At 63.5% G+C, this 57,671-nt stretch carries 43 protein-coding genes (2 of these 43 only partly in view); 22 read left to right on the forward strand and 21 right to left on the reverse strand.

The genetic code is table 11. From position 1 onward, the window contains the following. Both ACYVGC_RS07875 and ACYVGC_RS07880 read right to left on the reverse strand, forming a co-directional pair. A protein-coding gene (locus ACYVGC_RS07875) for an ABC transporter permease/substrate-binding protein (protein WP_460583260.1) crosses the window boundary here: on the reverse strand, positions 1 to 244 show its 5' portion. Its footprint begins 1,331 nt before the window's first position; the window shows 244 of its 1,575 coding nt (coding positions 1-244); its start codon is at positions 242 to 244; its stop codon lies off the left edge, out of view. Positions 245 to 399: 155 nt separating this feature from the next. Then, a complete protein-coding gene (locus ACYVGC_RS07880; protein WP_460583261.1) occupies positions 400 to 1,038 on the reverse strand; it encodes a CatA-like O-acetyltransferase in 639 nt (212 codons plus the stop codon). A gap of 72 nt (positions 1,039 to 1,110) precedes the next feature. Between ACYVGC_RS07880 and ACYVGC_RS07885 the strand changes: the two genes are divergently transcribed. Further along, positions 1,111 to 1,806 carry an HAD family hydrolase gene (locus ACYVGC_RS07885; RefSeq protein WP_460583262.1) on the forward strand — a complete coding sequence of 232 codons (696 nt, stop codon included), beginning with the start codon at positions 1,111 to 1,113 and terminating at the stop codon, positions 1,804 to 1,806. A 30-nt stretch (positions 1,807 to 1,836) separates the two neighbouring features. Here ACYVGC_RS07885 and ACYVGC_RS07890 read toward each other — a convergent pair whose 3' ends face one another. The 3 genes from ACYVGC_RS07890 to ACYVGC_RS07900 all read right to left on the reverse strand — a co-directional run bounded on the left by ACYVGC_RS07890 (position 1,837) and on the right by ACYVGC_RS07900 (position 6,014). Further along, entirely contained in the window at positions 1,837 to 3,195 is a 1,359-nt protein-coding gene (locus tag ACYVGC_RS07890; RefSeq protein WP_460583263.1) for a Gfo/Idh/MocA family protein, read from the reverse strand. Positions 3,196 to 3,379: 184 nt separating this feature from the next. Then, a complete protein-coding gene (locus ACYVGC_RS07895; protein WP_460583264.1) occupies positions 3,380 to 4,789 on the reverse strand; it encodes a 3-keto-disaccharide hydrolase in 1,410 nt (469 codons plus the stop codon). A 211-nt stretch (positions 4,790 to 5,000) separates the two neighbouring features. Then, a complete protein-coding gene (locus ACYVGC_RS07900; protein ID WP_460583265.1) occupies positions 5,001 to 6,014 on the reverse strand; it encodes an ABC transporter ATP-binding protein in 1,014 nt (337 codons plus the stop codon). Positions 6,015 to 6,081: 67 nt separating this feature from the next. Between ACYVGC_RS07900 and ACYVGC_RS07905 the strand changes: the two genes are divergently transcribed. Continuing rightward, the gene (locus ACYVGC_RS07905; protein WP_460583266.1) at positions 6,082 to 6,627 is read left to right on the forward strand and encodes an SMI1/KNR4 family protein; all 546 of its coding nucleotides are present in this window, start codon (positions 6,082 to 6,084) and stop codon (positions 6,625 to 6,627) included. Positions 6,628 to 6,633: 6 nt separating this feature from the next. On the opposite strand, the gene ACYVGC_RS07910 is transcribed toward ACYVGC_RS07905, so the two are convergent. From ACYVGC_RS07910 to ACYVGC_RS07920, 3 genes are all read right to left on the reverse strand, one after another. Beyond that, positions 6,634 to 7,236, reverse strand: coding sequence for a YdeI/OmpD-associated family protein (locus tag ACYVGC_RS07910; protein ID WP_460583267.1), 603 nt, complete (start codon positions 7,234 to 7,236; stop codon positions 6,634 to 6,636). Further along, positions 7,233 to 7,658, reverse strand: coding sequence for a DUF1761 domain-containing protein (locus ACYVGC_RS07915; protein ID WP_460583268.1), 426 nt, complete (start codon positions 7,656 to 7,658; stop codon positions 7,233 to 7,235). Before ACYVGC_RS07915 ends, ACYVGC_RS07910 begins: the two co-directional genes overlap by 4 nt. Before the next feature lie 78 nt (positions 7,659 to 7,736). Continuing rightward, positions 7,737 to 8,711: a helix-turn-helix transcriptional regulator gene (locus tag ACYVGC_RS07920; protein ID WP_460583269.1), complete on the reverse strand. Its 975-nt coding sequence runs from the start codon at positions 8,709 to 8,711 to the stop codon at positions 7,737 to 7,739. Between the two features lie 186 nt (positions 8,712 to 8,897). Here ACYVGC_RS07920 and ACYVGC_RS07925 point away from each other — a divergent pair, with 186 nt between their 5' ends. Both ACYVGC_RS07925 and ACYVGC_RS07930 read left to right on the forward strand, forming a co-directional pair. Further along, a complete protein-coding gene (locus ACYVGC_RS07925; protein ID WP_460583270.1) occupies positions 8,898 to 9,869 on the forward strand; it encodes an NADP-dependent oxidoreductase in 972 nt (323 codons plus the stop codon). 35 nt (positions 9,870 to 9,904) lie between these two features. Continuing rightward, positions 9,905 to 10,774 (forward strand): helix-turn-helix domain-containing protein, encoded by an 870-nt coding sequence (locus ACYVGC_RS07930; protein WP_460583271.1) that lies wholly within the window; start codon positions 9,905 to 9,907, stop codon positions 10,772 to 10,774. A 261-nt stretch (positions 10,775 to 11,035) separates the two neighbouring features. Here ACYVGC_RS07930 and ACYVGC_RS07935 read toward each other — a convergent pair whose 3' ends face one another. Then, a complete protein-coding gene (locus ACYVGC_RS07935) occupies positions 11,036 to 13,435 on the reverse strand; it encodes an RCC1 domain-containing protein (RefSeq protein WP_460583272.1) in 2,400 nt (799 codons plus the stop codon). A 78-nt stretch (positions 13,436 to 13,513) separates the two neighbouring features. After that, the gene (locus tag ACYVGC_RS07940; protein ID WP_460583273.1) at positions 13,514 to 15,910 is read right to left on the reverse strand and encodes an RCC1 domain-containing protein; all 2,397 of its coding nucleotides are present in this window, start codon (positions 15,908 to 15,910) and stop codon (positions 13,514 to 13,516) included. Between the two features lie 242 nt (positions 15,911 to 16,152). Between ACYVGC_RS07940 and ACYVGC_RS07945 the strand changes: the two genes are divergently transcribed. The 9 genes from ACYVGC_RS07945 (at position 16,153) to trmB (ending at position 28,051) form a co-directional block, all read left to right on the forward strand. Beyond that, positions 16,153 to 19,413 carry a tetratricopeptide repeat protein gene (locus tag ACYVGC_RS07945; RefSeq protein WP_460583274.1) on the forward strand — a complete coding sequence of 1,087 codons (3,261 nt, stop codon included), beginning with the start codon at positions 16,153 to 16,155 and terminating at the stop codon, positions 19,411 to 19,413. 35 nt (positions 19,414 to 19,448) lie between these two features. After that, positions 19,449 to 21,209, forward strand: a complete 1,761-nt coding sequence (locus tag ACYVGC_RS07950; protein ID WP_460583275.1) for a TonB-dependent receptor — start codon at positions 19,449 to 19,451, stop codon at positions 21,207 to 21,209. A 101-nt stretch (positions 21,210 to 21,310) separates the two neighbouring features. Beyond that, entirely contained in the window at positions 21,311 to 22,852 is a 1,542-nt protein-coding gene (locus tag ACYVGC_RS07955) for an HU domain-containing protein (RefSeq protein ID WP_460583276.1), read from the forward strand. A 106-nt stretch (positions 22,853 to 22,958) separates the two neighbouring features. Further along, entirely contained in the window at positions 22,959 to 23,666 is a 708-nt protein-coding gene (locus ACYVGC_RS07960) for a MotA/TolQ/ExbB proton channel family protein (RefSeq protein WP_460583277.1), read from the forward strand. Positions 23,667 to 23,767: 101 nt separating this feature from the next. Beyond that, the gene (locus ACYVGC_RS07965; RefSeq protein ID WP_460583278.1) at positions 23,768 to 24,190 is read left to right on the forward strand and encodes an ExbD/TolR family protein; all 423 of its coding nucleotides are present in this window, start codon (positions 23,768 to 23,770) and stop codon (positions 24,188 to 24,190) included. A 106-nt stretch (positions 24,191 to 24,296) separates the two neighbouring features. Continuing rightward, complete coding sequence (locus ACYVGC_RS07970; protein ID WP_460583279.1) at positions 24,297 to 25,223, forward strand: hypothetical protein; 927 nt, start codon at positions 24,297 to 24,299, stop codon at positions 25,221 to 25,223. Between the two features lie 57 nt (positions 25,224 to 25,280). Beyond that, complete coding sequence (locus ACYVGC_RS07975) at positions 25,281 to 26,594, forward strand: bifunctional folylpolyglutamate synthase/dihydrofolate synthase (RefSeq protein ID WP_460583280.1); 1,314 nt, start codon at positions 25,281 to 25,283, stop codon at positions 26,592 to 26,594. A 42-nt stretch (positions 26,595 to 26,636) separates the two neighbouring features. Continuing rightward, positions 26,637 to 27,305, forward strand: a complete 669-nt coding sequence (locus ACYVGC_RS07980) for an ion channel (protein WP_460583281.1) — start codon at positions 26,637 to 26,639, stop codon at positions 27,303 to 27,305. Positions 27,306 to 27,373: 68 nt separating this feature from the next. After that, the gene (gene trmB / locus ACYVGC_RS07985) at positions 27,374 to 28,051 is read left to right on the forward strand and encodes a tRNA (guanine(46)-N(7))-methyltransferase TrmB (RefSeq protein WP_460583282.1); all 678 of its coding nucleotides are present in this window, start codon (positions 27,374 to 27,376) and stop codon (positions 28,049 to 28,051) included. Between the two features lie 33 nt (positions 28,052 to 28,084). Here the strand turns inward: trmB and ACYVGC_RS07990 are convergent, their stop codons facing one another. Together ACYVGC_RS07990 and ACYVGC_RS07995 are read right to left on the reverse strand one after the other, a co-directional pair. Next, positions 28,085 to 28,954, reverse strand: a complete 870-nt coding sequence (locus ACYVGC_RS07990) for a redoxin domain-containing protein (RefSeq protein ID WP_460583283.1) — start codon at positions 28,952 to 28,954, stop codon at positions 28,085 to 28,087. 259 nt (positions 28,955 to 29,213) lie between these two features. Further along, positions 29,214 to 29,840 carry a beta/alpha barrel domain-containing protein gene (locus ACYVGC_RS07995; protein WP_460583284.1) on the reverse strand — a complete coding sequence of 209 codons (627 nt, stop codon included), beginning with the start codon at positions 29,838 to 29,840 and terminating at the stop codon, positions 29,214 to 29,216. A 202-nt stretch (positions 29,841 to 30,042) separates the two neighbouring features. On the opposite strand from ACYVGC_RS07995, the gene mnmA reads away from it, so the two are divergent. The 5 genes from mnmA to ACYVGC_RS08020 all read left to right on the forward strand — a co-directional run bounded on the left by mnmA (position 30,043) and on the right by ACYVGC_RS08020 (position 35,289). Continuing rightward, positions 30,043 to 31,203 carry an MnmA/TRMU family protein gene (mnmA, locus tag ACYVGC_RS08000; protein WP_460583285.1) on the forward strand — a complete coding sequence of 387 codons (1,161 nt, stop codon included), beginning with the start codon at positions 30,043 to 30,045 and terminating at the stop codon, positions 31,201 to 31,203. Positions 31,204 to 31,370: 167 nt separating this feature from the next. Beyond that, entirely contained in the window at positions 31,371 to 32,144 is a 774-nt protein-coding gene (locus tag ACYVGC_RS08005; RefSeq protein ID WP_460583286.1) for a hypothetical protein, read from the forward strand. A 147-nt stretch (positions 32,145 to 32,291) separates the two neighbouring features. Beyond that, positions 32,292 to 33,989 (forward strand): S8 family serine peptidase, encoded by a 1,698-nt coding sequence (locus ACYVGC_RS08010; RefSeq protein ID WP_460583287.1) that lies wholly within the window; start codon positions 32,292 to 32,294, stop codon positions 33,987 to 33,989. Positions 33,990 to 34,092: 103 nt separating this feature from the next. Further along, entirely contained in the window at positions 34,093 to 34,416 is a 324-nt protein-coding gene (locus tag ACYVGC_RS08015; RefSeq protein WP_460583288.1) for a hypothetical protein, read from the forward strand. A 138-nt stretch (positions 34,417 to 34,554) separates the two neighbouring features. Beyond that, complete coding sequence (locus ACYVGC_RS08020) at positions 34,555 to 35,289, forward strand: phosphatase PAP2 family protein (RefSeq protein ID WP_460583289.1); 735 nt, start codon at positions 34,555 to 34,557, stop codon at positions 35,287 to 35,289. Positions 35,290 to 35,304: 15 nt separating this feature from the next. Here ACYVGC_RS08020 and ACYVGC_RS08025 read toward each other — a convergent pair whose 3' ends face one another. Then, positions 35,305 to 36,075: a DUF6348 family protein gene (locus ACYVGC_RS08025; RefSeq protein WP_460583290.1), complete on the reverse strand. Its 771-nt coding sequence runs from the start codon at positions 36,073 to 36,075 to the stop codon at positions 35,305 to 35,307. Between the two features lie 319 nt (positions 36,076 to 36,394). On the opposite strand from ACYVGC_RS08025, the gene ACYVGC_RS08030 reads away from it, so the two are divergent. The 4 genes from ACYVGC_RS08030 to ACYVGC_RS08045 all read left to right on the forward strand — a co-directional run bounded on the left by ACYVGC_RS08030 (position 36,395) and on the right by ACYVGC_RS08045 (position 43,112). Then, entirely contained in the window at positions 36,395 to 37,498 is a 1,104-nt protein-coding gene (locus ACYVGC_RS08030) for a tetratricopeptide repeat protein (protein WP_460583291.1), read from the forward strand. 31 nt (positions 37,499 to 37,529) lie between these two features. After that, positions 37,530 to 39,599, forward strand: coding sequence for an OmpA family protein (locus ACYVGC_RS08035; protein ID WP_460583292.1), 2,070 nt, complete (start codon positions 37,530 to 37,532; stop codon positions 39,597 to 39,599). A 151-nt stretch (positions 39,600 to 39,750) separates the two neighbouring features. Beyond that, positions 39,751 to 40,473 (forward strand): ribulose-phosphate 3-epimerase, encoded by a 723-nt coding sequence (gene rpe / locus ACYVGC_RS08040; RefSeq protein ID WP_460583293.1) that lies wholly within the window; start codon positions 39,751 to 39,753, stop codon positions 40,471 to 40,473. 131 nt (positions 40,474 to 40,604) lie between these two features. Next, positions 40,605 to 43,112, forward strand: a complete 2,508-nt coding sequence (locus tag ACYVGC_RS08045; RefSeq protein WP_460583294.1) for a TonB-dependent receptor — start codon at positions 40,605 to 40,607, stop codon at positions 43,110 to 43,112. 323 nt (positions 43,113 to 43,435) lie between these two features. Here the strand turns inward: ACYVGC_RS08045 and ACYVGC_RS08050 are convergent, their stop codons facing one another. From ACYVGC_RS08050 to ACYVGC_RS08085, 8 genes are all read right to left on the reverse strand, one after another. After that, the gene (locus ACYVGC_RS08050; RefSeq protein ID WP_460583295.1) at positions 43,436 to 45,514 is read right to left on the reverse strand and encodes a glycoside hydrolase family 65 protein; all 2,079 of its coding nucleotides are present in this window, start codon (positions 45,512 to 45,514) and stop codon (positions 43,436 to 43,438) included. Positions 45,515 to 45,752: 238 nt separating this feature from the next. Then, on the reverse strand, positions 45,753 to 47,543 hold the full coding sequence (locus ACYVGC_RS08055; RefSeq protein WP_460583296.1) for a glycoside hydrolase family 13 protein: 1,791 nt from the start codon (positions 47,541 to 47,543) through the stop codon (positions 45,753 to 45,755). Between the two features lie 79 nt (positions 47,544 to 47,622). Next, positions 47,623 to 49,446, reverse strand: coding sequence for a glycoside hydrolase family 13 protein (locus ACYVGC_RS08060; RefSeq protein ID WP_460583297.1), 1,824 nt, complete (start codon positions 49,444 to 49,446; stop codon positions 47,623 to 47,625). A gap of 108 nt (positions 49,447 to 49,554) precedes the next feature. Beyond that, complete coding sequence (locus ACYVGC_RS08065; RefSeq protein WP_460583298.1) at positions 49,555 to 51,123, reverse strand: RagB/SusD family nutrient uptake outer membrane protein; 1,569 nt, start codon at positions 51,121 to 51,123, stop codon at positions 49,555 to 49,557. Positions 51,124 to 51,147: 24 nt separating this feature from the next. Further along, on the reverse strand, positions 51,148 to 54,165 hold the full coding sequence (locus ACYVGC_RS08070; RefSeq protein WP_460583299.1) for a SusC/RagA family TonB-linked outer membrane protein: 3,018 nt from the start codon (positions 54,163 to 54,165) through the stop codon (positions 51,148 to 51,150). A gap of 202 nt (positions 54,166 to 54,367) precedes the next feature. Further along, positions 54,368 to 55,927, reverse strand: coding sequence for a glycoside hydrolase family 32 protein (locus tag ACYVGC_RS08075; protein WP_460583300.1), 1,560 nt, complete (start codon positions 55,925 to 55,927; stop codon positions 54,368 to 54,370). A gap of 25 nt (positions 55,928 to 55,952) precedes the next feature. After that, positions 55,953 to 56,843 carry a carbohydrate kinase family protein gene (locus ACYVGC_RS08080; protein WP_460583301.1) on the reverse strand — a complete coding sequence of 297 codons (891 nt, stop codon included), beginning with the start codon at positions 56,841 to 56,843 and terminating at the stop codon, positions 55,953 to 55,955. Positions 56,844 to 56,971: 128 nt separating this feature from the next. Then, a protein-coding gene (locus ACYVGC_RS08085) for an MFS transporter (protein ID WP_460583302.1) crosses the window boundary here: on the reverse strand, positions 56,972 to 57,671 show its 3' portion. It continues 623 nt past the right edge of the window; 700 of the gene's 1,323 nt are visible here — the last part of the coding sequence; the start codon falls outside the window, past its right edge; its stop codon occupies positions 56,972 to 56,974.

Raw genomic sequence — 57,671 nt, forward strand, 5'->3', positions numbered from 1 at the left:
TGCCCATGAGCGGAATCAAAAACCCCAGCAGCGCAATGCTGGGCACGGTTTGGAGCACGCCCGCCACGCCCAGCACCGCCGGGGCCCAGCGCGGCCGCCGCGTGAGCCACAGCCCCACGGGCACGCCCACCGCCACGCCCAGCAGCAAGGCCGCCGCCGTAAGCGCCACGTGCTGAAGCGTTTGCTGGCCCAGTTTGCCCGCCTGCGCGTGCCAGAAGGTGAAGAGGTCGGTAAGGGTTTGCATGGGGTCTTTAAATGGGATGCGAATCGTTTGTCATTGCGAGCGCAACGCAGTGGAGCGCGGCAATCGCCCCAGAACGACGACGTACGGGTATCGTTTTGGGGCGATTGCCGCGCTCCACTGCGTTGCGCTCGCAATGACAAACGGCTTTGGCTTTATCATCCATTGCCACTATCCAGCCGCTGCTGAAAGGCCGCCAGAAACTGGCCCACGTGGTAGCCATCGGCCAGGGCGTGGTGCACGTTCACGGCCACGGCCATGCGCTGGCCGGCGCCGTGGTCGTAGGCTTGGCCGAAGGAGATTTTGGGGGCGCTGTCGGGGTGGGTGAAGCTGCGGGCGTGGGTGAGGCCCGTGAAGCGCACCCACGGAATGGCCGAGCAGTGCAGCACGTCGGGCCGGCCGGTGCGCTCGCTCAGGCACAGGCCGCCGGCCTGCTGCACGGCCGCCATCTCGGGCTGGGCGGTGGCCAGGAACCCGGCCAGGGTGGGCTGGTATTCCAGAAACGAGAAGCCGAAGGTGTGGTCGGGCCGGCCGATGGTGGCCGAGGCGTGCACCTGGTCGTAGCAGTACACCTGGCCCTGCTCGATGCGGTGGCGAAACTCCGGTACCGAGTTGGCCGCGGCCACGGCCTGGTAGAGGTAGTACAGAAAAAACGACACGCCCAGCCGCCGGGCCTCGGCGCGGGCGATGGTGATATCGACATCGGCCACGAGGCCAAAAAACGGTTCTTCAAACGCCGTGAAAAAGGCGAAATGCTCGCGGCGGGGCCAGGTGGCTTGGTCAATAAGGGTGCGCATGGGCGGCAAGTTCGGTACTTTTGGGCCTTGGCTTCCTGGTGAGGCCCTTTTTCCGCCTTTGTACTTGCCTATATGCTGCGGCCCCAGCTCATTGCCTTCGACGCCGACGATACCCTCTGGCCCAACCAACCGCACTTCGACCACGTCGAAACCCAGTTTGCCGCCATCATCGCGCGGTGCGGCGACCCGGCCCTCATCGCCAGCCGCCTCTACGCGGTGCAGCGGCACAACATGCACCTGTTTGGCTACGGCGCTAAATCATTAATGCTGACCATGATAGAAACGGCCATCCAGCTCACCGACGGGGCCGTGACGGGTGTGGAAATCCAGCAGCTGCTCGACCTGGGCAAGCGCCTGCTCGACTTTCCCATCGAGCCCCTGCCCGGCGTGCTAGAGGTGCTTACCACCCTAAAGCAGCGCGGCGCGCGCCTGATGGTGCTCACCAAGGGCGACCTGTTTGACCAGGAAAGCAAGCTGGCGCGCTCGGGCCTGGGCGATTTTTTTGACCACGTCGAAATCGTGAGCGAGAAAAACGAAGCTACCTATCGGCGCATCCTGGCCCGCCACGACGTGGCCCCCGCCGACTTCGTGATGATTGGCAATTCGCTGAAATCGGATATCCTGCCCGTGCTGGCGCTGGGCGCGCCGGCCATCCACGTGCCCTACCACACCACCTGGATTCACGAGGAAGTGCCCGCCGCCCAGTTGGTGGGCCTGGATTTTCACCGTGTCGAATCGTTGGGGGAGGTGCTGGATTATCTGGGGTAGCAACCGCCCGAATATAACAACTGGTAAACCCTAGGCTGTGAAGACTTTACCGCCGACCATTACCTCCTGGGTTTTTTCGTCGAAGGTGGCTTTCAGGCCCGTGTGGGCGGCGGCGGTGGTCATGATGTTGGCGATGGAGTGGCTGTAGCCGGCTTCCACGGGGGCGTTGGGCTGCTGGCGGCTGCGCACGCACTCCATCCAGTTGCGGATGTGATTGGAGGTGAGTAGGTCGCCGCCGGTGTTGGCCGACGCTACCACGGCCTGCGCGTCGGTGAGCTTGGTTTCGGGCAGCAGGTTGGCGGGCAGGTGCATGGCGTCGGCAAACTGCTTGGTGAGGCCGCCCCGGGGCGAGATGAGGTTGGTATTGAGGTTAAGCTCGCCGCCGTTGGAGTAGTAGATTTCGGTGGGGTGCTCGTCGCCGTTGTGCATGCGCGAGCCAAATGCCACCTGAAAGCCGGTGGCGGGGTCGTTGGCCGGGCCATAGTCGAACACCGCCGTGAGGGTGTCCCAGTTGCGGCGGCCGTCTTTCCACATGTAAATGCCGCCGTTGGCCACTACGCTGCGGGGGTGGGGCAGGCCCGTAAACCAGTGCACGGTATCAATCTGGTGGCTCATCCACTGGCCCGGCAGGCCCGACGAGTAGGGCCAGAACAAGCGGTATTCCAGGTACTTGCGCGGGTCAAACGCCTCGAAGGGTCGGTTCATCAGGTAGCGCTTCCAGTCGGTGTCGGCCTCGCGCAGCTGCGTCAGCAGCTCGGGGCGGCGCCAGCGGCCGGGCTGGTTCACGTTCCAGGTCAGCTCCACCATCGTGATGGGCCCAAACTTACCCGATTTGATGAACTGCTCGGCCGCGCGGTAGTTGGCCCCGCTGCGGCGCTGCGAGCCAATCTGCACAATCTGCTTCGAGCCCTTGATGGTCTTGAGGGCGGCCCGGTTGTCGGCCATCGTTTCGGCAAAGGGCTTCTCCACGTAGGCATCGCAGCCGGCCCGCACCGCCTCGATGGCGTGCAGCGCGTGCTGGAAGTCGGCGGTGCCGATAAACACGGCATCCACGTTTTTGCTGGCGTAGAGCTCGTCGTTGTTGCGGTAGGCGGCCACGGGGTGCCCAAGTTTTTCTTGCCACTGGGCCGCGCCCTCCTCCCGGCGCTTGCTCCAGATATCGGACACTCCCACTATATCGAAATTCAGCTCCTTGTAGTGGTTGAGAAAGCAGGGCATGTGCGAGCCGCGGTGCCGGTCAGAAAAGCCCACCACACCCACCCGCACCCGGTCGTTGGCCCCGATAATGCGCTTGTAGCTGCTCGCCGACCACACCACGCGCGGCGCCACAATGGCCGCCGCCCCGGCCAGGGCAGCCTGCTTGATAAAAAAACGACGAGGAGTTGCCATAGGGTTGAGGGGGTGGGATGATGGAAGGGGGTGGTTGGGGGTGGGCGTCACCTCACCCCCTCTCCAAAAAAGAGGGGGAACTAGTTTGGTTATAATAATCTAAAAATCAATAGTTTAGAGCTAGATTTAGAAACTAGTTCCCCCTCTTTTTTAGAGAGGGGGGTTAGGGCGCGCCGCAAGCCAACTACTTCAGCTCCTTGAGCTTAATGCTACGAAATGCCACTTCGTTGCCGTGGTCTTGCAGCAGGAGGTGGCCGGCTGGGGCCTCGCCAAAGTTGGACCACACCTTGTACTTGCTCTCGGCCACCAGGGCGCGGAACGTGGGCGAGCCGCGCTCATATTCCAGCACCTTCACGCCATTGAGGTAGTGCTCGACGTGGTTGTTGGGGTACACTACCACGCGGCCCGTGTTCCACTCGCCAATGGGGTGAAGGAAGCGCTCGGGCTTTTTGGCCGTTTGCAGGTCGTAGAGCGAGGCCAGCGTGCGGTTACCGTCGCGGCCCAGCTTGGCATCGGGGTGCAGGGCATCGTCGAGCACCTGGTATTCGAGGCCGATGGCTGAGCCCTGGGTTTTCTCGGCCAGCGTCACGAAGTACTTCACCCCGCTGTTGGCCCCCGGCGTCAGCTTAAAATCAAACGAGAGGTCGAAGGCCTTGTACTCGGCATCGGTGATGATGTCGCCCACGTTGGCCGCCTCCTTGCCCTCCGAGGCCTGAATGGTCATGGTGCCGCCGGCGGTTTGCCAGCCGGCGCTTGGAAAAGCGCTGCCCTTCACGCTGCGCCAGCCCTGGCTGGTTTTGCCATCGTAGAGCAGCTTCCAGCCGTGCTGCTGCTCGTAGGGCGCGAGGTAGTTGGGCACGAAGTTGACCACGTAGATATCGGCCGGAAAGGGGCTGGGCTTGATGTCGGTCGTCTGGATGGTTATATTCTTGAAATACACCTTCTTACCTACCTGTTCCTTGGTGGTGATGCCGTGCACTTGCAGGCCGATAAAGCCCTTGGGGTCCACGGGGTCCACCACGTAGGCCACCGGAATATTATTAATCCAGGTCTTCATCTCGTTGCCGAGGCACTCCACCTTCACGTGGTTGTACTGGCCGAGCTTGAAGGCGGTTTTGGCCTGCGGGTGCAAATCGAGGGGGTAGAGCCACTGGCGGCGGGCCTCGTCGTAGATGCCGCCCGACCAGCTGCGCGCCGAGGGGTCGATTTCCAGCTGCCGGCCGTACACTTTGCCCGGCTGCCCGGCCGAGTCGAAGTGGCTGCGCGTCTGCACGCCCGAGTTGCTTTCCGCGCTCTCTATCTTAATGTCCAGCTCCAGGCTGAAGTCGCCGTACTCCTTTTCCGTGACCAGAAAGGAGTTGCCCGAGTTCAGCACGGTGGTGCCCACGATGGCCCCGTTCTCGACCTGGTAGTCGGCCGTGCCGCCCAGGCGCTTCCAGCCCGTGAGAGTTTTGCCATCGAAAAGACGTTGCTCGGCCCGCCGGCCATTAGTGGCGGACACCGGAGCCGGGTGGGCCGGCCGCAGGGCTAGGGCTGGCAACAGGGCCAGCGCTCCGGCCGCCAGGCGAGCGGCGAGAGTTACGCGGTTTTTCAAGGGTGGGATTGACTAAAAGAGTGAGCGTAAGGCAGAAGCGCGGTCCAGCCCGCGCCGCGCAATATGGCACCAATAGCCCGGATTTCACAAAAAGCGGCGCGGCCGCCCACCAAACGGCAGGTAGCAACCTGTGTTACGCGGATGGCGTGGGGCGCAGTTGGCGCGGGGCTCTGCCCCGCGCCAGCCGTCACCGGCACGTATGTAACAACCCCTAAGTCAGAAACTGCCCGAATGCCGCCAGCACGTTGCCGGGCGTGAGCCGGCCCGGCGTGCCCGCCAGCGTCAGGCCCACCGGCCCCACCTCGGCCAGTTGGGCCAGGGCTTCCTGCACGCTGGTGGTGAGCGGCAGGGCCGGGGTGCCCGCCGGCGCGGGCTGCGCCCCGGTGGGTAGAAAAGGCTGCACCTCAGCCAGGGTGGTAACCCGCATTTCCAGACCCAACCGCTCGGCCTGGAAAAAGCGGCGCACGAAGTCGTTGGCGGGGTGGCGCAGCAGCTCGCGGGGTGGCCCCAGCTGCTGAATCTTGCCTTCGTTGAGCAGCATAATGCGGTCGGCCAGCTCGAAGGCCTCGGTTACGTCGTGGGTCACGAGCACCACTGTTTTGCGGCGCAGCTCATCGAGCTCCCGAAAGTCGCGGCGCACGGCGGCGCGGGTGAGCGGGTCGAGCGCTCCGAAGGGCTCATCGAGCAGCACCACGGGCGGGTCGGCGGCCAGGGCGCGGGCCAGCCCCACGCGCTGCGCCTGCCCGCCCGAGAGCTGGGCCGGCAGCATGGCGGCAAAGCGCGCGGCGGGCAGGTGCAGGCGCTCCAGCAGTTCGGTGGTGCGAGCGGCCGTGGTGGCGGCGGGCCGGCCCAGCAGGCCCGGCACCAGGCCAATATTCTGAGCGACAGTATAATGTGGCAGCAAGCCTACCTGCTGAATAACGTAGCCGATGCCGCGCCGCAGTTCTTCGGGGCGCTGCTGGCGCACGTCGCGGCCGTTGAGTTCGATGGTGCCACCGTCGGGCTCGATGAGGCGGTTGAGGGTTTTGAGCAGCGTGGTTTTGCCGCAGCCGCTGGGGCCCAGCAGCACCAGGGTTTCGCCGGCGGCTACCTCAAAGCTGAGGTCATCGACCACGAGTTGCGCACCGAAGCGCTTGGTAAGATGGGCAACGCGGATAACGGGCGGCGGGGTAGGCAAGGGGCGGGGGCCAGTAGAAATGAAGGGCGACGGCTGCGCATCGGCCATAATGATAAGCCTTTTAAAGCCATTTTTGTGTTCATTCGAGCAGCTTCTGCTTAAATGACTAAGCCACATGCCGCTTTTCCAACGTCTCCCCAAACCTCTCTCGCCGGTAGCAGTCGATACGGCGTATCTGGCCACCCATCGGCTGCCGGACAACCTGGGGTTTCCGCCCTCCTATCAAACGTTCGCCCAAGAGTTTGGCTGGGGCCGCCTGGGGGAGCTGTTCCTTATCTACGTGCCCCTGGGTAACTATCCTGACTCCTGGCAGGTGCGCAGCCCCTGGATTAAGGAGGGGATGGATGAGTTCTACATACAAATGGAATACGACGACCCATTCGAATTAGAGCCCGACGGCTACGTTGGCCTGGAGAAGTCTTTGCTGCCTTTTGCCATGAGTGAGAACGGCGAATACCTGGCGTGGGACATGAGCAAGCGCGGGCCGGATGAGGAACTGCCCATCTATGTCCTTGCGTCGCGCATAGGGGGAATGCGTTACGGAGGGGCCAATCTGAGTGAGTTTGTTGACAACTGCCTGAGCGAGCAAAAAGTGAAGCAGGTACTAGGAACAGGTTACGCGCCCCTGCCACCAACTTTTGAACCCCTGGCCTTAGTATAAGCCTGATTACCCTGGTGGCGGCCCTTCGCAAGCCGGCCCGCCGGGTGCCGCCGGTTGGGTGGCCAGCGCCAGGATGGCCGCCAGGCGCTGCTGCCGGGTGGCGGGGCGTTTGGCCAGCACCAGCCCCAGCAGCAGGTTGCGCCGGGCAGTTCGGCTGAGTTGCCCGAAGTGGTTGCCGGCGGCGGGGTGTTGCGCAAAGGCACGTGCCAGGTCGGCGGGCAGGTGCAGCGCTTCCACCTCGTCGAGCAGCGTCCAGGTGCCGTTTTGATGGGCTCTTTCTACGCTGGCCAGGCCGGCGGGCATCATCCGGCCTTCGGAAATCAGCCGTTGCACCTTGGCCTTATTCACTTTCGACCACCCACTCGTTGGCTTGCGGCGGCTGAAAAACTGCTGGTACTTTTCAGCATCCAGCGGTTTGGCCTGGCTGTCTATCCAGCCGAAGCACAGGGCCTCGTCCACGGCTTCACTCCAGGTGAGGGTAGGAGTGGCGGAGGCCTTTTTGTGGTACACCAGCCACACGCGCTGGTGCTGCTGGTGGTGCGCTTGCAGCCACTCGCGCCAGTGCTGCGGGCTGTGGGGGCAGATGGTAAGGGCTTCCGGCTGGCTCATAGCTGTTGCCGTAACGCATTTAAAATGAGGCAGGTAAGCGCGATACCCACCACGTGGTAGGCGCTGGTAATGGCGCTGTAGAGGAAGGGCCGGGGGATGTTGGGGTTGATGGCGATGTTAGTGGTGTTGGCCACCAGGTACCCGATGCCCACGATGGCCGCCAGGCCCAGGGCATCGCCATAGGTGGTGATGTGCAGCGCGTAAAAAAGGAGGGTAGTGGCCAGCACCGTGGCCAGCACGCACACGCCCGGCCCCACCACAAACAGGGCCGACTGGTTATTGAGCGTCTCATTGGCTTTGCCCAGCGACACCTTGTAGGGCTGCGGAAACAGCACCATGTACCACAGGGCCCCCAGAAAGAAATAGGCGGCAAAAGCGGCGGCTACGCTCAGCCAGCTGATGTCGGAGAGAACGTTGAACATAAGGCGAAAAATGGGGGAAGGTTGAAACAAGGCAGTTGTTGCTTTGCCTGACAAAATTCCGCTTCGCCCCTGACAGCCCTATGTCAGCATTTCGGGCGGGCCACAAAAAAAAGCGTGCGCCTGCCGGGCCAGCGTGCCCAGGTGCTCGCGCAGGGCGGGCGGCTCCACCACGGTTACGGCGCTGGCGTAGGGCAGCAGCCAGGCGGCCAGGTAGGGCAGCGAGCCCAGAAACAAAGTCATTTCCAGGCCGCCATCGGGTAGGGGCTGCTCGTGGGCCCAGCCGTACTGGCGCTTGGTATCGTGCAGGCGCTGCACCAGGTTGGGCGGGGTACTGGCTAGTTGAAGGTGCAGCACCACTTTCTCGCGCTGCCATTGGCTGGCTTGCGTGGCCCAGTACTGCTGTAAGGTTTCGGGGCGCGGGGCAAAAAGCTCGGTACCAAGCGCCAGTTGCTGCATGCGGTCGAGGCGGAAATTGCGGAACGCCTGCCGCAGCCGGCAGTAGGCCACCACGTGCCAGTGCTGGGTGAGGTAGAGGCCAACGGGCTCGATGGCGCGCGGGGTTACCGGGTCGGTGGGCAACGCCTGGTACTGCATGTGCACCACCTGCTGAGTGGCAATGGCCAGCACCAGCTGCTGGTACGTGTTCGACTCATGGGGTTGCGCCGGGTGTCGTACTACCTGGATATGAGGAGCTAGCGTGTGCAGGTAGTCGCGGTCGGGGCGGCGCAGCACGGCCCGCAGCTTGTCCATGGCGGCGGCGGTGAGCTGGGCCGTGGGCGCGTCGGTGAGGTGGGCGGCCAGCTTCTCAGCCGTGAGCAGGGCCACTGCTTCCTCGCGGGTAAACATGACCGGCGGCAGGCGGTAGCCCTCGGCCAGGGAATAGCCCACGTTGGGCTCGCCAAAGAGCGGCACCCCGGCCTGCTCCAGCGTACGCATGTCGCGGTAGATGGTGCGCAGGCTCACCCCAAGCTGCGCGGCCAGGGCGGGGCCACTCACCACGCGCCGGGTTTGTAGCTGAATGAGCAGCGTCACGATGCGGTCGAACCTATTCATAAGCTATTGATTTATAAGTAAATAGGCTAAATGCTTTAGCTCGGCGCGTTTCCAGTGAGTTGCCCGCCCCGCGCGCCGGGCCGCTACCCTTCGGCATTTCGACTAAAACAAAGGGCAGTTTGAATAAACCCGCTTTTCAGGCAGGGGTGACCTTTGCATAGTCAATAAAAACAAAAACAACTCCTTATGAAAGCGGTAAGAATTCAGGCATTTGGGGGCCCGGAGGTCCTGCAAGTAGCCGACATTGCGCGGCCGGTGCCGGCGGCGGATGAAATTTTAATCAAGGTGTATGCCAGCGGCGTAAACCCGGTGGACTGGGTAATTCGGGAGGGCGGCAACGGCTTGCGCGCTTTTTTGAAATTGCCGATGACCCTGGGGTGTGATGCGGCCGGCATTGTCGAAGAAGTCGGCAGCGCGGTAACTGCCTTTCAAAAAGGGGATGCCGTGTACGGGGAAACCAACTTTTTTGCCGATGGCAGCTACGCCGAATACTGCGCGGCCAAAGCCAGCCAATTTGCCCTCAAGCCCAAAAGCATTGGCTTTAACGTGGCGGCCGGCGTGCCGCTGGCTGGCCTCACGGCCTGGACGGCCCTCTTCGAGCAAGGCAAGCTCCGGCCCGGCCAACGCATTCTAATTCAAGGGGCTTCGGGTGGGGTGGGGAGCTTCGCGGTGCAGTTTGCCAAAGCAAAAGGGGCTTACGTAATCGGGACCGCCTCGGCCGGCAACCTGGCGTATGTGCAGGAGCTGGGGGCCGACGAGGTCCTCGACTACCGGAGCCAGCAGCTGGCCGAGGTGGTGCCCAACGTGGACGTGGTGCTCGAAGCCTCGCCCCTGCGCGACAATGCGGAGCGCCTGAAAGCGGTGGCCGTCCTAAAAGACGGGGGTATCTTCGTGAGTGTCAACGTGGACTTTCCGTTTAACGAAGAAGTGACCGCCGCCCTGGCTCAGAAACACGCTACCGGCGAGCTATCGGCCAACCAGCCCCGGCAGGAATGGCTAGCCGAGATGGCCGCGCTGATTGACGCCGGCCAGGTGAAGGTTTTTATCAGCCAGGTGTACCCGTTGGCCCAAGTGGCCGCCGCGCACCGCCAAAGCGAAACGTGGCACGTACGGGGCAAGCTGGTACTGGAAATAAGAAAAGAAGACGAGCCGGCATGAGACATTTCAAAACGATAAGTGCGTTTCATGAGGCCATGCAGCTGCCCAAGCCGCAACACCCGCTCATTAGCGTGCTGGACGTGGGCACCGTGCCGCCCCAACAGGGCGAGGAGCCCGTGACGATGCTCCTGGATTTTTACGCGATTTCGGTTAAAAGAATGCGCAATGTCCAAGTGAAATATGGGCAGCATCCGTTTGACTTCAACGAAGGTATCCTGTCCTTCATGGCTCCCAGCCAAGTGTTTAGCATGGCGGTTGCCGACAAAGCCGCCGCCGTAGAAAAGTCGGGGTGGGTGGTCTACATCCACCCCGACTTTATCTGGAATACGCCGCTGGCCAAAACCATCAAGCACTACGACTTCTGGGATTATTCGCTCCACGAAGCCTTGTTCCTTTCGGCTAAGGAAGAGGCGACTATTATGCACATTATTCGGGCCATTGAGCAGGAGTATAGCGCTAACATCGACCGGTTTAGCAAACAGATTATTATCTCGCAAGTGGAGGGCTTGCTGCACTATGCTGACCGGTTTTACAACCGCCAGTTCATTACCCGGGAAAAGGCCAACCACCAGGTGCTCGAACGGGTAGAAACCCTGCTGCACGAATACTTCAACAGCACTGATTTAGTGGAAAGAGGCTTGCCCACGGTTCGCTACGTGGCGGAGTACCTGCACCTTTCGCCCAAGTACTTGAGTAATCTGCTGCGCACCCTAACCGGGCAAAACACGCAGCAGCACATTCATGCGAAGCTGATTGCCAAAGCCAAGGAAAAATTATCGACCACTAGCCTGACCGTGAGCGAAATCGCCTACGAGCTGGGGTTTGAGCACCTGCCCTCCTTCAGCAAGCTGTTCAAAACCAAAACGAACCTCTCGCCGCTGGAATTCAGAACCTCCTTTGCCTGACGGGGCGTCGTCTTGCCAGCTCAGCGGGCCGCTTTTTGCCGAAGCCCTGCGCGTGCTGCCCAGCTACCCGGGTGGCACGCACCAGGTACCTACGCAAAAATTATATAAATTATTATAATTCAAGTAATTAAGTAAGAGTAAAGCCGATTTAACCCGGTCAGATTTCAGTAGTCGGCCTAGTGGGTGAGGATGCTGCTTTAGCAAAAGAGGTGGCTGCCAAATGCTGGCAGCCACCTCTTTTACAATGAGCAACGCCTTGCTTTACTCCACCACCAGGCGCAGGGTGCGGGTAGCCCCGCCGGCCGCGGCGCGCAGCAGGTAGAGGCCGGGGGCGAGGCCCGTCAGCTCGACCTCGGCCGTGGTGGTGGTGCGCACCAGGCGGCCCTGGGCGTCGAAGAGCTGGCCGGCTACGGGGCCGGCGGGCAGGCCACGCAACTGGGCGCGGCCGTGGGCAGGGTTGGGGGCCAGCTGCCAGGCAGTGGCCGGGCCGGCCGCGCCAAGTGCCGCCAGGGCGGTAGCCGGATAAGGAATGTAAATGGGCAGCGGATTGGCATTGGGCTGGCCGGTTTGCCCACTGGTGTTATTGCCCCAGGCCCAGATAGCGCCATCGGTGCGGAGGGCCGCCGTATGGTAGGCACCCGCCGCTATGCCTTGCCAGGTGGCGGTGCCCACTGCCCCCGGCGTGAGCTGCGGGCTGGTAGTACCCGTGCCGAGTTGGGCGTAGCTATTGTCGCCCCAGGTCCAGAGGGTGCCATCCTGGCGCAGGGCTACGGTGTGGTAGCTGCCGGCCGCCACGCTGGCCCAGGTAGTGGCGGTGCCCACTTGCACGGGCGTGGGCTGGGGCGTGGTAGTGCCGTCACCGAGCTGGCCTTTGGTATTGTCGCCCCAGGCCCACAGGGTGCCGTCCGTGCGCCGGGCTACGGTGTGGAAGATACCAGACGTTACGCTGGCCCACGTAGTGGCCGTGCCCACCTGCACGGGCGTAAGCTGGCTGGTAGTGGCGGTAGGGGTGCCGAGCTGGCCAGCGCCATTACTGCCCCAGGCCCAGAGGGTGCCATCCTGGCGCAGGGCCAGGGCGTGGTAGGTGCCCGCGCGCACGCTGCGCCACGTGGTGGCGGTGCCCACCTGCTGCGGCGTGCTATGGCTGGTGGTCGTGCCATCGCCGAGCTGGCCCTGGTCGTTGGTGCCCCAGGCCCAGAGGGTACCATCCTGGCGCACGGCCAGGGTATAGAAGTCGCCCGCGCTCACGCTTAGCCAGGTGGTGGCGGTGCCCACTTGCACGGGGGTATTCTGGTTGGTAGAGGTGCCCAGGCCGAGCTCTCCAAACTGGTTGCCACCCCAGGTCCAGAGGGTGCCGTTGGTCTGGATAGCGGCCATATGCCAACGGCCGACGCTCACGCTGCGCCAGGTAGCGGTGCCTACCTGGGTGGGGGCCGGCTGGTCGTTGGTGGTGCCGGTGCCCAGTTGGCCGTTGGGGCTGTCGCCCCAGGTCCAGAAGGTGCCGTCGGGGCGCAGGCCCAGCGTGCTATTGGAGCCCGCGCCTACGCTGGCCCAGGTGGTGGTGGCTACGGGCAGGGGCATAAGCTGCTTGGTAAAGCCTGCGCCCAACTGGCCGTTGTTGTTGAGGCCCCACGTCCAGAGGGTGCCATCGGGGCGCAGGGCCGCCGAGTGGCTGGACCCCGAGCTGCTGGCTATGCTTAGCCAGGTAGCCCCGGCCCCGGCCGCCACCGGGCTAAGCTGGCTGGTGGTAGCCCCGTCGCCGAGCTGGCCCGCCCGGTCGGCGCCCCAAGCCCAGAGGCTGCCGTCCTGGCGCAGGGCCAGGCCGTGCGAAAAGCCGGCGGCCACGCTTTGCCAGGTAGTGGCGGTGCCCACCTGCTGCGGGGCGCTGTGGCTGGTGGTTGTGCCATCGCCCAGTTGGCCAAACTGGTTGTTGCCCCAGCTCCAGAGGGTGCCGTCCTGACGCACGGCCAGCGTGTACCCCTGGCCCGCGCTGGCCGTGCGCCAGGTGGCGGTGCCCAGCTGCACGGGGCTCAGCTGATTGGCCGGGCTGCCGGTGGCGTAACCACTGCCCCAGACCCAGAGGGTGCCATCCTGGCGCACGGCCACGGTATGGCTGAACCCCGCCGTAGCGCTACGCCAGGTGGTAGCCAAGCCAATTTGCACGGGCATGGGCTGGTTGGTGGTCGTGCCATCGCCGAGCTGACCCTGGTCGTTGTACCCCCAGGCCCAGAGCGTGCCGTCGGTGCGCACGGCCACTAGGTGGCCGTAGCCAATGCTTACGCTGCGCCAGGTGGTGGCGGTGCCCACCTGCACGGGCGCGGCCTGGCTGGTGGTGGTGCCGTTGCCGAGTTGGCCGTAGCTGTTGCTGCCCCAAGCCCAGAGGGTGCCATCGGTGCGGATGGCCGCCGTGTTGAATTGCCCGGCGGCTACGCTGGTCCAGGTGGTGGTGATGCCCACTTGCGCGGGCAGGGGCTGATTAACCAAGCTGCCGGTGCCCAACTGTCGGCTACCGCCGTTGCCCCACGTCCAGAGGGTGCCGTTTGGGAAAATAGCGGTGGTGTGGTAGGCCCCCACGGCTAGCCGCTGCGCCTGCGCCGGCTGGGCCCAGGCCAGCAGCAGCAGGCAGGCCCAAAGCTTAGCTACTAAGTAAAAATTTTGCATGTAAAAAAGGTTGATTAATATGTAAAATATTGACGTAAAATATGTTGCGTGATAATAGGCGAGCAGAAAATGGTAGTGTTACTCCACCACCAGGCGTAGGGTGCGGGTGGCCCCGCCGGCCGCGGCGCGCAGCAGGTAGAGGCCTGGGGCCAAGCCTGCCAGCTCGACTTCGTCTGTGGTGGTGGTGCGCACCAGGCGGCCCTGGGCGTCGAAGAGCTGGCCGGCCCCGGGGCCGGCGGGCAGGCCACGCAACTGGGCACGGCCGTGGGCGGGGTTGGGGACCAGCTGCCAGGCGGTGGCTACACTGGCGGTATTGGCCGCTAGCGGCGTGCCGTCAGCAATGCGTAGGGGAGAAGCATTGGCATTGGAAAGGCCTAGCTGACCATAGTAATCGTAACCCCACGTCCAGAGCGAGCCATCTGCGCGGATAGCTGCCGAATAATCACCGCCTGCGGTGGTCGTTTGCCAACTGCTCCCGGTGCCAACCGGAGAAGGCGCAAGCTCGGTAGTAGTGGTGCCCGTGCCAAGTTGGCCGTTGCCGTTGTAGCCCCAAGCCCAAAGCGTGCCATCCTGGCGCAGGGCTACCGAATGGTAGCTTCCAGTGCCCACGCTTTGCCAAGTGGTAGCCGCGCCCGAACTTACTCGTATGGGGGTATTCGCGCTGATTTTGGTGCCGTTGCCGAGCTGGCCGTAGCTGTTGCTGCCCCAGGCCCAAAGGGTGCCATCGGCGCGCAGGGCCAGCGTGTGTAAATAAGAAACGGATACGCTTTGCCAAGTGGCTCCATCTCCTACGGGCACCGCTTCCCGGCGGTCGGTGTTGGTGCCATCGCCCAGCTGCCCGTAATAGTTGTAGCCCCAGGCCCACATACTGCCATCTGTCCGAATGGCCAGGATAGCATTTTCGCCGGTAGCGACAAACTTCCAGTGGGCGGCTGGGTGCAATTGCACGGGGGTAGTCTGCCGGCCGAGGCCTGCTCCAAACTGGCTGTATACATTATTGCCCCACGCCCAGAGGGTGCCATCCGTGCGAATGGCCAGCGAATAATCGACGCCGGCTGCCAGGTGTTGCCAGGTGGTAGCCGTGCCCACCTGTACGGGGGCAGGCTGGTAGGCAGTGGAGCCGATGCCGAGCTGCCCGCTATAATTATTACCCCAGGCCCAGAGGGTGCCGTCCTGGCGTAGGGCCAGCGTGTGGCCGTCTCCCACGCTCACTTGCTGCCAGGTGGTGCCGGTACCCAGCTGAGCAGGAGTGCTCCGGTTAATGGTATTGCTTTCTCCGCCCGGGTCGTAAGTATAGTGGCCCCAGGTCCAAAGCGTACCATCGGCCCGCACGGCCACCGTATAGGCGTTGCCCGCAGAAATGCTGCGCCACGTACTGGGGGTCGCCACTTGCGTAGGTAGCCGGTGGGGCCCGGCCCCGGTGCCGAGCTGCCCATAGTCGTTGTAGCCCCAGGCCCAGAGGGTGCCGTCGGTGCGCAGGGCCGCCGTGCTGCTGTAGCCCAAGGCTACCTCTTGCCAATTGGTAGTTACCCCCGCCTGACTGGGGCCGCCCAGGCCGGTGGTAGTTCCATTGCCGAGCTGTCCCCATTGATTGGCTCCCCAGCTCCACAGGCTGCCATTAGTGCGCAGGGCTACCGTATGCAACTGGTTGCTTGCTACGCTTTGCCAGGTAGTGGCCGTGCCCAACTGGGTCGGCCGAATTTGGTTGGTACCAGTCTGGCCGTTGTCATTATTGCCCCAGGCCCAGAGGGTGCCGTCGGTGCGAATGGCCAGCGTATTGTTGTTGCCGGCCGTTACGGTGCGCCAGTTGGTAGCCGTGCCAATTTGTTGCGGAGTAGGTTGGCTGGTGGTGCTCCCGTCACCAAGCTCCCCATAGGTGTTATTACCCCAGGCCCACAGGGTACCATCCTGCTGCAGCGCTACCGTGTGCAGGTAGCCGGCCGCCGCACTCTGCCAGGTGCTGGCCGTCCCAACTTGCCGGGGGGTTAGTTGCGGGCTGCTGGTGCCAGCGGTGCCGAGCTGCCCGTAAACGTTATTGCCCCAGGCCCAGAGCGTGCCATCGGTACGCAGGGCCACGGTGTGTACAGAAATGCTGCTTACGCGCTGCCAAGTGGTAGCAGTGCCAATCTGCACTGGCGCTAGCACGCGAGCGGTAGTACCGGTACCCAGCTGTCCAAACTCATTATTGCCCCAGGCCCAGAGCGTGCCGTCGGTGCGAATGGCTATCGAGTGAAATTCCCCCGCAATCACGCGTTGCCAAGTAGTGGCCGTGCCCACTTGCACGGGCGCAAGCTGCATGGTGGTAGTGCCCGTGCCTACCTGCCCAAACCTATTGTCGCCCCAGGCCCAAAGCGTGCCATCAGCGTGAATGGTCAGGGTATGATAGTTGCCCATCGCCACGCGCTGCGCGCGCGCCGAACCCGCCAGCAGGGTCAGTAGCAGTAGCAATACTAATCGGAAAGTAAAAATTTGCACAGAAAAAAGGGATTGATGGAAGTAGCGGAAGAAAAAATCCATCAAATATAGCCGGAGGTTGGTATGCTGTCACTGGTGGCCTGGACTAGCCAGCAGCTCCCACGTACCAAACTTTACCTCCTCACGTTCTCTACACCTACGCCCGGCCGCCCAAACCCCCCGGCCCGCGTTTTCTCGCTACTTTTGACCAATACGGACGCGCCCCCAATTGGCCCGCCCGCCCCACCGAACCGCTGCCCTACATGAAGCTACCCCCCCGGCTCACGCTGGCCGCCGCCCTGCTGGGTGCCGCCGCCGCCGAGCCCCAGCTTGCCCACGCCCAGCTCACCCAAACCAACGCCAGCCCCGAGCGCTACTTTCAGGAAGGCCTCGACCTGTTTGATAAAAAGCAGTACGGCGCGGCCCAGCAGGCCTTTCAGCAGTACCAGCAGGCCGGGGCCACCCGCGCCGGCGAGCAAAGCGGCCCCGCCGCCGCCAGCGGCCGCCAGGAGCGCCTGGCCGATGCCGAGTACTACTACGCCGTGAGCGGCCTCTACCTGCTGCACCCCGATGCCGAGGGGCTCATCCTCGATTTTGCCCGCCTGCACCCGGCCCACCCGCGCGCCGCGGTGGCGTATTTCGAGTTGGCCAAGTTCTACTACGACCAGCAGAACTACGGCCAGGCCAGTGCCTATTTCCAAAAGGTGGCCCCCGCCAACCTCAGCGCCAGCCAACGCACCGAGTCCGATTTCAAGCTGGGCTACAGCCACTTTCAGCTCAAGGAATACGACCAGGCCCGCATCCTGTTCGACCGTAACAAGCAGGAAGTCAGTCAGTACCGCTACGCCAGCTCGTACTACGCCGGCTACCTGGCCTACCAGGCCGGCGACTACGCCGGGGCCCGCAAAGACCTGCTGGTGGCCGCCGAAAACGACGCCTACCGCGGCGTGGTGCCGGCCATCATGACCCAGCTTTACTACAAGGAGGGCGACTACGACGGCCTCATCGCCTACGCGGCCAAGGCCTTGCAGCAAACCCCGCCGCCCCAAAGCGCCGACGAGATTCAACTGCTGGTGGGCGATGCGTACTACCAAAAGCAGGACTACAAGGCCGCCAGCCCGTATTTCGACCAGTACGCCACTGCCCACAAGGGCAAAGTCGAACCCGGCCTGCAATATAAAATCGGCTTCGCCAACTACAAGCAGGGCGACTATAAAAGCGCCATTACCAACCTCAAGAACGTGGCCGCCCGCCGCGACTCGCTGGGTCAGAACGCCGCGTACCATCTGGGCCTGAGCTACTTGCAGGACGGCCAGAAAACGGCCGCCCTGGCCGCCTTCGACGCCGCCCGCCAGAGCACCATCGAGAAAACGGTGTCGGAAAACGCGACGCTCAAGTACGCCCAGGTGCAGTACGAGCTGGGTAATTTGCCCGACGTGATTACCGCCCTGCGCGACTTCCGCCGCAAGTACCCGCGCTCCAAAAACCAGCCCGTGGTGGACCAGCTGCTCAGCGACGGCTTCCTGTCGAGCACCGACTACGCCGGCGCGCTGGCCTACCTCGAAGGCCTCGGCGACGACCGCGGCGACAAGCTCAGCGGTACTTACCAGCGCATTGCCTACGCGCAGGCCGCCACCCTTTATAATGATGGCAACTACAGCCAGGCCCTGCCGCTGCTCGATAAAAGCCTCAAGTACCCGCAGGACGACGCCCTGCGCGCCGCCGCCCAGGTGCTGCGCGGCGAAATCTACTCGGTGGGCCAGCAGTACCCCGATGCCATCAACGCCTACGCCGCCGCCGCCCGCTCGGCCCGTCAGGGTGGCGTGAGCGACGACGAAACCCAGTACGTGCAGCTGGCCCGCTACGGCCTGGGCTACGCCTACTACAACACCAAGCAGTACGCCAAGGCCCAGCCCCAGTTCCAGGCCTACCTCGCCGACCCGGCCGCCAAGCCCACCGACCCCAACTACTACGATACCACGCTGCGCCTTGGCGACACCTACTACATCGCCAAGGACTATACCGCGGCCCTGGCGCAGTACGACAAAGTTATTCAGGCCAACGCCGCCGACAAGGACTACGCCTACTACCAGAAGGGCGTGACGCTGGGCCTGCTTGGCCGCAAAGACGAGGCCGACCAGACCTTATCCTCTTTGCTCAAGAGCAACCCCGACTCGCGCTACGCCGAGCAGGCCGTGTTCCAACAAGCGCAGTTGGCGTTTCAGGCCGGCGACTACGGCCCGGCGGCTGAGGGCTTCACCCGCCTTATCCAAAACCGGCCCACGTCCAGCCTGCTGCCCGAGGCCTACCAGCGCCGCGGCGTAGCCTACGCCAACCTGGAGCAGCACGACAAGGCCGTGGTCGATTTCCAGAAGGTATTGACTGACTACCCGCGCAGCGCCGCCGCCCAGCAGGCCCTCTACAGCTTGCAGGAAAGCCTGGCCGCCCTGGGCCGCAACGAGGAGTTTGACCAGGCATTAGCTGGTTTCAAGGCCCAAAACCCGAACAGCAAGGCTACCGAAAGCGTCGAGTTTGAGGCCGCCAAGTCGCTGTACTTAGCCGAGAAATACAGCCAGGCGCTGCCCCGCGTGCAGGCTTATTTGCAGCAGTATCCCGATAACGCGCTGGCTCCCGACGCCCGCTTTATCCTGGCCGATTCGTACCTGCGCACCGGCGACAAGGCCAAGGCGCTGCCGCTGCTCAAGGCCGTAGTAGCCGAGAACAAGAGCGAGTTTGTGACCCGTGCCGTGGGCCGCGTGGCCGACCTGGAGCTCGACAATAAGAACTACCCCGAGGCCATCAAGTACTACGACCGCCTGCGCCAAGCTTCGACCAACCGCCGCGAGGTAGCCACCGCCACGCTAGGCTTGCTCAAGGCCTACTACGACGGCGGCGACTACGCCAAGGCCCGCAGCACCGCCACCGACCTCAGCACCCTGGCCGGCGCCACCGCCAACGCCACCAACACCGCCCTGCTTTACCAAGGCAAGGCCGACGCCAAGCTCGGCAACCTCGACCAGGCGGCCACCGAGCTAGCCGCTACTGTGGCCGCCGCCCCCAGCGACGTCACCGGGGCCGAAGCCCAGTACACGCTGGCAGAAGTGCTTTTTAAACAGAAGAAATACGACGAAGCCATCACGGAAGCCTTTAAGGTCAACTCGGCCTACAGCGCCTACGAGCTGTGGCAGGGCCGCGCCTTTTTGCTGCTCGCCGACGTGTACACGGCCCAGCGCGACATCTTCCAGGCGCGGGCTACTTTGAACTCCGTTATCGACAATAAATTCCCGGTGGCTGAGGTCATCGACGGCGCGCGCCAGCGCCTCAAAGCGTTGCCCGCCAGCGACGATGCCCCGGCCCCGGCCGAGGCACCCGCACCCACCAAGACGCCCGCCAAGCCCACCGCGCCGGCTAAAGCTGCCCCCGCCGTGCCCGCTAAAGCAGCGCCCGTGAAGCCCGCCACGCCCGCGCCCACCAAACCCGCCCCGGCTAAAGCGCCGGTGCGCAAACCGGCCGCCAAGCCCTAAAGTGTTTAGTAGCTCGCTGGTATAATTTCGTATAAATGAAACGTTTAGAGGTGCTAAAATCAAGCTTTACTACCGCCGCCGGCCGGGTCTTCCTGCTGGCCCTGGGCCTGGGCGGAGCCAGCACGTTTGGGGCGCAGGCCCAGACCCAACCCGGCAAGGGCAAGCCGCGCGGCACCATCCAGGATGCCGAGATTGAGATTGTGAAAGACCGGGTGAATACCCTGCCCGAGGCCACCCGCAACTTCGAGAAAATCAAGCTGGCCCCGCCGCCCAAGCCCAACCGGCAGGTCACCTATACTTACCCCGATTTCCGGCTGCCCGCCACTCGCCTCAACCCCTCGGTGCAGGTGCTCACCGTGGCCCAGGAGGAGCTCACCCCCCTCACCGGCAACTACGTGAAGCTGGGCGTGGGCAACTACGGCTCCGTGTACGGCCGTGCCCACCTGCACTCGACCCGCAACGACCAGTACAGCTATGGCCTCGATGTGCGCCACAACAGCTCGAATACCGGCCCCATCGATGGCCAGAACTCGGGCGTGAGCCAGACCAGCGCTGCCCTCACCGGCGAGTACTACAAGGGTGCCACCACCTTCGGCGCGGCCCTGGACGTGGCCCGCGAGCGCTACAACTTCTACGGCTACGACCGCAGTAAGCTGCTGGCCACCCCCGAGAGCGACGCCCTCAAGCAGACCTTTACCCGCTTCGGCGTGCGGGCCTATGCCCGCAACCGCGCCGCCGATGCCCCCCTGCAATACGAGGTGGGCGTGGGCTACCGCTACTCCGGTGACCACTTCGATGTGAGCGAAAACAACCTGCTAATTGATGGTAAGGCTGGCTACGCGCTCAGCGAAACCAGCCGCCTCACCCTCGACGCGCAGGGCTCCTTCATCTCCGACAAGCAGCCGCTGGGCCTGAGTGGCAATGCCACCCGCTCGCGCAATTTCTTTCAGGCCACGCCTGCTTACGAGCTAACCGGCAAAACCGGCCTCACCCTCACGCTGGGGGCCACGCTGGGCTACAGCGGCGATGCCCTCAACGGCGTGGGCAAGGGCATGATAAACCCGGCGGTGCGGGTAGGCTACGCCATCGTACCCGAGAAATTTCAACTCTACGGCGGTCTGGGGGGGGCCATTCAGCGCGTCACGCGCTACGACCTCAGCCAGGAAAACCCCTGGCTGGCCCCCGGCCAAACCCTGGCTGATACCCACGCCGGCCCCACGGTCTACGCTGGCTTCACGGCCACGCCCATTAGCGGCCTGGAGCTGGCGGCCCGCGCTACTTTTGGCCGCTCGCGCAACCTGTACTTCTACCGCAACTCGGTGGCCGATACCAGCAAGTTTGACCTCGCCTACGACAGCACTACCATCAACGTGGCCAACGTGCACGCCGAAGCGCTTTACAGCGCCTCGGAAAAGGTGCGGGTGGGGGTGAAGGCTGATTATAACTACTACGGCGTCAAGTCGTTGGCGCAGGCCTACGGCCGGCCGGCCTTTATCGGCACGCTCTACGGCACCTACAATGCCACCGATAAGCTGCTGCTCGGGGCCAATTTTTACTATTACTCGGCCAACTACGGGGTAGGCCGGGAGCCACGTCTCGATTATCCCGGCTATGCGGTGGTGGACCACCAAACCAACGCCGTTGTCGACCTCAACCTGCGGGCCGATTACCGGATTACCCCAAAATTCAGCATCTTTGCAATGGGGAACAACCTCGCCAACCGCAAATACCAGCGTTACCTGAACTACCAAAGTCAGGGTATCAATGTCATTGGCGGCCTCACGTATAGCTTCTGATTTAATGGTTAATGATTAACGGTCAATGATTAATGAAATCCCTTTCGTTAGTATGCTGCCCACTATTAATCACTAATCATTAACAATTAACCATTAAAAAGATGAACCTCTCCGACCACCTACGCCCTTTGCTCCGCGACCACGACTGCGTGATAATCCCGGATTTTGGGGGCCTGGTGGCCGAGTCTGTTCCGGCCCGGGTGCAGCCCGGCGGCCGGCATCTGCTCAGCCCGCCCACCCGCCAGGTAGCTTTCAACCAAGCCCTCACCCGCAACGACGGCCTGCTCGTCGATGCCCTGCGCGAGCACCTAGGCCTGCCCGCCGCCGAGGCCCGCGAGGCCCTGCGCCAGGCCGTGGCCGCCCTGCACCACGAACTGCAAAATCAGCAGCGCACTGAGCTACCCGGCATTGGCGTGTTTCGCCAGCAGCCGGGCCGTGGATTGCAGTTTGAGTATACCGGCACCGACAACCTGCTGGCCGCCGCCTTCGGCTTGCCCGAGCTCACGGCTCACCCCATGGCCGTGCTCGACGCCCGCCTGGCCCGCGAGCAGCAGGCCCAGCTGGTGCCGCGCCTGCGCTCGGCTAGCCGCGGCCTGCGGCTGCGGCGCTTGGTGCCGGCCACCACCATCGGCCTGCTGGCCGGCTTGGCCGTGGCGGGGCTCTACCTCCTAAACCTGCACCCGGATACCGTGCCCACTGCCTGGCAGGGCTACCTGCCGCGCTGGGAAGAAACTGCCCGCCCGGTGGTGGCTCAGCAAGCCGCGCTGGCCCAACCCAGCTTTACTGCGCCAGTTACCGAAGTAGCAGCGCCAGTAGCGGTTACTGTTGATTCCGTAGCCAAGGCTCCGGTCAAGGCTATTGTTGCCGCACCCAAGCCAGCGACCGTGGCTGCCGTGCCAGTTGCCAGTATCCCAACCCCTGGTCAAACGGTTGACCCGGTCGATGCCCTGCTTTCGCGGGGCCGTACCAGCCCGCTCCGGCCCCGCACCAAAGCCGGCAAAGTGCCCGCCGCCGCCGCCATTGCCCTCGCCGACGAAAGCAACGTAGCTAAGCCCGTGCCCATGGCTCTGCGCAAGCCCGGCACCACGGCCCTCACCACTTCTTATGCCGCCGCGGCCACGGCTCCCCGGCCGGCCGCGGCACTTGCCCCAGTTGCCGTTGCCCCAGCCCCTACTGTGCGCCCGGTGGTGAGCGTGAAGAGCAGCAAATCCGTAACCTTGGCAGCCCCCAAGGTGGTGGTTACCCATACCGCCGCCCCTAAGGCGGCAATTGCCCACGCCGCCGCCCCCAAGGCGGTTGTCGCCCACGCCGCCGCGCCTAAAGTGGCAATTGTGGCGGCCCCCGTGGTAGCTGCCGCCGCCCTGGCCCCCGCGGGCGTTGCCGGGCCCACCACAATTAAAGCCCGCACCGGCCGTTACTATCTCATCGTAGCCGCGTACTCGTCGCTCGCACGGGCCGAAGAAGGTCGCCGCAACCTGGCCCACGCCGGCCGCCCGGCCAAGGTGATTTGCCCGCCCGCGGGTAGCCGCCTGTACCGCCTGTCGGCCGTAGATTTTGCTGACAAGCCCACGGCTACGGTGGCCGCTGCACGCCTGCGCCAGAATCCGCATTTCGACAAAGGCCTGACCGTCTTGCCTTACTAGGCTGGTCCGGCCTATACTTAGATTTCAGTTGTAAATTACTGAATGATAAGTAGTTGCAAGATTTATAAGTTCTTGTAAATTATCCTGTTCTTCCTGTTTCCGCTGAATGTTCGTTTTCCTGCTGCAAGCCGGCCCGGCCCTCACGACCGTTGCCACCGATACGGCCGCCGCGGCGACCACCGCCGCCGCTAACGCCGACCCCGGCCTCTCGCTCATCGACCTGCTGCTGAAGGGGGGCTGGATAATGCTCCCCATTCTGCTGTTGCTCGTGGTATCGGTCTACATCATTGCCGAGCGCTACCTCACCATCCGCAGTGCCGCCGGCAACCCCGAGTCGTTTATGAGCGGTATTCGGGCGCTCATGGTGAAAGGCGACCTGCAAGGCGCAAAGCTTTACTGCGCCCAAAACCCCTCGCCGCTGGCCCGCATGGTGGAAAAAGGCCTGCGCCGCATCGGCCTGCCCATCACCGAGATTGAGGCCAGCGTCGAAAACGTGGGCAAAATCGAGATTGCCCGCCTCGAAAAAAACATCAGTATCCTGGGCATCATCGCGGGTATTGCGCCCATGCTGGGCTTCGTGGGCACGATTATCGGCGTTATTAAGATTTTTTACGCCATCTCCAGCAGCGGCGAATTCGGCATCACCCAAATTGCCGGCGGCCTCTACACCAAGATGGTGACCTCGGCGGCGGGCCTCATCGTGGGCATCATCGCCCACATCGGCTACCACTGGCTCAGCATTCTGGTCGAGCGCATGGTGTTCCGCATGGAGAACTCGGCCGTCGAGTTCATGGATATTTTGCAGGACAACTAATTTTTGAGTTTTTAGCTATTAGCGGCTAGCTGTTAGTCTTTTAAAGAAGGCGTGTAGCAAAAAAAGCTAATAGCTAACAGCCAAAAGCTAACAGCTCAAAGATGAACCTTTCCCGCCGCCGCCGTCTGTCTTCCCACGTCGAGACCAGCTCGATGAACGACATCATGTTCTTTCTGATGTTGTTCTTCCTGATTGTATCCACGATGGTTAACCCCAACGTTATCAAGCTCTTACTGCCCAATGCGAAAAGCAGCAAGCAGGTGATGAAGCAGCCCATCACAGTGAGCATCAATGCGGCGGGCGAGTATTTTGTGAATAAAAAGCCCGTTACGGCCACTACCCTGGAGCCCGAGTTGCGCGCTCTCATCGTGCCCGGCCAGCCCGCCGAGGCGCAGCCTACCGTAGTGCTGCGCGTGGATGCCGGCCTGAATGTGCAGAAGCTGGTGGATGTGCTTGAAATTGGTAATCGCCTGAAAATGAAGATGGTAATGGCCACGCAGTCGCAACAGGCCGCGGGTAAGTAATCAGCAGTGAGCAGTGAACGATGAGCAGTTCTCGTATACTGCACGTTGTGAATTGATTACTGACCAGTTACTGTTCATTGCTCACTGCTAACTGATAATTGAAAAGATGGCCCTCGACTATCCCGAAGAGCATCGGCGCGAAGCCCTGGGCATCACGGCGGCCGTGGTGCTGCTGCTGGCGCTCATTTGCTTCTTCCTCAAATTCAACGGCCCCAACCCGCCCATTGAGCCACTCGGTGGCGATGGCGTAGAGCTGAACTACGGCCTCGACGCGGCCGGCTCGGGCGACATTCAGACGCTGGCCACCGCCAACGCCTCCCTCAACAAGGAGGACTCGCGCCCGCCCGCGGCCCAGCCCAACCCCACGCCCCAGCCCGCCCAGCCCCGCGTAGAGCGTACCCCGCCGCCCCAGCCCGAGGCCCAGGAAAAAGTGATTACCAGCGAGGCCGAAGACGCCGGTGCCACGGCCCCGCCCGCGACCAAGCCCACCCCCAAAGCCGTGGTGGAGCCCGTGCGCGAAACACCCACCCCCACGCCGCCCAAGCCCCGCGAGCAGCCCCGCACGCTCTACACGCCCAAGGGCAGCGCCACGGGCGTGGCTGGCGGCAACGGCACGAACGGCACCAGCACCGCGCCCACCGGCAACAGCAACGGCGACCGCCCCGGCACCGTGGGCGACCAGGGCGACCCCCGCGGCTCGCTCAACGCCAAGGCCCTCTACGGTGAGCCCGGTAGCGGCGGCAGCGGCTCGCGCCCCGGTAGCGGTGGCGGCGGCGGCCTCGAAATGAGCGGCTGGCGCTTCGATAATGCGCCCGTGGTAGAGGCCCTAGACGACAACCCCGGCGTAGTGCGCTTCAAGATAAAAATTAGCGATGATGGCGAGGTGGAATCCGTGGTTAAGGTGTCGGGCAACGTGTCACCCTCGCAGGAACGCCTCTGCCGCGACAAGCTTCAGCAGGCCAATTTTGTGAAAACCAATGCTGGAGCGGGTGGCGCAACGGGCTACTATACTTTCCGCTTCACGGTGAAGTAAGCAGTGCCCTAAATCGTCAGGCTAGTTAGTTAATGCAGACGACCACAATATGTCATCATGAACTATCCCGAAACACTAGCTTGGCTCTACGCACAACTACCCATGTATCAGCGGGTAGGACCGGCAGGCTTCAAGAAAGGCTTGGGTAATACGGAGGCGCTTGCCGCCGCCCTGGGCCACCCCGAAACGCAGTTTAAAAGCGTGCACGTGGCGGGTACCAATGGCAAGGGTTCGTCGTCGCACCTGCTGGCGGCGGTGCTGCGCAGCGCCGGCTATCAGGTGGGCCTTTATACCTCGCCGCACCTGCGCGAGTTCACCGAGCGCATCCGGGTGAATGGGCAGGAGCTGGCCCCGGCCTTTCTGGTGAAATGGGTGGAAGCGCACCGCCCGCTGTTTGCCGAAATCGAGCCTTCCTTTTTTGAGATGTGCGTGGCGCTGGCCTTCGACTACTTCGCCGCCGAGCGGGTTGATATCGCCGTGGTGGAAGTGGGCCTGGGCGGCCGGCTCGACTCGACCAACATCATCACGCCACTCGTCTCGCTCATCACCAATATCAGCTACGACCACCAGGCCATGTTGGGCAATACGCTGCCCGAGATAGCCGGTGAAAAAGCCGGGATTATCAAGCCTGGCCGGCCCGTGGTAGTCAGCCAAACGCAGCCCGAAGTAGCCGCAGTTTTCAAGGATAAAGCCCAGCAGGAGGAGAGCCCGCTGCTCTTTGCCGACACGCGCTACGAGGCGCGGGTGGCCGGCGACCCCGCGCCCTCCGGCGAGGCCGCCGTGCAGCTGCTCGACGTGTGGCGCCATGGCCAGCCCTGGCTGCGTAACGTGGAACTGGGCCTGCTCGGCGACTACCAGCGCCTGAACCTGCCCGGCGTGCTGGCCACCCTCGACGAGCTGCGCGCCCAGGGCTTCATCATCCCGGAAAGCGCCCTGCGCCAGGGCCTGCGCGAGGTGACGCGCCTCACCGGCCTGCGCGGCCGCTGGAGCATCATTGGCCGGCAGCCGCTGGTGGTGGCCGATACGGGCCATAATGAAGCCGGCATGCGGCTGGTGCTGGCCCAGCTGGCGCGGGTGCCGCACGAGCACCTATACATGGTAATCGGGGTAGTTAACGACAAGGATATCAGCAAGGTACTGGCCTTATTGCCGCCCGCGGCCACCTATTATTTCTGCCAGGCCGACATTCCCCGCGCCCTGCCGGCCGATGAGCTGGCCACCCAGGCGGCGGCGGCCGGCCTCACGGGGCGGGCCTACGGGCCGGTGGCGGCGGCCGTGGCCGCTGCCCGCGCCGCGGCCGGCCCGGCCGACGTGGTGTTTATCGGCGGCAGCACCTTCGTGGTAGCCGAGGTGGCGGAGTTATATGGGTAACCCCGGCGGGCAGTACGCCGGGGCCTGCCGTACTTGGGGCCCATGAGCTACCTCCGGCACCCGTACGTTGCGCAAATGGCTTACCACCGGTATAAGCTACTGATGGGCAGCTTGTTATTTTTGGTATTAGGCTCGGGCTTCGTGCCGGCCAGCGCCGCCCCCCGGCTGTTTGCGGCGCTGCTGCTGCAAAATATGCTGGTGGGCGTGCTGGCATTTTGGGAAGAGCGGCCCTGGGTGCTGCTGGCTAGCCTGCTGGTGGTGCTGGGCCTGGAAATTGCGGCCCAGGTGTGGGGCTGGGCCACGGTGCGCGCCTACACGGGGGCGGCGTACAGCGTATTCTGCTTTTCCATTACGCACCGTATTTTTCGTAAGGTGCTGGCTACCAGACGGGTCACGACGGAGTTGCTGGCGGCTACCATGTGCGGCTTCGTGCTGCTGGGCATGGTGGGTACGTTCGTGTTCGTCATCATTAATGTGGTGCAGCCGGGGGCGTTTACCGACGTGGGGCAGGGGCCGGGTAATGTGCAGGTGCTCAATTACTTCAGCTTCGTGACGCTGCTCACCGTGGGCTATGGCGACATTGTGCCCGTGAGCAACGTTGCCCGCAAGGCCACTATTCTGCTGGGGCACTTCTACGACGTGTTCGTTATCAGCGTTATTGTGGGCAAGTACTTCGGCGGGGCGGCGGCCGACGAAGCCCCGCGCCCGTAGGCCGGCCACTAAAAGCCAGCCGGCGGGCGTAGTTTTGCGGCCCTTTTAGCTTAAAAATTCCAGCTGCCGTGCCCCGCATCAAACTCCAGCGCTTTGCCGATAACGCCACCCGCCCCGACATTGTAGAGCCCGGCAAGGCCAGCTTTGGCCAGCTAAGTGGCCACTGGGCCGCCGATTTTTTTCAGAACAACCACCCGCTGGTGCTCGAAGTGGGCTGCGGCAAGGGCGAGTATACCGTGGGTCTGGCCCAGCGCCACCCCAAGCAAAACTTCCTGGGCCTCGACATCAAGGGCGAGCGCATTTGGCGAGGCAGCACTCGCGCCGCCGCCCTGGGTTTGACGAACGTGGGCTTCCTGCGCCTCATGGCCCACCAGCTCACCGAGCATTTCGGCCCCGGCGAACTCAGCGAAATCTGGATAACCTTTCCCGACCCGCGCCCCCGCGACCGCGATATCAAGCGCCGGCTCACCTCGCCGCGCTTCCTCAATATGTACCACACGCTGCTGGCCCCCGGCGGCGTGGCCCAGCTCAAAACCGACAGCGAGGACCTCTACGACTACACCCTGGAAGCGCTGGCCAACCGGCCCGGGGCGGCGATTGAGGTAGCCACCCGCGACCTATACGCCGAAACCGACCCGGCTTTTGCCGCTGCGCAGGCCATCCAAACGCACTTTGAGGGCAAATACCGCGCTGTGGGCGTGCCCATCAAGTACGTGCGGTTTCAGGTGGGCGCAGCGCCGGCGTAGTTTTATATAAGTAGCTTGCAATCAGATTATTATCTACTTAATATCGCGCAGTATCTCCTTGGCGTTCAGCACGTGGCTGGTGGCCTCGCTGAGTGAGTTGAAAACGTAGCGCACGCGGCCTTCGCCATCGAGCACGTAGGTGACGCGGCCGGGCAGTAGGCCCAGCGCGGCCCGGGGCACGGCGTATTGCTTGCGCAGCTGGCCGCCTGCATCGCTCAGCAGCGGGAAGGGTAGCTGGTACTTCTGGGTGAACTGCTGGTGCGACTGCGCATCGTCGGAGCTGATGCCGATAACCTCCGCCCCGAGGTCGGTAAAGTCCTGATACTGGTCGCGAAACGAGCAGGCCTCCTTAGTACAGCCCGACGAGCCATCCTTAGGATAAAAATAGAGCACCACGGGGTGGCCCCGGTGCGCGCTGAGCTTGAATAGCGTGCCCGTAGTGGTGGGTAGCTCAAAATCGGGGGCCAGGTCGCCGGTGCGCAGGGCGCGGGCGGGGCCTTTGCTAGAAGCGGCCGTGGTGGGCCGCAGGTTCACGGTGAGCGGGGCGGTAGCGCCGGCACTTACTTTGAGCGTTTGGTCTTCGTAGCCAGCGTAGCCCGCCACCAGCGTGCTGCCGGTGCTGGCGGGCAGCGTGAGGGTAAACCGGCCGGCGGCGTCGGTACTCACGATGTTGGCTGTGCCCGGCACCGAGAGCGTGGCGCCCGGCAGCGGGCGGCCCAGGGGGCTGAACACGCGCCCCGTGAGGCGGTAGGTGGGGCTTTTGGTGGGGGTGGCGGCCGGTTCGGTGGTCAGCTGCTGCGCCACTAGCATGGTGAGCGGCTTGGAAGAGCGGGCCGTTTGGGCCTGCCCGGTGAGCGTTGCTCCGAGGGCGAGCAGGAGCGTCGGGAGGTATCGAGTAGACATGAGCAACGGCAAATGGCCCAGCGGAAAGTAACCCTCAGGCGAAGCAGCGGGTCACTTACGGCGGGCATTCGGGCGGTGGTTTGCCGATTAGTCCCAAAAAGAGACAATCGCCGTTCAACGCCCCGCTATCCTGTTTGAAATTAGTAAATTACTATTCAGGGCGCTCGGGTAGTTTGTCGGTAATGGCCCGGCCCGCCTGCGCAGGCGGGTTAAGCTGCGCCGGCGGGCCGGGCGGGTACTCGTTGGTTTGGGGCAAAGGCTACGCCTCTTCCAGGGCTTCAAACACGGCTTCGAGCTCCGTGAAGTCGCGCAGGCCGGGCTTTATCTCGTCGCCGCCGGCCAGGATGAGGCCCGCGGGATGCACCTGCTGGGCCAGGTCGGCGGCCTCGGTGGGGTCGGTGGGGCTGGCCAGCCACAGGGGGGCTTGCCGGGCCAGCTGGTGCCAGTAGGCGTAGTCGGCCGAGTAGGGCAGGGGCGGCGTAGTAAAAAGGGCAAACCCCTGGGGCAGCGCCGCCGTGAGGTCGGCAATGGCCGCCGCGTAGAGGTGCTGCTTGATGAGCAGGTTGGACGGCACCTCGATAACGGCGGGCACGGCCAGGCCCTCGGGCCAGGCCTGGCGGTCGCGGTCGAGGCGCAGTAGCACGCCCGTGAGGCCACATTCCTCCACCAGGCGGTTGATTTCGGGGCCCGCCACGTGGCCAAACTCGCCGATGAGGTCGACGCCGGCCACCCAGCCGGCCAACTCGCGGGCGGTGGCCGCATCTACGGCCCCGGGCAGGTTGGCATCGAGCGTGAAAATGAGGCCCTGGGCCCCCATGCCGGCGCAGTAGCGGGCGTCGGACAGGTTATTGATGCCGCGCACGAGCACGGGAAGAGCGAGAGACATTTAACAGTTATTCAGTTAACATTTACCAGTTATCAGTGGGCAATCTGGTGATTGGCTGCCAAACTGCCCGGCGGTACAAAGGTGCGGCTAACTGGGCATTCGTTTGGTGGTGGCCAGCCAAGCGACTGTTAAATGAAGCAGTGGTAACTTTGTAGTGGCGCCAGTCGGAACGTTCACCTCCCGGAGTGGTTTAGCCCCTGTAATGACCCCAACCCCAACCAAGGGCCGCGTACTCGTGGCCATGAGTGGCGGCATCGACTCGTCGGTGGCCGCCGTGCTGCTGCACGAAGCCGGCTACGAAGTCGTCGGCATGACGATGAAAACCTGGGACTACGCCACGGCCGGCGGCTCCAAAAAGGAGACCGGCTGCTGCTCGCTCGACAGCATCAACGATGCCCGCGACATTGCCGTGCGCCTGGGCTTCCCGCACTACATCATTGATATTCGGGAAGAATTCGGCGATTTTGTCATTGACAACTTCACCAGCGAATACCTGGCCGGCCGCACCCCCAACCCCTGCGTGCTCTGCAACACCCACATCAAGTGGGATGCCCTGCTGCGCCGGGCCGACCAGCTCGGCTGCGAGTTTATCGCCACCGGCCACTACGCCCAAATTCGGCAAGATGCTGACAGTGGGCGCTTTATCGTGAGCAAAGGCCTCGACGAAAATAAGGACCAAAGCTATGCCCTGTGGGGCGTGACGCAGCAAAGCCTCAGCCGCACGCTGTTTCCGCTGGGGGCCATGCGCAAAACCGAGATTTACGACGAGGCCCGCCGCCGCGGCTTCACGGCGCTGGTCAACAAGCCCGAGAGCTACGAAATCTGCTTCATTCCTGATAACGACTACCGCAGCTTCCTACGCCGCCGCGTGCCGGGCCTGGAGGCTCGTGTGGCCGGTGGCCGCTTCGTGCTGGCCGACGGCACCGAGGTGGGCCGCCACGAGGGCTACCCGTTCTACACGATTGGGCAGCGCAAGGGGTTGGGTATTGCGCTGGGCTTCCCGATTTATGTAACTGATATTCGGCCCGATACCAACGAAGTGGTACTGGGCAATTACGACGAGCTGGCCAGCACTGCCACCACGGTGCACAAGCTCAACATGGGCAAAGTGGGCAACCTCGAAGGCCGCGGCCTGGTGCCGGCCGTGGTGAAGGTGCGCTACCACCACGCGGGCTCGCCGGCGTTTCTGGAGCAAACCGGTGATAAAATCAACATCTATTTCACCGAGCCGGTGCACGCCATTACGCCGGGCCAGGCGGCCGTGTTCTACGACGGCGACGACGTGCTGGGCGGCGGCTGGATTGAGCGCCACGTGATTGGCGAAGTGCCGGTGCCGGCCGCGCTGGCTGACGTCGTGGCGTAGCACTGGTTTTGTAGGGAATTAAAAATGAAGAATTAAAAATAAGACTATCAAATTTTTAATTCTTCATTTTTAATTTTTAATTCCCTCTGTCAAACCGACCGGCTTGAGTACCTTAGAAACCTGAACGGGCGGGGCTGCCGCGAGGCCCCCGCCCATTTTTCTGCTTTATGAACCCAGTTTTTCGCTTGTTTACGAAGGGGGGCCGGCGCGGGGCGCTGGGGGGGCTGCTGGCCGCGGGCCTGCTGGCCGGCTGCCGCCATGATGTGCTGATAATGCCCGCCTACGACGACTACTTCCCGGTGGCGGTGGGCTCTTACCGCACCTACGCCGTAACCGACTCCAGCTGGACCGGCGGCCGGCCCACGGTTACCAACTACCAGTTTCGGGAGCGCGTGAGCGAGCAGTTTACCGACGCGGCGGGCAAAACGGCCTACCGCCTCATCCGCTCCAAGCGCCCCAGCGCCGCCGCCGCCTGGGCCGACGACAGCGCCTTTGTGGTGCAGCCGCTGCCCCGGGCTGTGCTGCTCACCCGCAACAACGTGCGCACGGTGGAGCTTATCTACCCGGCGCGGGCCGCGCAGGGCTGGAACTACAAGGCCTTCACGGCCTCGCCCGACACCATTACCAGCCTCACCCGCTACTACGGACCCAGCGTAGCCACCCCCTACACCACACCCGCCGTGCCCGGCGCGCCCGCCAAAACGTACGATAACACGGTGAGCACCCGCACCACCCTGGATACGGGCTCGGAAGACGTGAACCTGCTCTACCAGCGGGGCCTGCGGCAAGTATACGCCAGTGGCGTGGGCCTGGTGCTACGCCGCCGCTTCAGTTATAATACCTTCATTACCAACCCCGACGGCTCGCAAACTATTACGCCGGGCGTAGTGCAGAGTGGGCAGGCACGCCGCGAAACGCTCATCGAGTCCGGTACGCTGTAGCTGCGCACGCAGTTTAAGGCAAACGATAAACTACTGCTAACCGGCCGGCTTGCTACCCAGCGAGCCGGCCGGTTGTTGTTTAGCGGCTATGCGGCCGGCTATTCCTAGCCCATAGCGCCTATTTTCGTGGTACTTATCCTGCATCGTATGAAAAATATGTTTTGGCCGGCTGCCGTGCTGCTGGCCGGCCTGCTGGGCTTGGCCCCGGCCGCCCAGGCCCAAACCGGGACCGTGCGCCGTTACTTCGTGACGTTCAAGGACAAAGCCGGCACGCCCTACACCGTGGGGCAGCCGCAGGCATTTTTGTCGGCGCGGGCGGTGGCCCGGCGCACGCGCCAGGGCATTGCGGTGCGCCCGCGCGACCTGCCCGTGAGCCCTGCTTACCTCACCCAGGTGCGCGCCGTGAGCGGCCGGCCGCAGGTGGTGTTTACCTCACGCTGGCTCAATGGCGCGGTGCTGGCTTGCGACTCGGCTACCCTGGTGCAGGTGCAGCAGTTGCCCGCCGTGGGTAGTGCCCAGCTGCTGAGCCGGGTGCTGCCGCAGGCGCCGCGGGCGGCCCCGGCCGTGCCCGCCATGCCCATACCGCCCACGCCCACCACCCCGCGCGCCACCTACGGCAAGGCCTACGCCCAAAACCAGCTAATCGGGGCTATCGCCATGCACAACGCCGGTTTTCGGGGTGAAAACATGCAGCTGGCCGTCTTCGACGCCGGCTTTCCGGGGGCCGACCAAATCACCACGCTGCAAGCCGCGCAGCAGCAGGGGCGGGTGGCCAGCACCCGCAACTTCGTGGACGGTGGCCGGCAGGTGTACCTGCGCAACGGCCACGGCACGGCTTGCTTCTCCGCCATTGGGGGCGAGCTGCCGGGCTACTACGTGGGCACCGCGCCGCACGCCGCATTCCATCTTATTGTGACGGAAGATGTTGACAGCGAGTCGCCTATGGAGGAGGCTAACTGGCTGGCCGCCGCCGAGTACGCCGACTCGGCCGGGGTGGACGTCATCAGCTCGTCGCTGGGTTACACCACCTTCGATGATGCCACGCTTTCGCACACCTACGCCCAGCTCGACGGCCGCACGGCCCTCGGCAGCCGGGCCGCGCTCGGGGCCGCCCGCGCCGGCATGGTCGTGGTAAACGCGGCTGGCAACGACGGCGGTAACAGCTGGCGCTACATCGGCGTGCCCGCCGATGCCGACAGCATTATCTCGGTGGGAGCCGTTGATTCGCTGCGCAACCACGCCGTTTTCAGCTCCTACGGTCCCACGGCCGACGGGCGCATCAAGCCTACGCTGTCGGCCATGGGGGTGGCCTCGGCGGTGCTCACGCCCACGGGGGTGCCCGTGCGCGGCAACGGCACCTCCTACGCCTGCCCCGAGCTGGCGGGCCTGGTGGCGGGCTTTTGGCAGGCCAACCCCACACTCACGGCTCAGCAAGTCATCACGGCCCTCAAAAATGGCGCGTCGCAGGCCCAAAGCCCCGACAATACCCTGGGCTGGGGCATCGTCAACTTCGTGACCTCCTATAACTTGCTGCGGCCCGGCACGCCCCTGGCCACCACCGAAGCGGTGGTTACCCCCGAAGCCAAGCTGGCTGTCTTTCCCAACCCCAGCCACCTCGATGAGCTCACGCTGGCCCTGCCGCCCAGCCTGCGCGGGCAGGTGCTGCGGGTGCGCCTGCTTGACGTAAAAGGCGCGCTGGTGAGTGAGCAGCAGCTGCCCGCCAGCCCCGCCGCCACGGCGGCGCTGCGCTTGCCGGCCCGCCGCCTCGCGCCGGGCGTTTACCTCTGCACGGTGCAGCCCGTGGCGGGTGGCGCGGTGCAAACACTACGCTTTGTGCGGCAGTAATCCAGCTAATATTATTGGGAATAATCGGTTAAATTTTGCCAATATTATTGGTAAATCAGCGCGGCCGGCGTACCTTTAAACCGTCAATCAGACGCCCCTTTCTATGTTACAGATGATGACCAGCAAGCGCATTGGGCGCCGGCAATTCCACTTCACCGTGCAAGGCAGCAACCTCCACGAAACCGTGGCCGAGTACGACCGCCTGAGCTTTCCTGACGTGGCGGCCTGTGGCCTCTGCGGCTCCGACAACCTCGACCTGACCAGCCGCGTGGCCCAGGGCAAGTACAAGTACACGTCCATCAAGTGCCTCTCGTGCCGCGCCGACCTCACGTTTGGCAAAAACAAGGACGACGACCAGAGCTACTTCCTGCGCCGCCGCGACACCGGCGAGCTCGACTGGCGGGCATTTGAGAAGAAAGCTGAGTAAATTAGTTGATTACCAGTGTGAACCGCCGTCAGGGCTTCCCGTGAGGGGCTTTGGCGGCGGTTTTGCGTTATATAGGGGCTGATTTCGGGTGAGCCTTTACGGGCGGCTGGTCCCGGCGGCATCCTTTCCTCGCCACTTATGCCCTCCTCGTCCCTCACCGCCGCCCGGCACCAGGTGCGCCGCCACCGCTTTTTACTGCTACTGCTGGCCGTCATCGTGGGAGCGTGGGGCCTGTTTGCCGAGGTAGCCCATGAGCTGCGTGAGGACCGTTTGCAGGCCGACCACGGGTTTCCCTTCGACCGGCCCATCCTCAACTTTCTGCATCAGCACCCCACCCCCATGCTCTGCACCCTGGCCGACCAGCTGAGTGCCCTGGGCGGCCCCGTGTGGTGGGCGGTGTACGGGTTGGCGGCGCTAGGGGCGGCTTGGCTGCTACGCCAGCGGCGCTACCACGCCCTGGTTTTTGCCGCCGGTGCGGTGGGCGGCACCATGGCTCTCAACCTGCTGGCCAAATACTACTTCGACCGCCTGCGGCCCAATTTTTATCATCAGGTTTGCTTCGAGGCTCCCACCATGCTGCCCGACCCCAGCTTCCCGAGTGGCCACACGATGGCTTCGCTGGCGCTAGCCTGTACGGTGGGCATTATCTGCTGGCCCACGCGGGGGGGCTGGGCTGCCTGGGGCGTGGGGCTGGCTTTTGCGCTGGGCGTGGCTTGGTCGCGCCTCTACCTGTCGGCGCATTATCCCTCCGACGTGCTGGCCGGCTGGCTGGCCACCGGGGCTTGGGTGAGTACCCTGTACCTGGCCATGTCGCGCTACCTGCGGGCGCTGCGCCGGCTGGGCGAGCGGTTGCAGGGGTGGCTGGGCTGGTGAAGCGGGCGCGCAGTATCAGGCCAGCCCGCACTTTCGGAATAACATAAATTGCTTTTGCCCGGCAAACTGGCCGCTACGGGGCCAGGCGCTGGCTTCCGCTTGTAAGAGGGCCAGTCCTTCCGGCCACGGTTGGTTGTCGAGCAAGCATTCGCTAATGATTTCCCCTGCTGGCTGCCGACTAATGTAGACCTTCAGCCAGTGGAACGGCTCGGGTGAGAGGTGCGCCAGCAACGCGGGCCTAAGTAGCTCAAAAAAATGCGTATCCTCTAGGTCGGCACTATGCGCCGACCAAGCGCCTTGCACTTGCAAGAGGCCCATGAGGGGATGCCAGATAGGCTCGCCCGACGGGGCCAGAATATCCAGGGCCGGGTCGTGTTGGGCGCTTATGCCTTCGAGTATAGTGGGTAGCATACCCTCCACATAATTACTGGCCCCGTTGGTAACAGCCGTTAGCTCATCCTCACCGATGCCGGCCAGAAAATCGGCTATACCGTCAGGAAAGTAAGCCTGATGGAATACCCGCACGCCCAATGTGCAGGTAAAAGCGTTCGGATGCCTGGTTTGGCCCAAAACTTCCGTAGCCAACATCAGGCCAGTGGGTTTCAGGCGCAGGTACTCCTCGTGCCAGGCCACTTCAAGGGCCGGAAAGCTTTGCTGGATAGCAGCCAGTAGCTGCTCCTGAAACAGCTGGTTGAGGCTAGCCGGCTGCGCTTCGTTACTGGCAGCCGGGGTCGTTTCAACCGGGAGCGGCTGGAATAACTGCTTTATTTTACGAAGGAAGCTCATGGTAACCGGCGAAGGTTTTCCCCAAAGAAAGTGGCAAAGCTTCCTATATCCATTATCAAGTGCTATCCCACCACTGCCACTGGGCCACGCGCCGCTGCGGGCGGGCGCATAGGGTGGTAAATCAGGCGCATGTCGGTGGGCAGCTTACACCGCTAGCGGGTTATAGCTTTTGCCGCTGCTCATAAGCAGTATTTGCGCCGGTAGTAGGAGGGTAAGCCGAAAAATTTGCAGTCTAAGCAGAACCATCTACAGAACTCTTGATGCGCGCAAACCGGGCCGTTACCTTCGCGGAGCTACCCTTTGGGGCCAGCATATTTCTATGCCGCGAACTACTACGTTGCTCACCTGGGGGCTGGGGCTCGCCGGGCTGCTGGCCGCCGCGCCAGCCTGGGCCCAGGTCGATACCGTGCGGGCCAGCACGCTGCCCGGCCCGCAGCTGGCTGAAAAGGCCTACAACGCCGGCTTGGCCAGCTACAAAGCCCAGAACTACCCGGCCGCGCTGGCCAGCTTTGGGCAGGCCCTGGCTGCCAAGCCTGACTTTGCGCCCGCCTACGCTAACCGGGCCGCTACCCGACTGGCCCTCAAAGACTACCCGGCCGCCGAGGCCGACTACGACCAAGCCCTGAAGCTGGAGCCCACCAGCTACGCCCACTACTTCGGCCGGGGGCAGGTGCGCGAGGCCGCCGGCCGCGCTCCCGAGGCCGAAGCCGACTACGGCGAGGCGCTGAAGGCCAACCCCGCCTACGCGCCGGCCTGGTACAACCGGGGCGTGCTGCGCTTCGAAAAGGGGGAGTATGAGGCCGCCCTCACTGACTTCGACGGGGCTGTGCAAGCCGACCCCGCCCAGGCCTACGCCTATCACGACCGCGCCAGCACCAACCTGCGCCTGGGCCACTACGCCGCCGCCGTGCCCGACTACACCCAGGCCCTGGCCTTGCAGCCCGCGCTACTGCCGGCGCTGCTCAACCGGGCCGCCGCCGAGCGCCGCACCGGCCAATTGCCGGAGGCCCTGCGCGACTACGACGCGTACCTAGCCCAAAAAACCGATAACCCGCTGGCTTACACCAACCGCGGCAACGCGCGCTTCGAAAATAAGGATTACGCCGGGGCAATAGCCGACTGCGACCGCGCCGTGGCCCTCGACCCCAAGTATGCCTACGCCTGGAACAACCGGGCCGCCGCCGAGCTCAAGCTAACCCAGTACGCCAAGGCCGTGGCCGATGCCACCGAGGCCCTGCGCCTCAACCCGCAGTACGCCGAGGCCTACCTCAACCGGGGCCACGCCCGCGAAATGCTGCGCCAGGCCGACGAGGCCTGCCAGGACTGGCGCCACGCCGCCGCCCTGGGCCGGGCCGAGGGCAATGGCTACGCCGCCGCCGCGGGCTGCGCGGGCGAGGCGGCTGAAGTGTCAGTAAATAAGTAATTATTAAACAACAAGTTAACTTTATAAGGTGGTGAAGGTACGGAGGATTGCCGCGGGCGCCGCGGTGCTGGGTGGGTTGCTGGCCGGCCCGGCCCACGCCCAGGGCGTGGAGTTTTCGAAGGAGAAGTTTAGTGAGGACAAGCAGGGGCTGCGGGAAGCGCTGCGCGAGCTGAAGGCTGGCGACGCCGAATACCACGCCGACCCACCCCGCTACCAGCTGGCCCTGCCGCACTACCTGGCGGCCCAGCAATTCAACCCCGATAACGCAGAGCTAAACATCAAATTAGGAGACTGTTACCTGCACTCGGGCACCAAGGCCCAGGCGCTGAGCTACCTCCAGCGCGCCCAGAAGCTGGCGCCCAGCGCCGACCCGCGCACGCACTACCTGCTGGCCCGCGCCCTGCACCTGAGCGCCAAGTGGGCCGAGGCCATCAAGGAATACCAGCTGGCCGGTCCGCTCGCCGGGGGCCGCAAAGCGGCCGATGACCCGCTGGTGATAACGGCCGAGGACCTGGCCCGCCGCGTGCGCGAGTGCCGCAACGGCCAGGAGCTCTCAACCCACCCCGCCCGCGTGTTCATCGACAACGCTGGCCCGGAAGTCAACTCCGCGTATTCCGACTACGGCCCCGTGGTGTCGGCCGATGAGGCGGCGTTGCTCTTTACCTCGCGCCGCCCCAGCCGGGCCAACGCCCCCAAAGACCCCGATGGCGACAGCTACTTCGAGGATATTTACCAAACGGCCTGGCTCGGTAAGGCCTGGGCACCAGCTACTTCGTTGGGCGCCCCCGTGAACGGCGAGGGGCACGACGCCACTGTGGGCCTGGCCCCCGATGGCCAGCGCCTGCTCGTGTACGCCGACGCTAATGGCGGCGATATCGAGGAAACTACCCTCAAAGGCACGGCCTGGGGCAAGCCCCAGCGACTGGGTAGCCGCATTAATTCCAAGGCCCACGAGTCGTCGGCGGCCTACTCGCCCGATGGGCGCTACCTGTACTTTGTGAGCGACAAGGCCGAGGGCGGGCGCGGGGGCCGCGACATCTACAAGGTGGAAATCGACGGGCGCGCGCCGGCCGAAAACCTGGGCCCGGTCATCAACACGCCCTACGGCGAGGAGGCGGTGTTTCTGATGCCCGACGGCAAAACGCTGTACTTTTCGTCGGAGGGCCACAACTCGATGGGGGGCTACGACATTTTCAAATCGACCTTCGCCGACGGCAAGTGGGGCGAGCCCGAAAACCTGGGCTGGCCCATCAATACCCCCGACGACGACGTGTTTTTCGTGACCTCGGCCTCGGGGCGGCACGGCTACTACGCCTCCGAGCGGCCGGGCGGCCTGGGCAGCAAAGACATTTACCGCATCACCTTTCTGGGCCCCGAAAAGCCGCCCGTGCTCAGCGAGGAAAGCCAGTTGCTGGCCTCGCGCCTCGCGCCCCAGCCCCAAACGCTGCTGGCCCCGCCGGTGGCGGTGGCCACGGCCCAGGTCACCATCCTCAAAGGCACCGTAACGGATGACGCCACCCACCAGCCGCTGGAAGCCAACATCGACCTCATCGACAACAAAACGGGCCAGGCCATTGCCACCTTTCACAGCAACGCCACCTCGGGCAAGTACCTCGTGAGTTTGCCCTCGGGCCTCAACTACGGTATTGTGGTGCGGCAGGAGGGCTACCTGTTTCACTCCGAAAACTTCGACCTGCCGGCCGGCGCCGCCTACGCCGAAGTGGTGAAGGACATCCCCTTGAAAAAGCTTGAAGTGGGCGTGGTTATCGTGCTGAATAACATATTCTTCGACTTCGGCAAAGCCACCCTGCGCCCCGAGAGCACGGCCGAGCTGGAGCGCCTCCGCAAGCTGCTCACCGAGCAGCCCGCCCTGCGCCTCGAAATGGCCGGCCACACCGATAACATCGGCAAGCCCGCCGCCAACCAGGACCTGAGCCAGCGCCGCGCTCAGGCCGTGGTGGCGTACCTCACGCAGCACGGCGTGGCCGCCGCCCGCCTGGCCGCTGCCGGCTACGGCGACACCCGCCCCGTGGCCCCCAACACCAGCGCCGGCGGCCGCCAGCTCAACCGCCGCACCGAGTTCAAGGTGACAGGCAAGTAGGAGGGCTTTTGGGGCGGGCCCAAAAGTCGCCTGTCATTGCGAGCCTGCGAAGCAATCGCACCTGAACGATACCTGCCCGAGTCGTTCGGGTGCGATTGCTTCGCAGGCTCGCAATAACAGACGGGGGTGCTTATCCGTACTTTCGCCCCCAATGAGCCACTCCCTGCCCGACCCCATTTCTCCCCGCGCCCCCCACCGCCGTGAGCCGCTGCTAGCCCCTTCACTCCTGGCCAGCGACCTAGCCAACATCCAGGCCACCGCCGAATTGCTGGCTACCGCCGAGGCCGACTGGCTGCACTTCGACGTGATGGACGGCCGCTTTGTGCCCAATATCTCCTTTGGCCTGCCCATTCTGGAGGCGTTGCGGCCCCACGCCAAGCAGCCCATCGACGTGCACCTGATGATAGAGCAGCCCCAGGATTACCTGGCCGCCTTCCGCGATGCTGGGGCTACCCACATCACCGTGCACTACGAGGCCTGCCCGCACCTGCACCGCGTGGTGGAGCAAATCAAGAGCCTGGGCTGCACCGCCGGTGTGGCCCTCAACCCCGCCACGCCCGCCAGCTTCCTGGTAGACATTGCCAGCGAGCTGGATTTGGTGCTCGTGATGTCCGTCAACCCCGGCTTCGGGGGGCAAACGTTTATTCCGCACACCTTGCAGAAAGTGGCCATGGTCAAGGAGTTGCTGCTCGATGCCGGCTCCGATGCCCTCATTGAGGTAGATGGTGGTGTGAGCCAGGCCAACGCCGCCGCGCTGGTGCAGGCCGGGGCCGACGTGCTGGTGGCTGGCAGCTTCGTGTTTAAGTCGCCCGGCGGGCCGGTGGCCACGCTGGCGGGCCTGCGCAGGCAGCTGCGCGAAGCCAGCCAGGAGTAAGCGCCAAATAAATAGCCCGGCGGCGTACGAAAAGCCCTGCCCGGCCAGTTGAAAAGCCGCTGGCGCGCCGCCGCGGCCGGCGTAGCTTTACGAGTATATTTTCCAGCTGCCTTTTTCTGCTGCCTCTGCGTTTGAAGCCTCTACCACTACTGCTTGTTTTGAGCCTGCTGCCGGTGGCTGCGCCCGTGCTCGCCCAGGATGCCCCCGCGCCGGCTGCCACCGACCTCCTCACCCTCACGGGCACCGTGCGCGATGCCCAGGGCCAGCCCCTGGAGCTGGTGGTGGTGGCCCTCGAAGGCCAGCCCGGCGGGGCCACCACCAACGCGCAGGGTGGCTTCACGTTGCGCCTCACGCGGGCGGTGAGCGGCCCGGTGGTGCTGGTGGCGCGCCGCCTGGGCTACCTGCCGTTGCGCATGCCGCTGACCCTGCCCGCTGCGGCCGGCCAGCCCCTGCGCCTGGCCCTGCAACCCGACACCAAGGCTCTCGGGGGCGTCACGGTGCGGGCCCGCTCGGCGGGGGCCGACCAGCGTGAGCAGGCCAGCCTCATCCAGCTCGACCCGCGCACGGCCAAGGTTATCCCGTCGCCGTTCGGGGACTTTAGCGCCATTCTGAAGACGCTGCCGGGCGTGGTGAGCAACAACGAGCTGAGCAGCACCTATAACGTGCGCGGTGGCAACTACGACGAGAACCTGCTCTACGTCAATGGGTTTGAGGTGTACCGGCCGTTTTTGGTGACGCAGGCGCAGCAGGAGGGCCTGAGCTTTATCAACCCCGACCTCGTGCAGAAGGTCGATTTTAGCACCGGCGGCTGGCAGCCCAAGTACGGCGATAAGCTGTCCTCGGTGCTCGATATTCAGTACAAGGAGCCCGAGAAATTCGCGGCCTCGGCCACTGCCAGTCTGGTGGGCGGCGCGGCCCACGCCGAAGCGCGCTCGGCCAACGGCCGGGTGAGCTACCTGGCCGGCGTGCGCTACAAAAACGCGCAGTACGTGTTCAATGCCCTCAAGCAAAACCAGGGCAACTACAACCCGACTTTCTACGACGGCCAGGCCTACGTAAATATTGGTTTAGGGAAAAAGGGCGGCGACCTGCAGAAAACCAGCCTGGGCATCCTGGGCGTGGTGGCCCACAACGACTACCGCTTCGTGCCGGTGAGCGGGCAGGTTACGTTTTCGACCAATACCAACCAGTTTGCCCGCGTCAACATCTACTACGATGGCCGCGAGCGCATGCAGTACGACACCTACCAGGGCGGGCTCAACCTGAAGCACAATTTCCACCCCGGCCTGCAAGTCGAGCTGCTGGCCTCGGCGCTGCTCACCCGCGAGTTTGAGTTCCGCGATGTGGAGGCGGCCTACACCTTTGCCGATGTCAACCGCGACCCCACGAGCCCCGATTTCAACCAGACCGTGCGCCAGCGCAACATCGGCTCCAGCTTCAACCACGCCCGCAACGACCTCACGGCCCGCGTGTACACCGGCGAGCTGCGCGGCCGCTGGAACCCCGGCGGCGACCCCGCCGGCCCGCACCAAATCCGGTTCGGCGTGAAAACGGGCCGCGAAATCATCCACGACCAAATCGACGAGTACAGCTTTGCCGACTCGGCCGACTACGTGCCCGATGCCCGCCGCACCCGCCTCGCCGCCGACCTCACCCTCGAAAGCCAGCGCACCCAGGGCTACGTGCAGCACACCTGGCAAATTGACACCCTCAAAACCCTGACCTACGGCGTGCGCGCCCACTACTGGTCGGTGAACAGGCAGACCGTTATCAGCCCGCGTATCCAGTTTGCCTCGCGCGACCGCCGCCACCCCGAGCGCAGCTGGAAGCTGGCGGCCGGCCTCTACGCCCAGCCGCCCTTTTACCGCGAGCTGCGCGACCAGATGGGCCAGCTCAACCCCGAGTTGCGGGCCCAGAAATCGTTGCACTTCGTGCTGGGCCGCCAGGTCGAGCTGCACCTCATGAACCGGCCCTTCCGCCTCAACACGGAGGCCTACTACAAGCACCTCACCGACGTGGTGCCCTATGAAATCGACAACGTGCGCCTGCGCTACTCGGCCAAAAACAACGCCACCGCCTACGCCGCCGGCCTCGAAACCCGCCTCAGCGGCGAGTTTGTAAAGGGCGTAGAATCGTGGCTGAGCCTGAGCTTGCTGACTACCAAGGAGTTGATTGCGGGCGACTCAGTGACGACCTACGACGCCCAGGGCGTGAAAACCGGCGTGCAGCCGCTGGGCTACATTCGCCGGCCCCAGGACCAGCGCCTCACGGCCAGCATCTTTTTCCAGGACCACCTGCCCGACAACCCCTCGGTGCGCGGCTACGTGAACCTGGTGTTTGGCACCGGCCTGCCCTTCAGCCCGCCCGGCCTGCCCCAGTACCGCGGCGACAACGCCCTCACCAGCGCCTACCAGCGCGTCGATATCGGCTTCTCCAAGGTACTGAGCCTGCGTACCACGCCCAAGGAGCACCTCACTTCGCTCGAAAGCCTGTGGCTGGGCCTGGAAATCCTCAACATCCTGGGGGCCAACAACGTGGCCAGCTACAGCTACTTGCAGGACGTGAACGGCCGCACCTACGCCGTGCCTAGCTACCTCTCGCAGCGCGTGCTCAATGTGAAGGCCGTGGCGCGGTTTTGAGGGAGATAGGCGCTAACTCTACTTTGGCAGCTTGTTACTAGCTCAGAGAGTGTTTTCACCGCAGAAGACGCGGAGGGCTTCGCAGAAGGAGCGCAGAGGACGTTCTTCTGCGACTCTTCCGCGAAGCCCTCCGCGTCTTCTGCGGTGAAATCTTCGGTGAAAAATACTTAACCTGCCAAAGAATAGCTACTACGCTAGCTCCTAAAAAGATGAAGCCCCGGCTGTGGGGACAGCCGGGGCTTCGGAAAGCAGGTGAAATAAGCACCTGCGCTTTGCTCCTGCAAACAGGAAAAATGTACGCTACAAATATAGCCATCCGCAGCCTACCGGCCCACCGAGTACGTCCGCTGCTGCCCGCCCACGCCCGTAATTTTCAGTGATTGCCAGCCGGTGGGCAGGGTGCTTTTGCGCTGCGTGATGCCTGTGGGCGTGATGTCGAGCCCGCCGAAGCCCATGAGCACGGCTTGCAGCACGCCGCCCGCGCCGGTGGCGAAGTAGGGGTTGGTGCCGCCCTTGGTTTCGGCGATGACGCGGAAGGGCGGCAGCAGGTTGGGCTCGTAGGCATCCTTAAACCACAGCTTGGCTTTGTCGGCGTTGCCGAGGCGGGCGTAGAGCAGGGCAAAAATGCCCTGGGTCATGGCCGGGGTGCCTTCATTGGGTACGCGGGTTTCGTAGTATTCGAGGTCCTTTTTGATTTGGGCCGGGGCCGTAATCACGTTCAGCGGGTAAGCCAGCAGGTTCACGTCGCCCTGCTTGATGCCCTCACCGTGGTAGGTGGCGTGCTCCTGGGTTACGCCGTCGGGCATTTTGAGAATCGGAATATTGCGGGCCACCAGCAGCCAGTCGGGGTCGGCCGGCAGGCCCAAGAGCTTGGCGGCGGCAGTGGCGTTTTGTAGATTTACCTGGGCGGCGGCATTGGTAAAAGCATCATTATCAACGTTCTCGGCCCACTCATCGGAAGCCACCACGTTCTTGATGTCGTAGTGGCCGGGGCCGTTGCGCTCGACGCGGCTGGCCCAGAAGTCGGCCGTGGCCGCCAGGATGGGCCAGCCCTTCTCGCGCAGCCAGGCCTTGTCCTGCGTCACGCAGTAGTACTGCCAGGCCGCCAGCGCCACGCAGGCCGATATGTGGTGTTCAAACGGCCCGCTCAGCGCCCATACGGGCGTTTCTTCCACGCCGGTGTCGGCGCTTTCCCAGGGATACATGGCGCCCTTGTAGCCGTGGGCGAAGGCGTTGTGGCGCGCCGCGTCGAGGCGGCGGAAGCGGTACTCTACCAACGACTTCGCAATGTCGGGGTGCAGCACCAGCAGGGCCGGGAACATCCAGAAATCGGTATCCCAGAACACGTGGCCGTTGTAGCCCAGGCCCGAGAGGCCCATGGGCGAGGGCGAGTAGTCGGTGCCGGCCCGCGAAAAGCTGTAGAGGTGGTAGAGCATGGAGTGCACATCCTGCTGGGCCTGGGCATCGCCGGTGAGCTGGATGTCGCTCTGCCAGAGCTTGTCCCAAGCCTGGTTGTGAAAGGCCAGCAGGCGCTCGCGACCCTCCAGGCGGGCGAAGATGGTGAGGCGCTCGGCCTCGTTGAGCGGGTCGGGGTGGTGGGCCGAGGTGATGCTGGAGCCCGCCACGGCGTAGGCGTAGGTTTGGCCGGCTTGCAGCGGCTTGCTGAACTTCATGAGGTGCTGGTTGCTGTCCCACATCTCGTGAATCACGCGGGGCTCTTGGCCGTGCGGCTCGCTGAATAGGAAGCTGTTGGAAGCGCACAGCTGGAGCTTGCCGGTGCTGCTCTTGGCCGACGAGGTGAGGAGCTGCAGCGTGGCGTGGGGCCGGTCGATTTCGTTGTAGTAGTTCTGCACGTCGCGCAGGGCATCGGGGGCATCCATGACGCTGGCGGCGGTGAGGGCCACGTCCTGCTTGGCCGTGATGCTGACATCGAGCAGCACCGTGAAGGGCAGCTGGCGCAGGGCGTAGTAGGTGTATTTGATGGTGGCCTTGTCGCCGTAGTCGAAGGTGGTGGTGAGCGAGCCGTGGCGCATGTCCAGCTCCTGGCGGAAGTTGCGGGCATCCTGGCTGCCGAGGCGGTGGCCGTCCACCTCCAGGTACATGTTCAGTAAATTAAAGCTGTTCAGGAAGTTACTGACCCGGCCGCGGCCGTACTGGTCGTAGGCCCCGGCCAGTACCACGCTCTTGACTTGAAACGGCTCGGCCGACGACACGATGCCTAGCATGCCGTTGGCCACCGTTTCGCCGTAGTAGTTGCGCGGGTCAATTTTATCGGCGGTGATGCGCCAGGGGTCGGGTGCGGGGGCCTGGGCCTGGGCTTTTTGGGCCGCGGGCGGGCCGGCCAGCAGTAGGGCCAGCGCGGGCAGCAGGAGTTTCAGCTTCGGGGTTGGGAAGGACAGCATGGGTGGGAACGGATAAGAGGCTGGCTGGTCTTGTGTAAATTACTTATATACAAGGGATTGCTTGTTCAACGGAGCGCCTCCCCCCGGCCCCCTCTCCGACAAGGAGAGGGGGAGCCACGGCGGCACTTTCATTGGCGCACGGCTGCAATCGTCAGGCTCCCCCTCTCCTTGTCGGAGAGGGGGCCGGGGGGAGGCGCCCCGTTGAACGACTGTCCGTTCACTATTAACTAGCTGATAGTTACCGCAGCGGCAGCACCACGGCCTGCCAAGGTAGCAGGGCCAGCGTGGGGCTGGCAGTAAAGGTGGGGTAATTGTTGAGCCAGGGCGCGCCGCCTGGCATGAGGCCGGCGGGCAGCGCCCAGTCGCGCTTCTCGGCCGAGAAGTTGAGCACTACCAGTACTTTTTCGGTGCCCTGGGTGCGGGTGTAGGCGTAGATGTGCGGGTTGGCCGCGTCCAGCAGCTGGTACTGGCCGTACACCAGCACCGGGTGCTGCCGGCGCAGGGCCGTGGCCCGGCGGAAGTGGTTGAGCACCGAAGCCGAGTCCTTGTTCTCTGCCTCTTCATTGATGGTCAGGTAGTTGGGGTTAACCCCAATCCAGGGCGTGCCGGTGGTAAAGCCCGCGTGGGCCGTGGCGTTCCACTGAAAAGGCGTGCGGCTGTTGTCGCGCGAGAAGCGGGCTAATTGGTGGAAGAAAGCGGCCTCGTTGCCGTGCTGCTGCTTGAGCAGGGCGTAGGCGTTGCGGGCGGCCACGTCGCGGTAGTCCGCCATGCCCTTAAAGGAACTGTTGGTCATGCCCAGCTCGTCGCCGCTGTAGCAGTAGGGCGTGCCGCGCATCGTCAGCAAAAAGGTATTGAGCAGCTTGGCCGAGGGGGTGCGGAAGGCCGGCCGGTCGTCGCCAAACTTGCTCACCATGCGCGGCTGGTCGTGGTTGCCCAGGTCAATGGCCTGCCAGCCTTTCTGGGCAAAGGCGCTGTCCCACTTCGTAAACACGCGCTTGAGGTCGGTGAGCTGGTACGTATCGGTGCCGCTGCCCACGCCCGTGCCCTCAAAGTGGTAGGTCATGTCAAGCTCCCGGCGGGCGGGGTCCACGAAGAGCATGGCCTCGGTCACGTTGCGGCCCGCGCCTTCGGCCACGCTCATCACATTGTACTTGCTGAGCACCTCGCGGTTTATTTCCCGGAGGTAGTCGTGCAGGTGCGGGCCGTGGTTGTAGGCGTTGGCATAGTTTCGTTCGGTGAGGCCCGGCATGGGCGGGAAGCTGGGGTCCTTGGCCACAAACTGAAACGCGTCCATCCGGAAGCCGTCGATGCCCTTATCCAGCCAGAACTTCATAATGTTGTGCACCTCCTGCCGCAGCTTGGGGTTGTTCCAGTTCAGGTCGGGCTGCTTTTTGGAGAAGATGTGCAGGTAGTAGCTCTTGGTGGGCGCGTCGTACTGCCAGGCATCCTTCTTCACGTCGAAGGTGCTGTAGCGCTTGGGCGGGGTGCCTTTTTCGGCGGGCCACCAGTAGTAGTAGTCGCGGTAGGGGCTGGTGCGCGAGGCGCGGGCCGACTTAAACCACGCGTGCTCATCGGAGCTGTGGTTCACCACCAGGTCCATCACCAGCTTGAGGCCGCGCTGGTGCATGCCCTTGAGCAGGGCATCGAAGTCGGCCATCGTCCCAAACTCAGGCATAATGGCCCGGTAGTCGCTGATATCGTAGCCGTTATCATCGTTGGGCGAGCCGTAAATCGGGTTCAGCCAGACCGTGCCCACCCCGATGCGCTGCAAATAATCAAGGCGCGAAATGATGCCCTTGAGGTCGCCTACGCCGTCGCCGTTGCTGTCCTGGAAGCTGCGCGGATACAGCTGGTACACCACGGTTTCCTTCCACCAATTGGGCTTTTTGGCCGGCGCGGCAGCGGCGGGGGCGGTAGCGGTAGCCACCGGGGCGGTAGTGTTAGCGGTTTCGGTTTTAGCTGGCTGGTTGCAGGCGGCGGCCAGGCCGGCCAGGAGCGGCAGGGTCAGCGCAAGTCGGAAATGCTTCATGGGCATGCTGATTTGGTCGAGAGTTAAGGGTTAAAATACTGTTGTTCAATATTTTAATCCTTAACTCTCGACTGTTAACTCATTTTAAAGGCAGCACCACGGCTTGCCAGGGCTGCAAGGCCAGCGTGGGGCCGGCCGTAAAATCCGGATAATTATTAATCCACGGCGCGCCGCCCGGCGTCATCCCGGCGGGCAGGGCCCAGGCGCGCTTCTCGCTCGAAAAGTTGAGCACTACCAGCACCTTGTCGGCGCCCTGGGTGCGGGTGTAGGCGTAGATGTGCGGGTTGGCCGCGTCCAGCAGCTGGTACTGACCGTACACCAGCACCTTGTGCCGACTCCGCATGGCCGTGGCCCGGCGGAAGTAGTGGAGGATAGAATTCGGGTCTTTTTCCTCGGCCGCCGCGTTCACCTGCGCGTAGTTGGGGTTGAGCTTCAGCCAGGGTGTGCCGGTGGTGAAGCCCGCCTGGGCCGAGGCATCCCACTGGAAGGGCGTGCGGCCGTTGTCGCGGCCCGAGATTTTCTGGGCTTCCACGAACTGCGCCAGGTTGCCGCCCTCCGCTTTCAGCTGCGCGTACATGTTGCGCACTTCGATGTCCTGGTAGTCGGTAATCTTGTCAAACTTGATATTGGTCATGCCCAGCTCGTCGCCGCCGAAGTAGTAGGGCGTGCCGCGCATGGTGAGCAAAAACGTGGTGAGCAGCTTCGACGAAGCGGCCCGGAACTCCGGGCGGTCGTCGCCCCAGCGCGTCACCATCCGGGGCTGGTCGTGGTTACCGAGGTAGATGGTGCCCCAGCCTTTCTCGGCAAATATCTTATCCCACTTCGAGTATACCTGCTTGAATTCCAGCAGGCTATACCCTTCGGGCTTGCGCATACGGTACTTGAGGCCGGGCACGTTGCCCACGCCCATGCCCTCGAAGTGATAGAGCATGTTCAGCTCCTGGCGGGCAGGGTCCACAAATTCCAGGGCCTGGTCGCTGGTCACGCCCGCGCCTTCGGCCACGCTCATTACGTCGTACTTGCCCAGCACCTCGCGGTTCATTTCCTGGAGGTAGTCGTGCAGGTGGGGGCCGTTGGCGTAGTAGCGGCCGAAGTCGCCGTGGTACTGGGCCGGGATGGGCGGAAACGCGGTATCCTTGGCAATGAACGGAATCACGTCCATCCGAAAGCCGTCGATGCCCTTGTCGAACCAAAAGCGCATCATGCTGTAAATCTCCTGGCGCAGCTTGGGGTTTTCCCAGTTGAGGTCGGGCTGCTTGCGCGAGAAGTAGTGCAGGTAGTAGGCCTTGGTGGCCGCGTCGTAGGCCCAGGCGTCGCCCTTCACGTCGAAAAAGCTCTGGCGCTTGTTGGGCACGCCCTTCTCGGCGGGCCACCAGTGGTAGTAGTCGCGGTACGGGTTGTCGCGCCCGCTTTTCGACTGCTGGAACCACGCGTGCTCGTCGCTGCTGTGGTTCACCACCAGGTCCAGCACCACCTTCAGCCCGCGCTGGTGCATGCCCTTGAGCAGCTCATCGAAGTCGGCCATCGTGCCAAAGTCCTTCATAATGGCGCGGTAATCGGAGATGTCGTAGCCGTTGTCGTCGTTGGGCGAGCCATAAATCGGGTTCAGCCAAATCACGTTCACCCCCAGGCTCTTGATGTAGTCGAGCTTGGAGAGGAGGCCCCGCAGGTCGCCCACCCCGTCGCCGTTGCTGTCCTTGTAGCTGCGCGGATACACCTGGTACACTATGGCTTCCTTCCACCAAATAGGCTTTTTGGCCAGCGCGGCGGTATCGGGAGCCGCTACCGATACCGCCGCGCCGGGGGCGGCCGTGGTGGCGGTTTCCGTTTGGGCTGGCTGGCTGCAGCCAGCCAGCAGGCCGGCTAAAGCGGTAGTTGCGAAGGTGGTGAGTAAGTATTTCATCAAAAGACACTTAAAGCCAAAAAAATAAGCTTGCCGGACGAAAGGTCCGGACACAAAACGGCCGCCGAAAACTGCGCACGCGCAGCCGCCGGCGGCCGAAAAGAAGGCTTAGTAGCCGGGGTTCTGGGTGAGGTTGGAGTTTACAGCTATCTGCTGATTCGGAATGGGGAAGATGAGGTACATTGGCGCGGTGCTGGTGGGGCCTTCCTGAATGGGCCCCAAGTACTTGCCAAAGCGCACCATGTCTTGCCGACGCCACAGCTCCAGATACAACTCGCGGCCGCGCTCGTCGTAGAGGGCATTCAGGTCCACGGTGGCCAGCGCGCCGGCGTTGCGCGAGGCGTTGGTGCGGATGGCGTTGACCAGCGCCGTGGGTGTGCTGCCATAGGTGCCGGCCGTGGTGCCGGTGCCGCCGCGCAGGATGGCCTCCGCCTTCATCAGCAGCACGTCGGGCAGGCGCAGGTGCACCATGTCGTTGTCGATGGTACCGGCCCCGTTGTTGGTGAAATCGGGTGGGTACTTCATCGGCCGGATGCCCGTGCGCTCCAGCGTATTGGCATCGGTTTCGATGATGTGCACCTCGCGGGTGAAGGCCAGCGGCGCGCCGGTGCGGTCCAGCAGCGGGGCATCGGTAACTAAGTTGTACTGCTGGCCTATCAGGAAGCCCACGTTCTGGCGCTTGCCAGGGTTGGCGGGGCCATTGGCATACGTGTACACCGTGCCCCGGCGAATGTCGTTGGCCCCGAACTTGTCGTAGAAATCGGACAGGGCCGTGGGGCCGTTGTAGCCCGTGGGGGTCATGTTATAGTGCGAGATGAAGCGCCATAGGTCGTACTGTGCCCCGCTGCTCACGCCGCCAATGTTGAGCTCGGTAAAAATGTTCTCGGTACCGATATTGGTATTGTCGGGGGCGAAGTTGTCGAAATAATTGGCCGCAAACCGGTAGCGCCCGCTGCTGATAATGGCATCGGCCAGGCTGATGACCTGGTTCATGTCGGCGGCGGCAAACGTAGGCGTCTGGCGGTTGGCGTACACGCCCCGGTTGAGGTAGCACTTCATGAGCAGGCCCCGGGCCGCATCCTTCGTGCCCCGGGTCACGGGGGCATCGGGCAGGTTGGGCAGCACGGCATTCACCTCGCTGATGATGAAGTCGAGGGCTTCTGAGCCTTTGCGTACGCGGGCCAGCTGCGTCACCGACTCGCCGGGGTCGCGGTAGGGTACCTGGTCGTAGAGGTCGAGTATCCAGTACATGGCCCAGGCCCGCAGGAAGCGCGCCTCGGCCTGTTGCTGGGTGCTGGGGTTGAACTGCAGCATGTCGGTAGCCGCAAACACCACCGAATTCAGGTTATTGAACGCGTCGCGCACCTGAATGTGGTTGGCATCCCAGTTGTGCTGGTGCAGCTGGCGCCACACGCCGTTGTCGTCCCAGTCGCCGCTGCGCGTAGGCATCAGGCGCTCATCGGTGGTCACCTCCGAGAGGGCAAATACCTGGGTAGCCCCCTGAAACGGGTTGCGCATGGAGGTGTACACCCCGTCGAGCAGCGCGGCGGCGTTGCCGCCGCCGCTGGAGCCTACCTGGCCCGCCGTGAGGGTGCCCTGAAACTCCTCATTAATCTTGCAGCTGTTGGCCAACTGAAGCACGGCCAGCATGGCCGCCGCACTGAGTATCTTTTTCATAATCAATAATTAGCGTTGGGTGGGTTAGAGGGAGAAGTTGACGCCGAACGTGAACGTGCGGGCGCTTGGGAAGCCGGTGTAGTCGATGCCCGCCGAGGGCACGCCGTTCACGGTTTTATTGGTGTTTACTTCCGGGTCGAAGCCCGTGTAATTGGTGATGACGAACAGATTCTGGCCGATGGCGTAGACGCTGGCCCCCTTGAGCACCTTACCCACGTTGCCAAAGGCGTAGGAGAGCGTCACGTTGGAGAGCTTCACGTAGTTGCCGCTTTCCAGGAAGCGCGACGAGGGCGCGAGCCGGTTGCTAAGGGCTTCCTTGATGGGCGACTCGTAGAGCACCTTGGAAATGTTCTTACCCCCCTGAATCTGGCTCACGTTGAGCACGCTGTTGAGCGTGTTATTGTAAATCAGGTTGCCGAATACGCCGTTGAAGTTGGCCGTGAGCGAGAGCTTATCGTAGCGGATGGTAGTGCTCAGGCCGGCCAGCGTCCGGGGGTTGGGGTTGCCCAGGTAGCGGGGGGCACCGTTGTCGGCGTACTGCGACTGGCCGTTGGCGTCGAGGCCTTGGTACTGCTGCGTGAAGAACGAGTTGATGGGGTAGCCGCTCTGAATGGTTTCGACCGTCACGCCCGACAGGCCCTGGCCGTTGAGCGCGCCCGTTTGGATAACGCCGGGCAGGCCGCTCACCATGTTGCGGATAAACGTGGCGTTGGCATTGAAGCTCAGTCCGAATTTGGGGCTCTCCACGGCCGTGATGCCGGCAATCAGCTCCACGCCCTTGTTGACGATGGTGCCGTCGAGGTTGCTCCAGGTGATGGCGCCCCCGGGGGCCGCCGGCTGAATGGGGGCCAGTGGGTAGAGCAGCTTGGAGGTCTTCTTGTAGAAGTAGTCGGCCGTCAGGGTCACCCGGTTGTTGAACAAGCCAATGTCGATGCCCCCATCGTACTGCTCATCCGATTGCCACTGCAAATCGCTATTGAAATTGGTAATCTGCCCCAGGCCGCCGTTGGCTCCCAGAAAAGCGTACTGCGAGCGCGACGCGCCGGCCGGAAACTCCTGGTTGCCGGTGCGGCCGTAGCCCACGCGGGCTTTCAACTGGTTGATGGCCTCCACCTTAAAGAAGCTCTCCTGGCTGATGTCCCAGGCCGCCGACAGCGACGGGAAGTAGCCGTATTTTTTGTTGTCACCAAACTTGGTGCTGCCGTCCGAGCGCAGGGTGGCCGTAAGTAGGTAGCGCCCCTTGTAGTTCAGGATGGCCCGGCCGAAGAACGATTGCAGCTCCGAAACGGGGTCCACAAACGAGGAAATAACGCGGGCCGAGGGGTTCGAAAACTGGAGGTAGTTGGTGTAGTCGAGGCCGTAGGTGCCGAAGCCGTTCGTGGGGCCCAGCGCGTTCACGTTCGAGCCCGAGTAGCCAAACTTGGTGTACTCGTAGCCCACCAGCGCGTTGAGGTTGAGGTCGGTGGTAAGCTTCTTGTTGAAGTTCAGCGTGTGCGTCATCTGCTGCGTGAGCAACTCGGTGCCGGCAATGGCGGCGTAGCCCCGCCCAAAGTACTCGTTGACGTTGAGGCGCTGGTCGATGGAGGTGCGCCGCGAGCCCGTACTGTAATTCACGGCAATGAGGGCGCGGTACTCCAGCCAGTCGGTAAACTTATAGTAGGGCGAAATGGAGGCCAGCGCCGTGGTGACCCGCGAGTTGTCGTTGTAGTACTCCTGCTGCGCCACCGGGTTAATCCGCGAATCTCCGATGCGGGCCACCGGCCGGCCATCGGCGCGGTAGAGCGAGTCGGTGGGGTTCCACTGCAGGGCTTGCCCAATGAGGCTGCCCCGGAAGTCACCGTTGTTGGTAATCGGGGCCAGCTGCTCGCGCGACTGGCTGGCCGTGATGTTCACGTCCACGCCCAGGCGTTTGCTTTCCAGAAACTTCACGTTGGTCACGAAGTTGGCGCTGTACTTCTGGAAGCCGGTTTTCTTGATAATCCCCTTCTGGTCGAGGTAGCCCAGCGAAAGGCGGTAACGGGCATTTTCGTTGCCGCCGCTGATGGCCGCATTGTAGTTCTGGAGCGGCCCGGTTTGCAGAATGGCCGCCAGTGGGTCGTTGCTCAGGCCTTTGTTGTTGCTGGCCGCCGCCCCGTAGTATGTTAGCGCCTGCCGGTACTCATCGGCGTTGAGTACCTTAATCTTGCGCATGATATTCGAGAAGCCACCCGACACGCCGATGTCCAGTTTGGGCTCGCCTACTTTGCCGCGCTTGGTGGTGATAATAACTACGCCGTAGGCGGCCCGCGAGCCGTAGATGGCCGTGGCCGAGGCATCTTTCAGAATATCAATCGACTCAATGTCGGCCGGATTCAGGAAGTTGAGCGGGTTGCTGTCGGGGCTGTCGCCGAAGGTTGTGTTCAGGCCGGGGCGGGCCGAGCGGCCATCAAGCGGTACGCCGTCTACCACGTACAGGGGCTGGCCGGTGCCCGTTACGGCCGAGTTACCGCGAATTTTGATGGTGGAGGCCCCGCCGGGCTGGCCGCTGTTCTGCGTCACCTGCACCCCCGAAGCCCGGCCCTGAATAAGCTGGTCGGGCGAGGTGAAGGTGCCCTTGTTAAAATCCTTAGGCCCCAGCGCGGCCACAGCCCCGGTGAGGTCGCTTTTCTGCACCGTGCCGTAGCCCACTACCACTACGTCGCCCAGGGCCTGGGCATCGTCCTTGAGGGCCACGGTTACCGTCGTTTTGCCCGTGATGTCCACCGTCTGCCTGGTGTAGCCGATAAACGAAATGGTGAGGGAAGTAGCCGTGGCGGGCACCTGCAGCTGGAAGCCGCCATCGGCCCCCGTGCTGGCCCCGATGGTGGTGCCGGTGACCAGCACCGTCACGCCGGGTAGGCCGGTGCCAGTGGCATCAGTGACCTTGCCCGACACCTCACGGGCGGTTTGCGCGTAGCCCACTACGGGAAGAAAAAGAGCCAGCAGCAGTGTCTTACCGCTGAGGGCCGACCGGGCCGCCGGCTGCTCGTAGGCCTGGTGCGTGGAGTAACAAGTGTTACGCATGAGTGAAAAGGGTTGAAATGGTGGGAATCCTACCTGGCTCCCAATCGGGGGCCAGTCTGTCGCCGGGGCTTCTGGCTGGAAGGCGGCAACATTCAGTACTTTACTAGGGCGAAACGTGAGATTTTAAAAGTCTAACCAATAAAGAGTTAAGTAACCAAAGAGTGAGAGGGAAGGAAGTTAAAAAGAAATCGATTGGCGCCGGTTAGGGCTTGGCTCCCGCGCTGAGGTCGGTGAGGCGCAGGTTGCTCACCTGGGCCGCGCCGCCATCGGCGTGCAGGGTGAGGCGGCCGGCGTGCTGCTGCGGAAAAACCAGGTCGGTCAGGGTCGTTTCGCCGTTTTGGGCAAATACCTCCACCACCGACTTATCGACCAGTACCCGCAACTGAAGCTGGCCGTTTTGCAGGGGCACGCGCACCGTTTCCACGGTGCTGGCAAATAGGGGGTTGAAGCCCACGTTGCCCGACTGCGTGCGGTCGAGCGTCAGCTCCTGCCGGGCCACGTCGTAGCGCAGCGCGGTACGTTCAACCTCGCTCTGCAATACGTTAAGGGTAAGTATTTTAGCGGTACCAGGCGTAAGCGTTAGTTCCAGGTCGTAGGCCTCGCCCCGGAAGGGCACTTCGTAGCCCGCCGAGCCCGCTTTAACGGTCATTTTGGGCACGTTGAGTGCCTCCTTACCCAGCTTGCGCAGTTCGGGCACGGGCAGCTGGTTCAGCACCAAGCCCTGGGGCGTGCGGCGTAAGCTCAATTCGCGGGGCACGGCGAAGCCGCCGCGCCACTCGGTGCCAGTGGGCACATCGCGGGCGTAGGCCCAGTTGTTGGTCCAGCCCACCAGGATGCGCCGGCCGCCGGGGGCGTCGTTGAAGGTGACGCCGGCGAAGAAATCCTTGCCAAAGTCAACGTACGTGGCCTCGTCGTAGGCCTGGTCGGGGGTGAAGGCTTTGCCGTCGAAATTGCCCAGGAAGTACTGCTGGCCCCGAAACTCCTCGGTGGGGTTGCCGGCCGAAATCAGCAGCACCCACTTGGTGCCGCCGCCCGGCACGGGCAGCTCAAATAAATCGGGGCATTCCCACTCGCGCACGGTGTTGCCGGCTTGGCCCCAGCGGCTCATAAAGGTCCAGTCCTTCAGGTTTTTCGACTCGTAGAGATACACCAGCTGGCGGTCGGCCTTCACGGTGGCCATCACCCACTTTTGCTGGGGCGCGTACCAAAATACCTTGGGGTCGCGAAACTCCTTACTGCCGATATCGAGCACCGGGTTGCCGGCGTAGCGCTGCCAGGTGCGGCCGTGGTCGAGGCTGAAGGCCAGGTTCTGGTGCTGGGCCAGCACCACGCCCGGCCGCTCCACGTGGCCGGTATAAAAGGCCACCAGCCCGTCGGTTTGGCCCTTCGGGAACAGGCCCGAGGTGTTGTCCTTATCGGCCACGGCGCTACCCGAAAAAATCATCGTGTTGCTGCCGTCCGCGTTCTTATACTCGGTGAGGGCCACGGGCTGGGGCGTCCAGCGCACTAGGTCGGGGCTGGTGGCGTGGCCCCAGCTCAGGTGGCCGGGGTCGGCGCTGAGGGGGTTGTACTGGTAAAAAAGCTGGTACTGCCCGTTGCTGTAAATCAGGCCGTTGGCATCGTTGAGCCAGTTTTTGGGCGCAGTGAAGTGGTACGCCGGCCGGTAGGGGTCGGCCGAGGTAGCACCCGGCTGGGCAGGCGTTTGCGCCGGACTGCGAACAGCCCCCAGCAGGCTAAAAACAAAGAGGAACGCGTGTTTCATGCAAAAGGGAAGCGGAGAAGAAAAGCTAAGCGGCGGCTGGGGTAGTAGTAGCCAGGTGCTGCACCTGGGCTTCGGAAATGGCCGGCGTAGCGCCCAGGTGGCTGGCTACCAGCGAGCCCGCCGCGCAGGCAAAGGCCAGATACTCAGCCGGGGGCTGGCCGGCCAGCCAACCCTTGAGCAGCGCCGCCAAAAAGGCATCGCCGCTGCCAATGGTGTCCTGTACCTGCACCGCAATGCCGGGGCTGCGGTAGAGCTGCTGGCCCACCCAGAGCACGGCTCCGTCGGCGCCCTTGGTCACGCACACGGCTTGCAGCCGGAAGCGCTCGGCCAGCCAGCGCAGGGCGGTTTCCTCGGCGGAACTCACCCCAAACCAGCCCATTATCTCGGCCAGCTCGTGGTGGTTGAGCTTCACCACATCGGCCTGCCGCAGCAGGTAGGTTACGCCATCGCGCGAATAGTGCGGGGTGCGCAGGTTCACGTCGAATACCTTAAGCGGGGCCTGTTGCAGCAGCCGGTAGAGCGTTTCGCGCGAGGGGGCCTGGCGGGCGGCCAGTGACCCAAACACGAAGGCTTCGGCGGTTTCGACCAGCGCGCTCAGCGCGGGCGTGTACTGGATGTAGTCCCAGGCCACGGGCTTCACTATCTGGTAGGTGACTTCCATGCTGTCGCTCACGTTGGCTTTTACCACGCCCGTGAGGTGAGTTTCGCCGCGCTGCACGTAGGCGGTGCCGATGCCTTTTGACTCCACAAATTCGAGTAGCTCCGCGCCCAGGTCGTCGTGGCCCACGCGGCTGATTATCTGGGCCTCCAGGCCAAAATTGTGCAGGTGCACCGCCACGTTGAGGGGCGCGCCGCCGGGTTGGCGGCCCGTGGGCAGCACGTCCCAGAGCATTTCTCCGAAGCAAGCAATGGCCATGTAGTGAAAGAGTAAGGGTGGGAAAGGGAGAGTGTGAGGTGCGAATGAGTGAATTGTGAATGAGTGAATTGGCAGGCGTAGCGGCTGCTAGGCAAAAGGAGCATTCCTATCCCTTCACTCATTCACCCTTAATGGAAGACCAGCGTTTTTTCGACCTGCTCCAGGCTGCTGCCCTTGGTTTCGGGCATGAAGCGGAGCACGAAGATTAATTGGAGCACCATCATGGCGCAGAAGAAGGCGAACGTGTGGCCGCCGCCCAGGTGCTCGGCAAACCAGGGGAAGGTGAAGGCGATGACCGTGGCCATGACCCAGTGCGTGCTCGAGCCCAGCGCCTGGCCCTTGGCCCGCACGGCGTTGGGAAAAATCTCGGAGATGAACACCCAGATAACCGCGCCCTGCGAAAAGGCAAAAAAGGCGATGTACACAAACAGCAGCACCGGCACCGTGTAGCCCGTAAACTGCTGGCTGTAAAAGGCCCGCGCCACCAGCCCCAGCGTGGCGATGAGCCCCACCGAGCCCACCAGCATGAGGGTGCGCCGCCCAAACCGGTCAATCAAATTCACGCCCAGCAGCGTAAAGGCGAAGTTGACCAGCCCAATGCCCGCCGACGAAAGCAGCGCCGCGCCCTGGCCCAGCCCGGTCATCTCAAAGATGCGTGGGGCGTAGTAAATGATGGCGTTGATGCCCGACACCTGGTTGAAAAAGGCGAAGGCCACGGCCAGTAGCACCGGCGTGCGGTACTGCCGCGCCCAGAGCGAGCCACTTTCGCCGGCCGCTGCCGACTGTGCCGTGAGGATGGCCGCCACGTCGGCATCTACGGTGCCGGGG

The organism is Hymenobacter arcticus (assembly GCF_054779975.1).

Excerpts from the sequence above, each read along its gene's own strand:
- ACYVGC_RS07885 (WP_460583262.1), top strand. The coding sequence starts at position 1,111 with ATGCTGCGGCCCCAGCTCATTGCCTTCGACGCCGACGATACCCTCTGG.
- ACYVGC_RS07975 (WP_460583280.1), top strand. The coding sequence starts at position 25,281 with ATGAACTATCCCGAAACACTAGCTTGGCTCTACGCACAACTACCCATG.
- ACYVGC_RS07945 (WP_460583274.1), top strand. The coding sequence starts at position 16,153 with ATGAAGCTACCCCCCCGGCTCACGCTGGCCGCCGCCCTGCTGGGTGCC.
- ACYVGC_RS07925 (WP_460583270.1), top strand. The coding sequence starts at position 8,898 with ATGAAAGCGGTAAGAATTCAGGCATTTGGGGGCCCGGAGGTCCTGCAA.
- ACYVGC_RS08020 (WP_460583289.1), top strand. The coding sequence starts at position 34,555 with ATGCCCTCCTCGTCCCTCACCGCCGCCCGGCACCAGGTGCGCCGCCAC.
- ACYVGC_RS07995 (WP_460583284.1), bottom strand. The coding sequence starts at position 29,840 with ATGTCTCTCGCTCTTCCCGTGCTCGTGCGCGGCATCAATAACCTGTCC.
- ACYVGC_RS07905 (WP_460583266.1), top strand. The coding sequence starts at position 6,082 with ATGCCGCTTTTCCAACGTCTCCCCAAACCTCTCTCGCCGGTAGCAGTC.
- ACYVGC_RS07880 (WP_460583261.1), bottom strand. The coding sequence starts at position 1,038 with ATGCGCACCCTTATTGACCAAGCCACCTGGCCCCGCCGCGAGCATTTC.
- ACYVGC_RS08010 (WP_460583287.1), top strand. The coding sequence starts at position 32,292 with ATGAAAAATATGTTTTGGCCGGCTGCCGTGCTGCTGGCCGGCCTGCTG.
- ACYVGC_RS08015 (WP_460583288.1), top strand. The coding sequence starts at position 34,093 with ATGTTACAGATGATGACCAGCAAGCGCATTGGGCGCCGGCAATTCCAC.
- ACYVGC_RS07980 (WP_460583281.1), top strand. The coding sequence starts at position 26,637 with ATGAGCTACCTCCGGCACCCGTACGTTGCGCAAATGGCTTACCACCGG.
- ACYVGC_RS07935 (WP_460583272.1), bottom strand. The coding sequence starts at position 13,435 with ATGCAAAATTTTTACTTAGTAGCTAAGCTTTGGGCCTGCCTGCTGCTG.
- ACYVGC_RS07910 (WP_460583267.1), bottom strand. The coding sequence starts at position 7,236 with ATGAGCCAGCCGGAAGCCCTTACCATCTGCCCCCACAGCCCGCAGCAC.
- ACYVGC_RS07900 (WP_460583265.1), bottom strand. The coding sequence starts at position 6,014 with ATGGCCGATGCGCAGCCGTCGCCCTTCATTTCTACTGGCCCCCGCCCC.
- rpe (WP_460583293.1), top strand. The coding sequence starts at position 39,751 with ATGAGCCACTCCCTGCCCGACCCCATTTCTCCCCGCGCCCCCCACCGC.
- ACYVGC_RS08055 (WP_460583296.1), bottom strand. The coding sequence starts at position 47,543 with ATGAAGCATTTCCGACTTGCGCTGACCCTGCCGCTCCTGGCCGGCCTG.
- ACYVGC_RS07915 (WP_460583268.1), bottom strand. The coding sequence starts at position 7,658 with ATGTTCAACGTTCTCTCCGACATCAGCTGGCTGAGCGTAGCCGCCGCT.
- ACYVGC_RS08005 (WP_460583286.1), top strand. The coding sequence starts at position 31,371 with ATGAACCCAGTTTTTCGCTTGTTTACGAAGGGGGGCCGGCGCGGGGCG.
- ACYVGC_RS07930 (WP_460583271.1), top strand. The coding sequence starts at position 9,905 with ATGCAGCTGCCCAAGCCGCAACACCCGCTCATTAGCGTGCTGGACGTG.
- ACYVGC_RS08075 (WP_460583300.1), bottom strand. The coding sequence starts at position 55,927 with ATGAAACACGCGTTCCTCTTTGTTTTTAGCCTGCTGGGGGCTGTTCGC.
- ACYVGC_RS08030 (WP_460583291.1), top strand. The coding sequence starts at position 36,395 with ATGCCGCGAACTACTACGTTGCTCACCTGGGGGCTGGGGCTCGCCGGG.
- ACYVGC_RS08080 (WP_460583301.1), bottom strand. The coding sequence starts at position 56,843 with ATGGCCATTGCTTGCTTCGGAGAAATGCTCTGGGACGTGCTGCCCACG.
- mnmA (WP_460583285.1), top strand. The coding sequence starts at position 30,043 with ATGACCCCAACCCCAACCAAGGGCCGCGTACTCGTGGCCATGAGTGGC.
- ACYVGC_RS08050 (WP_460583295.1), bottom strand. The coding sequence starts at position 45,514 with ATGCTGTCCTTCCCAACCCCGAAGCTGAAACTCCTGCTGCCCGCGCTG.
- ACYVGC_RS07920 (WP_460583269.1), bottom strand. The coding sequence starts at position 8,711 with ATGAATAGGTTCGACCGCATCGTGACGCTGCTCATTCAGCTACAAACC.
- ACYVGC_RS07970 (WP_460583279.1), top strand. The coding sequence starts at position 24,297 with ATGGCCCTCGACTATCCCGAAGAGCATCGGCGCGAAGCCCTGGGCATC.
- ACYVGC_RS07955 (WP_460583276.1), top strand. The coding sequence starts at position 21,311 with ATGAACCTCTCCGACCACCTACGCCCTTTGCTCCGCGACCACGACTGC.
- ACYVGC_RS07950 (WP_460583275.1), top strand. The coding sequence starts at position 19,449 with ATGAAACGTTTAGAGGTGCTAAAATCAAGCTTTACTACCGCCGCCGGC.
- ACYVGC_RS07960 (WP_460583277.1), top strand. The coding sequence starts at position 22,959 with ATGTTCGTTTTCCTGCTGCAAGCCGGCCCGGCCCTCACGACCGTTGCC.
- ACYVGC_RS07965 (WP_460583278.1), top strand. The coding sequence starts at position 23,768 with ATGAACCTTTCCCGCCGCCGCCGTCTGTCTTCCCACGTCGAGACCAGC.
- ACYVGC_RS07890 (WP_460583263.1), bottom strand. The coding sequence starts at position 3,195 with ATGGCAACTCCTCGTCGTTTTTTTATCAAGCAGGCTGCCCTGGCCGGG.
- ACYVGC_RS08060 (WP_460583297.1), bottom strand. The coding sequence starts at position 49,446 with ATGAAATACTTACTCACCACCTTCGCAACTACCGCTTTAGCCGGCCTG.
- ACYVGC_RS08025 (WP_460583290.1), bottom strand. The coding sequence starts at position 36,075 with ATGAGCTTCCTTCGTAAAATAAAGCAGTTATTCCAGCCGCTCCCGGTT.
- ACYVGC_RS08065 (WP_460583298.1), bottom strand. The coding sequence starts at position 51,123 with ATGAAAAAGATACTCAGTGCGGCGGCCATGCTGGCCGTGCTTCAGTTG.
- ACYVGC_RS08070 (WP_460583299.1), bottom strand. The coding sequence starts at position 54,165 with ATGCGTAACACTTGTTACTCCACGCACCAGGCCTACGAGCAGCCGGCG.
- ACYVGC_RS07990 (WP_460583283.1), bottom strand. The coding sequence starts at position 28,954 with ATGTCTACTCGATACCTCCCGACGCTCCTGCTCGCCCTCGGAGCAACG.